The organism is Kitasatospora sp. NPDC101176 (assembly GCF_044768035.1).
Taxonomy (GTDB): Bacteria; Actinomycetota; Actinomycetes; order Streptomycetales; family Streptomycetaceae; genus Kitasatospora.
On the sequence record NZ_JBIWPA010000005.1, the window covers coordinates 127846 to 184921 of the forward strand.

Consider the following 57076-nt stretch of genomic DNA (forward strand, 5'->3'; position numbering starts at 1 on the left):
GGTGGAGTCGGTGGAGTCGGCCGAGGCCCCTGCGGTGCAGGAGGCCCCGGAGGCGCAGCCCGTCGTGGAGCCGGTCGTGGAGCAGGCCCCCGAGGTCGCCGCCGAACCCGCAGCCGAGCCCGTGGCCGAGGTCGTCGCCGAGGCCGCTGGACCGCAGTCCGCCCCCGAGGCGGCTCCCGTCGCCGAGGGCGAGGCGCCCGTCGTCGAGGCCGCCGCCGAGGCGCCCGTGGTCGTCGAGTCGGTGGAGTCGGTGGAGTCGGCCGAGGCCCCTGCGGTGCAGGAGGCCCCGGAGGCGCAGCCCGTCGTGGAGCCGGTCGTGGAGCAGGCCCCCGAGGCCGTGGCCGAGGTCGCCGCCGAGCCCGCCGCCGAACCCGCCGCCGAACCCGCCGCCGAGGCCGAGGTGCCCGCCACGGCGGAGGCCGGTCAGGAGGCGGCCCCGGCCGCCGAGCAGGCCGAGCAGCCCCAGCAGGCCGTGGAGGCCGTGGAGGCCGTGGAGGCGCCGGCGCCCGAGGAGCATGCCGCGGCGGAGGCCGTGGCCGCCGACGCCGGGGCGCCCGAGCAGCCCGCCGGCCAGTCCGCCGAGCAGCCGGAGGAGCAGCCCGCGGTCGAGGCGGCCGTCGAGGAGCCCGCCGAGCCGCGCGGCCCGGCCGCCCCCGGCTTCGACGAGGCTGGCCGCGAGGCCGTCCACCAGGTGATCCGCGAGCGCCGTGACATCCGCAACGGCTTCCGCCCGGACGCGATCCCGCACGAGGTGCTGATCCGCGTCCTGGAGGCGGCCCACACCGCGCCCAGCGTCGGCTACTCCCAGCCCTGGGACTTCGTGGTGATCCGTTCGGCGAAGACCCGTCGCCGGATGCACGCCCTGGCCGAGCGCCAGCGCGAGGCGTACGCGGACTCGCTGCCCAAGGGCCGGGCCAAGCAGTTCAAGGAAATCAAGATCGAGGCCATCCTCGACACGCCGGTCAACATCGTGGTGACCGCCGACCGCACCCGCGGCGGCCGCCACACGCTGGGCCGGCACACCCAGCCCCAGATGGCCCCGTACTCGGCCGCCCTGGCCGTCGAGAACCTCTGGCTGGCCGCCCGCGCCGAGGGCCTGGGCGTCGGCTGGGTGAGCTTCTTCGACGACGAGGAGCTGGTCCGCGAGCTCGGTCTGCCCGAGCACCTGGAGGTCGTCGCCTACCTCTGCGTCGGCTTCGTCGACAGCTTCCCGGACGAGCCCGAGCTGGAGCAGCAGGGCTGGGCGAAGAAGCGCCCGCTGTCCTGGGTCGTCCACGAGGAGCAGTACGGCAACCGCGCCCTGCCGGGCGAGGAGCCGCAGAGCCTGCTCGCCGAGACGCTGCGCGGGATCCGCCCGCTGGACGCCAAGGCGCTCGGCGAGGCCTGGGACCGCCAGAAGCGGATGACCAAGCCGGCCGGATCGCTCGGCATGCTGGAGATCATCTCCGCGCAGCTGTCCGGGCTGTCCCGCAAGTGCCCGCCGCCGATCCCGGAGCCCGCCTGCGTGGCGATCTTCGCCGCGGACCACGGCGTGCACGCCCAGGGCGTCACCCCCTGGCCGCAGGAGGTGACCGCCCAGATGGTCGGCAACTTCCTGGCCGGGGGAGCGGTGATCAACTCCTTCGCCAAGCAGATCGGCACCGAGGTCTGCGTGGTCGATGTCGGCGTGGCCGCCGAGCTGCCGGACGCCATCCAGCAGGGCCGCACCACCGGTCTGCTGCCGCGCAAGGTCCGGCCCGGTACGGCCGACATGACCCAGGGCCCGGCGATGACCCGCGAGGAGGTCCTGCAGGCCGTCGAGGTCGGCATCGAGACCGCCCGCGACCTGGTCGCCGCCGGTAACAAGGCGCTGGTCACCGGCGACATGGGGATCGCCAACACCACCGCCTCGGCCGCCCTGATCTCGGTCTTCACCGGCCTGGACCCGGCCGAGGTCACCGGCCGCGGCACCGGCATCGACGACGAGACCCACGCCCGCAAGATCGAGGTCATCCGCGCCGCGCTGGCCCTGCACCAGCCCGACCCGGCGGACCCGATCGGCGTCCTCGCCGCCGTCGGCGGACTGGAGCACGCCGCGATCGCCGGCTTCCTGCTGGGCGCCGCCTCGCTGCGCACCCCGGTGGTCCTGGACGGGGTCATCGCGGGCTCGGCGGCGCTGGCGGCCAAGGCGATCGCCCCCGAGGTGCTGGCCGCCTGCATCGCCGGCCACCGCTCGGCCGAGCCCGGCCACCAGGCGGCGCTGGCGAAGCTCGGCCTGCGTCCGCTGATCGACCTGGACCTGCGGCTCGGCGAGGGCACCGGTGCCCTGCTGGCCCTGCCGCTGGTGCAGAGTGCGGCCCGGGCGATGCACGATGTAGCCACCTTCGACTCCGCCGGGGTCACCGAGAAGGCCTGACGCACCCCGTCACCGCTCCGCGGACCGGCCCGAGGGCGCGCCGGTCCGCGGAGCGGCGTCACGTCGTACCCCCACCCCCACACCCGCACCCCCGATTCAGGAGCAGCGCCGATGACCGCGCCCACCCCGCACCCCAGCACCGAAGGACGCACGCCCTACCCGGTCGGCCTGCTGCTCGCCGGCCGCCGCGTGGTCGTGGTCGGCGGCGGCCAGGTCGCGCAGCGCCGGCTCCCGGCGCTGATCGCCACGGGTGCGGACCTGCACCTGATATCGCCGGCCACCACCCCTGCCGTCCAGGCCATGGCCGACGCCGGCGAGCTGACCTGGCACGCCCGCCCGTACCGGGACGGCGACCTGGCCGGTGCCTGGTACGCCCTGGTCGCCACCGACGACCCGGAGGTCAACGGGGCGGTCAGCGCCGAGGCCGAGCGCGAGCGGGTGTTCTGCGCCCGCAGCGACGACGCCTCCGCCGCGACCGCCTGGACGCCGGCCAGCGGCCGGGACGCGGGTGCCACCGTCGCGGTGCTCACCGGCGACCCGCGCCACTCGGCGGGCCTGCGCGACGCCATCGTGGACGGCCTGCGGGACGGCTCGCTGGCCGCCCGCCAGTTCCGTGCGCACGGTGCCGGCGTGGCCCTGGTCGGCGGCGGCCCGGGCGACCCTGACCTGATCACCGTGCGCGGCCGCCGGCTGCTCGCCGACGCCGACGTGGTGGTCACCGACCGGCTGGCCCCCCGCGAGCTGCTCGCCGAGCTGCCCGAGCACGTCGAGGTGATCGACGCGTCCAAGATCCCGTACGGCCGGTTCATGGCCCAGGAGGCGATCAACCGGACGCTCGTCGAGCACGCCAAGGCCGGCAAGTTCGTGGTCCGGCTCAAGGGCGGCGACCCGTACGTCTTCGGGCGCGGCGGCGAGGAGCTGCTGGCCTGTGCGGAGGCCGGGCTGCCGGTCACCGTGGTGCCCGGCATCTCCAGCTCGATCAGCGTCCCGGCGGCGGCGGGCGTGCCGGTCACCCACCGGGGCATGACGCACGAGTTCACCGTCATCTCCGGCCACGTCGGTCCGGACGACGAGCGCTCGCTGACCAACTGGGCGGCCGCCGCGCAGATGAGCGGCACGCTGGTGCTGCTGATGGCGGTGGACAAGATCGGTGCGATCGCCGCCCGCCTGGTGGAGCACGGGCGCCCGGCCGACACCCCGGTGGCGATCGTCCAGGAGGGCACCACCGCCGCCCAGCGGCGGGTGGACGCGACCCTGGCCACCGTCGCCGCCGTGGTCGAGGCGGAGCGGATCAAGCCGCCGGCGGTGATCGTCGTCGGCGACGTGGTCAACGTGCTCGCGGCGGCCTTCCGCAGCTGAGCGCCGCGCGGTTCCGGGGCGGGCGGCGGGGCGGGCCCCGCCCCCGGAGCCGCGCGGGGCCGCCGCACCGGCGGCCGGGCCCCTGGCGGGCTACTCCAGCGGCTGCTCCGTCCAGATCACCTTGCCCGTCGCCGTGTAGCGCGTCCCCCAGCGGTCCGCGAACTGGGCGACCAGGAACAGCCCGCGCCCGCCCTCGTCCGTGGTCGCCGCGTACTTCAGGTGCGGCGAGGTGCTGCTGCCGTCCGAGACCTCGCAGATCAGCGCACGGTCCCGGAGCAGCCGCACCCGGATCGGCCCGGAGCCGTAGCGGATCGCGTTGGTCACCAGCTCGCTCAGGATCAGCTCGGTGACGAACGCCGCCTCGTCCAGCCCCCACGACGCCAGCCGCTCCGCCACCGACGACCGCACGGCGCCCACCGCGGCCGGGTCGGAGGGCACCTCCCACTCCGCCACCTGGTCCGGTGCCAGCCCCCTGGTCCGGGCCACCAGCAGGGCGATGTCGTCCGGCGGGCGCTCCGGGAGCATCGCCCCGAGCACGTCCGCGCAGGTCTGCTCCGGCGTGCGCGGCGGCCCGGTCAGCGCCGCGCGCAGCAGCTCCAGCCCCTCGTCGATGTCCCGTTGGCGGTCCTCCACCAGACCGTCGGTGTACAGCACCAGGCGGCTGCCCTCCGCCAGGTCCAGCTCGACGGTCTCGAACGGCAGCACCGCAAGCCCCAGCGGCGGGCCGGTGGCCAGCTCCGGGAACACCACCCGGCCGTCCGGGGCCACCACGGCCGGCGGCGGGTGCCCGGCGCTGGCCATCGTGCACCGGCGCGCCACCGGGTCGTAGATCGCGTAGAGGCAGGTCGCCCCGGCGAGCGCCGCGTCCGAGCCGCTCGCGGACTCGTCCTGGTCGATCCGGTTGACCAGCTCGTCCAGGTGTCCGAGCAGTTCGTCCGGCGGCAGGTCCAGGGTCGAGAAGTTGTGGATCGCCGTCCGCAGACGCCCCATCGTCGCCGCCGCGTGCAGGCCGTGCCCCACCACGTCCCCGACCACCAGCGCCACCCGTGCGCCCGGCAGCGGGATCACGTCGAACCAGTCGCCGCCGACACCGGCCTGGGCCGGCAGGTAGCGGTGCGCGACGTCCAGCGCGTTCTGCGCGGGCAGGTTGCGCGGCAGCAGGCTGTGCTGGAGGGTCACCGCCATCGCGTGCTCGCGGGTGTAGCGGCGGGCGTTGTCGATGCACACCGCCGCGTGCGACACCAGCTCCTCGGCCAGCGCCACGTCGTCCGTCTCGAACGGTTCGGGCCGGTCCGAGCGCCAGAACCGGGCCACCCCCAGCAGCACCCCGCGGGCCCGCAGCGGCACCCGCACCAGCGAGTGGACCCCGTACGCCAGCACCCTCGCGGACCGCTCCGGATCCTGCTCACGCCAGTCCCGGGCGTCCGCCAGCCGGGGCTCCAGCCCGGGTCTGCCGCTGTGCAGGGCCCCGGCCAGCGGCGTCTCCGGCACCACGTCCAGCACGGTGTCCACCGGGTAGAAGGGCGCGTCGTCCCGGATCCCGGCGAACGCGGCGCGCCGCATCCGTCCCATCGAGGGGCCCGGCGGCGGCTCCTCGCCGGCCAGCACCTGCTCCGCCAGGTCCACGGTGACGAAGTCCGCGAACCGCGGCACCGCCACCTGCGCCAGCTCCTCCGCCGTGCGCGTCACGTCCAGCGAGCTGCCCACCGTCACCCCGGCGTCGTAGAGCAGCCGTAGCCGGCGCTGGGCGACCTCCGCCCGGCCGGAGAGCGCGAGGAGTTCGGTGGAGTCGCGCAGCGTGGCGACGCAGCCCTGCGGACCGCCCGCCGTACTGGTCAGCCGGACGTTCACGGCCAGCAGCCGCTCCCCGGCCATGACCACCTCGTCGGTGACCTGGCGGTCGGCGGTGAGCAGCTCCAGCGGGGCCGGTTCCAGGCCCAGCTCGGTGACGGGCCGGCCCTCGGCGTCCGCCGGCAGGTCCAGCAGCCGCCGGGCCTCGTCGTTGCAGAGGATCAGCCGCCCGTCGCCGCCGACGATCATGACGCCCTCGCGCACCGCGTGCAGCACGGCCGCGTGGTGCTCGTACATGCGGGTCATTTCCTCCGGGCCCAGCCCGTGGGTCTGCCGCCGCAGCCGCCGGCTGATCAGCGCGGTGCCGAGCGTGGCGAGCCCGACCGCGCCCGCGGCGGCGCCCAGCACCACCGGTAGCTGGCGCTCGCTCGCGGTGCTCACGTTGGCCAGCGTGATGCCGGCCGAGACCATCCCGGCCACCGAGCCGTCCGGCGCGTAGACCGGGACGACGGCCTGGACCAGCGGGCCGAGGGTGCCGGTGACCTCCTCGGTCACCACCTGGCCCTGGAGGGCGGGCTCGTAGGTGCCGATGAACTTCTGGCCGATCCTGGCGGGGTTGGGGTGGGTCAGCCGGACGCCGTCGTTGTTCAGCACGACGATGAAGTCGACGCCCGCCGCGACCCGCGCGGACTGCGTCTTCGGCTGCAGGATCGCGGTGGGATCGGGGGAGCGCAGCGCCGCCACGATGCCCGGCGAGTTGGCGAAGGTCTGTGCGACCGCCACCGACCGGTTGCGGGCCTCGTTGTTCGCGTCGTTGCGGGACTGCACCACCAGAGCCACCGCGGCCGCCACCACGAGCAGCAGCACGACGAGGATCTGCAGCGCGAAGACCTGCCCGGCCACCGACCGGTGCTTGACGGGCCACGGCCGTTTCGCGCGTGGCAGCTGTTGCCGACCGTATGGGCGCCCACCGGAGGGGCCGGCGGAACCAGTAGCACCAGAGGCCGACGGAGCCCAGGATCGACCCGGAAAACGGGCCATACGGTCATATTTGCACTATGGCTGGCGGAGAGCCAAGGCCAGCGGATCCGACCGCTTGGGCCGTTTGGCCTTCGCCGCCCCGCCTTGGCAAGATCGCAGGGTGTCCGAACCCCGTGCCATCACCGACCCCGCCGACCCTCGCCTCGGCGACTACACCGGCCTGACCGACGTCGAACTGCGCCGCCGGCGCGAACCCGCCGAGGGCCTGTTCATCGCTGAGGGGGAGAAGGTCATCCGCCGCGCCCTCGCCGCCGGCTACCGGATGCGGTCGATGCTGCTGACCGCCAAGTGGCTGGACGTGATGGCCGACGTCATCGCCGAGGCCGACGCCCCCGTGCACGTCGTCGAGCCGGGGCTCGCCGAGGCCGTCACCGGCTACCACGTGCACCGCGGCGCCCTCGCCTCGATGGAGCGCAAGCCGCTGCCGGAGGCCGCCGAGCTGCTCGCCGGGGCCCGCCGGGTCGCCGTCCTGGAGGGCCTGGTCGACCACACCAACCTCGGCGCCATCTTCCGCAGCGCGGCCGCGCTAGGCATGGACGCCGTCCTGCTCTCGCCGGACTGCGCCGACCCGCTCTACCGGCGCGCCGTCAAGGTCTCCATGGGGGCCGTGTTCGCGGTGCCCTACGCCCGACTCGATCCCTGGCCCGCGGCCCTGGACGCGGTGCGCATCGCGGGGTTCACCCTGTTGGCCCTCACCCCCGCCGACACCGCCGTCGACCTCGCCACCCTCTCCCCGCACCGGCTCCCCAGGGCGGCCCTGATGCTCGGCGCCGAGGGCGACGGCCTCACCCGCGCGGCCCTGGCGGCCGCCGACCAGCCCGTCCGCATCCCGATGGCGCACGGCATCGACTCCCTGAACGTCGGCGCAGCCGCCGCAGTGTCCTTCTACGCCGTCACCGCCCCCACCCCCTGACCCCGCCGCCGACCGAAAAGCCGCCCCACCAGGCGGCAGCCCCCCAGCCGTCGCCTCGCGCACAGGACGTCGCCCTCCCCGACCTCCCACGCAAGAACCCCCCGCCGCCCGACCCGGATCCGGGCGCTCCACCCCCAGCACGAGACATCGCCCCGCCCGACTTCCGGGCTGGCCTTCGGCCGCAGAAGGTCGGCTCACCCGACTTCCCACCCGGCCGAACGGCAGGCCCACCCCGTCCGGTGCCCGCGGCACTTCGGCGGCTCCCTGTGGCCACGAAAGGTCTCCCCGCCCGACTTCCGGGCTCCTCTTCGGCTGCAGGAAGTCGGCCTGTCCGACTTCCCATGCGGAATGCCTGGCCGCTCGACGCGGATCCGATACTCCACCCCCCCACGAGACGTCGGCCCGCCCGACTTTCCGTGCGCCCAGCGGCGACCTCCCGGGCTTGGCTACGGCCGCGGGAAGTCGGCCTACCCGACTTCCCGCGCGGGACGCCCCCGACTCGGTGGTCCGCCTCGGACGCGGAAAGTCGGCCTGTCTGACTTCCCATGCGGGATGCCCTGGACGGCAGGCGCGGATCCGGTACTACCCCAGAACGAGACGTCGGCCCGCCCGACTTCCCGCTTCCTACGCGAGCGGCCGGACCAGTTGGTGTGGAACCGGCGTCTGTGATGGTCGGGGTGGCGCGCCCGGGGCGTCGGAAGTCGGCCCGCCCGACTTCCTGCGTGGCACCAGGCCACGACGGATCCACTGTGGCCTGGTGCCAGTGGTGCTTCGATGGTTCGCGATGGGCACGAATAGTCGACCGGGCCCCCGCCGCACCTCGGCGGGGGCCCGACCGAGGCCCCGAAGCTGTTCGGCTGGCATCTTGGCCGCGACGTGCTCAACTTTCTCCATCTCACCGGCGCCGTCCTCGACGTCGATGAGTACGACCTGGCCCGGGACTATGCCGATGACGGGTCCGCCTCCTGAAGGTCCGACCAGCGATTTCGAGTGCACCTTCGGCATAGTTGCCGTCTCGGCATAGGTCTAGCTATGCCGATAGCGGCATAGCTCGACGAGGTGGGGTATATCCCCTTCGAGTCCGGGGCAGCGAACCCTGTTCTTCCAACTGATCTCGAACCGCTACGAGAGGGCCAGCGTCATCGTCACCTCGAACAAGCCCTTCGGCCGCTGGGGAGAGACCTTCGGCGACGAGACCGTCGCCGCCGCCATGATCGACCGGCTCGTCCACCACGCCGAGGCCCACTCCCTCAAAGGCGAGTCCTACCGCATGCGCGGCCGCGAACTCGGCCGCACCGTCACCAGCAGCAACGACTGACACATCCGACGAGACTACGGATGGCCCACAACTGAACCGCCGAACCTGGCCCCACACTGAGCCGTCGCCGACAACTTCCTGCGCACGCAACCGGGCCAGTTGGTGCGGATCCGATGGCCGTAATGCCCTGGTGGTTCACCCTGGGCACGAAAGGTCGGCCTGCCCGACTTTCCGTGCAGCCGGGCGGCATGCCAGCTGTGGCCCGTGCCTTCGTGGTTCAGGGTCCGGCGCGGGCACGAAAAGTCGGCCGGGCCGACTTCCTGGGTGGTTGTGGGGTCAGCCGGTGGGGGAGGTCGGCGGGGGTGGGGCGGCGGCGGGCGGTGGGGTGCCGGGGGTGGAGGCGCCGGGCCAGGACTCCTCCAGGGTGCCGTCGGCGCGGACGGTGTAGCGCGTGGAGGTGACGGCGCCGCCGGGCGCGCGTTCGTCACGGACGACCGTGCCGCCGTCGAGCCGCCAGGCGGCCGCCGCCTGTGGGTCGGCCGCGGAGGAGCGGGAGGAGGCCGCGGCCGGGGTGTCCCCGCTGAAGGCGAAGAGCTGGACGAGGTCCACCGGCACCGAGCCCTCGGTCCGGCGCAGGACGACCACCGTCGCCGGGGAGCCCTTGTACCGGGCCGGCAGTACCGCGCTGAGGGTGACCTGCGGGCCGCCGCCGACCGATCGGCCGTCCCGCAAGGCGATGCCGGGCCCGCCGGCGCCGTCGGGGTAGCTGCGGTTGGGCCAGTCCACGGCCGGGCCCGTTCCCTGCGGGGGAGCCAGTGCGCTTTCCCCGGGCCGGACGGCCGCCGGCGCCGCGAGCGGCGTGGCCTGGGGCTGGGCGGCGGCCGGAGGCGCGGCGGCCACGTCCACGGAGGTCCCGCCCACCGAACCGCCCGCCGACCCGCCCGCCGAACCGCCCGCCGACCCGCTCGGCGAACCGCCCGCCGACCCGCTCGGCGCAGCCGGTGCGCTGACGGCCGGGGAGGCCGGGGGCCGCAGACCCTGGTTGCTGCGGTTCTCGCAGCCCTGGGCGGCGGCGATGGCGAGGGCGACGCCGATCGTCACGGTGACGAAGACCACGATCCGCTGCCGCAGCAGCCGCTGCCGGGCGCTTCCGGGGCGCCCGCCGGGGGCGGGTGTGTGCTGGCGGTCGCGGGGGCGTCCCCGGTCGCGGGGCCCGGGACGGCCGGGCGGCGGGGTCTGCGGGCGTTCCTGCAGCCGTCGGGTCACCGGGGTGGGCTCGGGGCGGGGGAGCGGTGCCGCGGACCCCTGCGGGCGGCGCGTCGCCGCCGCGCGGGGCCGGGCCGCCGCGGGTTCGGGCGAGCGCCCGGGTGCGGGTACGCCGTGCCGCGCCGCGTCGGGCGCGGGCGGTCCCCCCGGTGCGGGTGCGGGCGGTGCGCCGCGGCCCGGTCCGGGCCGGGTGGCGCGAGGGGCCCCGGCGGCCGCGCCGCGGGCGGCGAGTTCGCTGAGCCGCTCGTGCAGGGCGGCGGCGCCGGGCCGCTCGGCGGCCTCCTTGGCGAGGCAGGCCCGGATGAGGGGGGCCAGCTGCGGCGGTAGCGCGGAGAGGTCGGGTTCCTCGTGGACGACCCGGTAGAGCATGACCTCGGAGGAGGCGCCGGATCCGAACGGGGTGTCCCCGGTGAGCGCGTAGGCGAGGGTGGCGCCGAAGGCGAAGACGTCGGTGGCGGGTGTGACGGCGGCGCCGCGGACCTGTTCGGGTGCCAGAAAGCCGGGGGAGCCGACGGCGGTGCCGACGTGGGTGAGGGTGCTGGCGCCGCGGGACCAGGCGATGCCGAAGTCGATGATGCGCGGGCCGCGGGGGGAGAGGAGGATGTTGGAGGGTTTGAGGTCGCGGTGGACGACCCCGGCCTCGTGCACCTTGACCAGGCCGTCGGCGAGGGCGGCCCCGATCCGGGCGGCCTCCGGCCAGCTGAGCGGCCCTTCGTCGCCGACCCGCTTGTAGAGCGAGGGGCCGGGCACGTAGGCGGTGGCCAGCCAGGGGCGGTCGGCTTCGATGTCGGAGCCGACGACGCGGGCGGTGCAGCCGCCGCGGATGCGGGAGGCGGCGGCGATCTCGCGGGCGAAGCGGGTGCGGAACTCCTGGTCCTCGGCGAGTTCGGCGCGGATGAGCTTGAGAGCGACGCGCTGGCCGCGGCGGTCGGAGCCGAGGTAGACGACGCCCATGCCGCCGGCGCCGAGTCGCCGGTGCAGACGGTACGGCCCGACGATGCGGGGGTCCTCACGCCTCAGCCGCATCATCGCCATGTTCCGTCCCCGTCAGCCCGTGGGTGAGGCCCCGTCGGTTGGGGCATCGTCAGTTCCTGTCTGGCACAGCTTACGGACTGCCTGCTGCGGTGTGCTGATACGCAACACCTCAAGCGGCCGTGCGATTGTCGGATCTTGCGTTGACCCGCAGGTCACAGGGGTGCCGGATCGTTTCTCGGGGTTGCCCCTCAGGGTTCCCCCGGGGGTGCGGCGAAGGCTCTCTCCCCCTCCGGTAGTACGCCCCGAGTCCGGGCGTCATACTCCGGGATGCCCGCGGAACAGTACGACGGCATGACGCCCGAACGGCCCCCCGAGCCATAGCGTTGTGGTCAGCGGTGGACGGGGAGCTCGTCCCCCGAGGTAAGCCGTCCACCGCGCCAACTCGACCGGATCACAGGAGCAAGGGCATGGCACCGCAGCTCACGGGAACCCCCCGCCGCCGTCGGCCGGCCTTCACCCAGTCCCGGTCGACGGAGCAGCCGACCAGGCACCCGGCGGTGGCGCTCGCCATGGCGCTGCCCTGCGCGGTGCTGCTGGTGATCCTGTTCGGCGGTTGGGACCAGATGGCGAACCAGGCCCAGGCCGTCGCCGACCTGATCTCGCGCTGAGAGCGACCACCCGCGAGGGGAACCACACTCCGGCCCGCAGGGGCCGGCCACAGAACGGGCACTGGTCCCCTGGGGACGGGGAGCAGTGCCGCCGGGGAGGCCGCGGCCGCGTTGACACGCGGACGGGCGAGGAGCGGTGCGCAGAGCACCCCGGCAGGCGGAGACGCCGCGTACGGACGTCGGTGAGGGCGACCGTACGCGGCTCTTCCCCTTTCCCGGGCCGGGCAGCCCCGGACCCCGGCCCCACGAGCCCCCTCCAGGGACCGCGCCGGGAACCCACGCCCCCTTCCGGGGCCCCGCCGCGCAACGTCATCGGACCGCCGGGGGAACGCAGAAGGGCCGGGGCCGTGATCCTCACGGATCACGGCCCCGGCCGTTGCTGTGCGCGATACTGGGATTGAACCAGTGACCCCTACCGTGTCAAGGTAGTGCTCTCCCGCTGAGCTAATCGCGCCTGGTGTGGCGGTCCTGCAGCAGACCCCGAAGGATCCGACGTGCGCGATACTGGGATTGAACCAGTGACCCCTACCGTGTCAAGGTAGTGCTCTCCCGCTGAGCTAATCGCGCCTGGTGTGGCGGTCCTGCAGCAGACCCCGAAGGATCCGACGTGCGCGATACTGGGATTGAACCAGTGACCCCTACCGTGTCAAGGTAGTGCTCTCCCGCTGAGCTAATCGCGCGGGGAGGTCGTCCGGTGGAACCGGTCGTCCTCTTGGAGGTGGAGACGGGATTTGAACCCGTGTACACGGCTTTGCAGGCCGTTGCCTCGCCTCTCGGCCACTCCACCAGGCAACACACGAAGAACGATCTTACACTGTTCTCCATCGAGCGGACGACGAGATTCGAACTCGCGACCCTCACCTTGGCAAGGTGATGCTCTACCAACTGAGCCACGTCCGCCTGTCTCCCGGGGGCTTCACCGCTTTTCTTCGGCTGCGCTCCCTGGCGACGTGTTGAACTCTAGCGGATTCCCGGGCCAGCTAAAAATCCGTTCCCGCAGCGTGCCGAGGGGATGCCTGCGGAGGGGGGTCCGGCCGGGCCCCGGAGCCGGTCACCGGCCGCCACCTGCGGCGCTCCCGGACGATCATCCGCAGGCCACCTGGCGCATACCCGCGCGACCTCCGGAGCTGCTCACGCCCCCCGGGCCGGACCCGCGCCCCCGACCTACACTTCAGGCACCGCCGCCCAGCACCACCGCGCAGGAGAACCGTGTCCGGCCCGATCGACCCCCGCACCCCGCTCGCCCGCTTCGGCGGCCGCCTGGCCACCGGCCTGCGCGACGTCACCTCGGACCCGGCCGCCCTCGACTCCACCGGCCACTGGGCCGTCGCCTACGACTTCGAGGGCCGGCTGACCTGCGCGCGCTTCGACGAGGTCCGCCTCGCCCCCGCACCGCCCTCGGGAGCGGGCTGGCGCGGACCGGAGGCCGGTGACTGGCAGAGCTCGCTGGACCGGGCCGCCTACACCGCGGGCGTGCGCCGCATACGCGAGCACATCGCCGCCGGCGAGGTCTACCAGGCCAACCTCTGCCGGGTCCTCTCCGCGCCGCTGCCCGACCCTGAGCTCAGCGACGTCGACGCCCTCACCGGTCTGCTCGCCCACGGCAACCCCGCGCCCTACGCGGGCACCATCCGGCTCCCCGCGCACGGCGTCGAGATCGCCACCGCCTCGCCCGAGCTCTACCTGCGCCGCACCGGCCGCACCGTCTCCTCGGGGCCGATCAAGGGCACCGGCCGCACCGAGGATGACCTCCTCGACAAGGACCACGCCGAGAACGTGATGATCGTGGACCTGGTCCGCAACGACCTCGGACGGGTCTGCGCCACCGGCAGCGTCACCGTCCCCGACCTCTGTGCCGTCGAGAAGCACCCCGGGCTGGTCCACCTGGTGTCCACCGTCGAGGGCACCCTGCGCGAGGGCGCGGGCTGGCCCGAGCTGCTCGCCGCCACCTTCCCGCCCGGATCGGTCACCGGCGCCCCCAAGTCGAGCGCCCTGCGGATCATCGAGGCCCTGGAGACCGCCCCGCGCGGCCCCTACTGCGGTGCCGTCGGCTGGGTGGACGCCGACCGCGGCGAGGGCGAGCTCGCCGTCGGCATCCGCACCTTCTGGATCGACCGGAGCGACCCGGCGGCCCCCGTGCTTCGCTTCGGGACCGGCGCCGGCATCACCTGGGGCTCCGACCCCGACCGCGAGTGGGCGGAAACCGAACTGAAGGCCGCCCGGCTGGTCGCGATAGCGTCGGGCGGCGAAACCGACCCGACCGGGACGTAAGCCACCCCCGACTCCCGCCCTAGGAGCAGCCCTCCATGCAGAACCCCACCACGAGCTGGGTCAACGGGACGCTCGTCGACTCCGCCGACGCCGCCGTCTCGGTCCTCGACCACGGACTCACCACCGGCGACGGGGTCTTCGAGACCATGAAGGCCGTCGACGGACGGGCCTTCGCGGTCACCCGCCACCTCGACCGGCTCACCCGCTCCGCCCGCGGACTCGGCCTGGCCGACCCGGACCACGACCTGGTCCGCGAGGCCTGCGCGCAGGTCCTGGCCGCCAACCCGGTCCCGCTGGGCCGGCTGCGGATCACCTACACCGGTGGCAACGCCCCGCTGGGCTCCGAGCGCGGCACCACCGGCCCCACCCTGGTCGTCGCCCTCGGCGCGATCGACCGTCGCCCGGACGAGACGGCCGTGGCCGTCGTCCCGTGGCGCCGCAACGAGCACAGCGCCGTCGCCGGCCTCAAGACCACCTCCTACGCCGAGAACGTGGTCGCCCTGGCGGCCGCCCACCGCGTCGGTGCCTCCGAGGCGCTCTTCGCCAACACCGCCGGCCGTCTCTGCGAGGGCACCGGCTCGAACGTCTTCGTGGTCATCGGCGGCCGGCTGCTCACCCCGCCGCTCGAGTCGGGCTGCCTGGCCGGCATCACCCGCCGGCTGGTGGTCGACTGGTGCGGCGCCGAGGAGGCCGACCTGCCGCTGAGCGCGCTCCAGGACGCCGAGGAGGTCTTCCTGACCTCCACCACCCGCGACGTCCAGGCCGTGACCCGCGTCGACGACCGTGAACTGCCGGGCGTCGGCCCCGTCACCGCCAAGGCGATGGCCGTCTTCGCCGAGCGCAGCGGGGACGACCTCGACCCGTGACGACGGCGCGTGACTCGGGCCCCGGCCCCGGCCCGTGACTCCGGCCCGGCGACGGACCCGGTGGCCGCACCGCCGACGCGGTCCGGCCACCGGGGTAGAGGGATCCGGGGTAGAGGGATCCGAGCACGGGGAAGGGACCACCACATGACCACGACGCTGCGTCCCGAGGGTCCCGAGACACCCACTGCCGCCGGCGGCCGCACCAGGCGCTGGCAGATCTGCGCCAACGGCCACCCGGTCGGCGCGCTGCGCACCACCGCCGTCCGGCACGGCTCCCAACTCTGGGGCGAGATATCGGAGTTGGAGGTCAGAGAAGGGCGCGGCCGGGGCCGCGGAACGTTCGGCGCGCTGGCCGCGGAGGAGGTGCTGCGCAGCTGGGGCTGCACCCGGCTGGACGCCGACGTCCCCGAGCCGGCGCGGATCGCCAGGGAGCTGGCCGTCACCCTCGGCTACACCGAGCGGACCAGGAACCTGGCGAAGCGCCTGACCGCCGCCCCGCCCCTCCCGCCCGGCGCCACCGCCCGCCCGATCGGGCAGGCCGAGTTCCCGGCGTGGCTCGACCGGTCCGCCCGGCACTACGTGCGGTCCCTGGTCGACTCCGGTCTGAGCGAGGAGCAGGCCCGCGCGAAGTCGGAGCTGGACCACCTGCGCCAGCTCCCGCAGGGCGCCGACAGCCCGGGCGTCGCGCTGCGCCGGCTGTGCGCGGACGGCACGGAGGAGCCGCTCGGCTCGCTCTGGCTGGACCTCCACCTGCGCGACCTCCCCGACGGCGCGCCGCTCGCCTGGGTGATGGTCGTCGAGGTGTCCCCGGCCCACCGGGGCCGGGGACACGGCCGAACGCTGATGCTGCTGGCCGAACGCGAGTGCCTGGCCGCCGGGGTGCGCGACCTGGGGCTCAACGTCTTCGCCGACAACGAGGTCGCCATCGGGCTCTACGCCTCGCTCGGCTACCGGGTCACCAACCGCCTCTACGGAAAGCCTCTGTGACGTTGCGTCAGGAGGTCTTCGCCGCCTCGAGGACGGCCTCGATCCGGGCCCGCAGGCCGTCCTGGCTCTGCCCGCCGTCCAGCCGCTCCCGGCCGATGACGTAGGTGGGCGTGCCGGTGATCCCGATCGCCCGGCCCTCGGCCTGGTCGGCGTCGACGGTCAGCATGTGCCGGCCGTCGATCAGCGCGGTGTCGACCTCCTCGACGTCCGCCCCGACCTCGCGGGCGACCTCCAGCAGCACCTGCTGCCCGCGTGCGTCCAGGTCCTCGACCCGGGCCAGCAGGGCCTCCACGAACGGCCACCCCAGCCCCTGCGCGAACGCCTCCTCGGCGGCCTCCGCGGCCGCGTAGGCGTGCTTGTGCTTCTCGAGCGGGAAGTGCCGGACCTCGATGCGCAGCGCTTCGCCGTACGCGGCGCGCAGCGCCCGTACGTCGTCCAGCGCGGTGCGGCAGTCCGGGCACTGGAGGTCGCACCAGAACTCGAGGCGGGGGAGGGAACCATCGATCATCCCCCCAGTGTTCCACTAGTGGGCGCCCGCTCCGGCCGACGGTGCGCCCCGGTGCAGGCCGACAGGGAGGCAGTGATGACCAGGACGACCGGACGCGAAGGGGCGGGCCGGTGCTGACGGCGGCGGTCAGCTTCGTGCTCACCGCCGGCGGGGTGGCCGTGGCCGGCCTGCGGGCCTACCGGCGGCGCTACCTGTCCGCGACCCGCTGGTTCGCGGTGGCCCTGCTGCCCGCCGGGCTCTACCTGACGGGCCTGTTCCCGGTGGCCCGGACGATCGGTGACGAGTTCGCCGACTGGGCGACCAGGCTGGTCTTCGACCCCCGGGTCTGGACGGGCATCGTGCTGCTCGGAGTCTCCGCCGCCCTGCTGGTCGCGACCCGCTGGCTGGGCCGCCGGGGCGCGGCGGACGCGGAGCAGGTGGCCGCAGCGGCGCGTCCGGCCGCGGCCGGCCCGGCGGCGGAGCGCCCCGCGGTGGCCCCGGCCGTACCGAAGCGGCCGGCGGCGGGCAAGCGCGACGACGGGCTCGGCGATTTCGCCGACATCGAGGAGATCCTCCGCAAGCGCGGCATCTGACCTCCGGCGCCGGGCGCCCGCAGCGCGGCGGCTCAGGCGGAGGGAACGGCCTCCGCCGACCGCTGCCGCGCCCGGTAGGCGGCGACGTGCAGCCGGTTGCCGCAGGTGCGGCTGTCGCAGTAGCGCCGGGAGCGGTTGCGGGAGAGGTCGACGAAGACCCGGGCGCAGTCCGGCGCCTCGCACCGGCGCAGCCGCTCCCGCTCGCCCGCCATGAGGATGAAGGCCAGCGCCATGCCCAGCTCGGCGGCCAGGTGGTCGCCGAGCGCGGCGTGCGGCGCGAAGTAGTGGATGTGCCAGCCGTGGTGGTCGTGGTTGGTGAGCCGCGGCGTCGTGCCGGCGGCCGCGACGATCCCGTTGACCAGCTCGGCGGCCTCGGCGGTGGACTCCGTCCCGAACACCTCGCGCAGGCGGGTGCGGAGCTCGTGCACCTTGCTCAGGTCGTCGTCGGTCAGCGAGTCGATCTCGCTGATCGCCTGGCCGACCACGAAGGCGTCGAGCGCGGCCACGTCGGGCAGGCGCTCGGTCCCGCAGACCTCGGGCGCGGTGTTGAGCAGCTCGACGAGGATGCTCAGCGCGCACTCGGTGTCATGGGTGATCAGCACGTTGGGGGCTCCTCGCGCAGGGGGCTCCGGTACCCCGCGTCCACGGTTACCCCAGACCATACCGGGCCTTGCGGCAGAAGGGCGGCGCGTTCTTTCGAAGGCGTGTACGGATCTCGTCAGAGCGTCGCAAACCGGGCGGCCGGCGGCCCGCGGGCCGGTGGAACCGACGGCGCCCGGCAGCGAGGCCGGCCACCCGTACGGATGGCCGGCTCCGGTGCCGGGCGCCTGCGGTGTCACTGTCCGCTCCGGTAGGAGCGGGCCGGTCACCGGCCCCGAGACCGCGTCGTGCGCGGCTGAGTCTGCTGCCGTGCCCCCGAGTAGGACGGCTGCGGTGACGGCAGGGGGTACGACCCCGCCGACAGCGGGGCGTGACCGCCTCCGGGTGGGTCAGCTTTCGGCGAGGATGTGGGACAGCTCCCGGTCGAGGTCGAAGTGACGGTGTTCGGTGCCGGGGGGCACCGCGGCGTCCGTCCGCTTGAGGAACGACTCAAGCGCGCGGGCCGGGGCCTCCAGCAGGGCTTCTCCTTCCGGAGAGCTCAGCGCGATGCAGACCACCCCTTGCCCGTGGCTGCGGGACGGCCACACCCGGACGTCGCCGGTACCGGTGGGTCGGTGCAGCCCCTCCGCAAGGAGATCTCGGGCGAACACCCACTCCACGGTCTCGTCGGCGCCCGTGTGGAACGTGGCGTGCACGGCGTAGGGGTCGGCGGTGTCGTAGCGCAGGCCCGCGGGGACGGGCAGTGAGGACTCGCTGGACACGATGAGGCGCAGGTGCAGCTCGCAGCTGACCGTGGTGTTCATAAGCGCCATGGCCTTTCGCTCAGTGTGCGCTCGGGGAATCGCACGTCGGCGAACGGACCATCCCACCCCCAAGACCGATGTAAACCCCTCTGTCCCGATTCGGGCGCGAGTCGTACCCCTTACGGCGCATTGCGGAATCGCGGCGGAGCGGCCGGGGCCCGCATTACCGGGCGCTTCTCGGTTACTTTCCTGGCATGACTGTGCGAAACGACAAGACGGCCGGGAACACGGGAACGGGTGAACCGGATCCGTCGGACGGACCGGGCGGTGCCGGCCCGGACGCCGGTGCCGACGGCGGCCGGGGGGCCGGCTCCCGGGCCCCGGCGTTCGTCCGCCGTTCGCGCGCGCTGCACCAGGCCTGGCGGGTGGGGGTCTTCGCGGCCGGCCTCGCCGTGGTCGTGCTCGGCGTGGTCATGCTGCCGCTGCCCGGCCCCGGCTGGGTGGTGATCTTCCTGGGCATGGGGATCTGGGCCACCGAGTTCGGCTGGGCCCGGTCGGTGCTGCGCTGGACCCGCCGCAAGGTCACCGAGGCGGCCCACCGGGCCATGGACCCGCGGGTGCGCCGCCGCAACCTCACCGTCACCGCCGTCGGCCTCGCCGTGCTCGCGGGGGCCGGCGGCTGGTACCTCGCGCGGTACGGGCTGGCGCTCCCGTGGAGCGGGGGCGGCTGACCGGCCCGGGGGCGGGGGAGGCCGCAGCAGGGGTGTTCGGAGCACCCCCGGGGATGCGGTAATGTTTTCCCTGCACCCGGGCGATTAGCTCAGCGGGAGAGCACTTCGTTCACACCGAAGGGGTCACTGGTTCGATCCCAGTATCGCCCACCGGAATGCATAGTGATACGTGAGGCCCAGCCGATTATCGGCTGGGCCTCACGTGTATTTCCGGAATCCCCGAACGGTGGCCGGTGGGAATGCGACTGAGGATCAGTCATCTTCCGCGCGGAGCGCGAGTTCTGCCGGTGCGCCAGCGTCACCCGGAGGGCGCGAGTTGTACGACGACCGCCAAATGGTGCTACAGTTCTTCTCGTTGCCCGGGCGATTAGCTCAGCGGGAGAGCACTTCGTTCACACCGAAGGGGTCACTGGTTCGATCCCAGTATCGCCCACCGGACAGCACGCAGGCCCTGACCAGGAAACCGGTCAGGGCCTGCGGCGCGTCCGGGCCCGCTTACGCCGCCGCCTCGCAGCCGTGCCCGGGCTCCAGCCGGCGGCCGCAGCCGCACCGGGCCGGGCGCAGCGGCCAGGAGAGGTCCACCCGCTCCGGCGTCCCCGACCGGTCGAACCAGCTCTGCAGGCCCCGCGCCTGCGCCGCGTGCCAGATCGCCTGCCGCAGGTGCAGCTCCGCCGCGGTCAGCCCGCCCAGCGCCGCCGGGTAGCGGAACCCGATCCGCCGGGTCAGCGCCAGCGCGGCCGTCGCGTCCGCCGCCGCGTCGTGCGCCCCGGCCAGCTCCACGCCGTAGTGCGCGCACAGGTCGGTCAGCGTCCGCCGGCCCTTGCGGTAGCGGTCCACGTGCTTGTCCAGCACCCGGGGGTCCAGCACCACCAGCCCGGCCGCGCCCAGCCCGCCGGTCAGCGTCAGGCCGTGGTGGCGGCGCAGCTCCCGGTCCAGCAGCGTCAGGTCGTACGGGGCGTTCATCACCACCACCGGGACGCCGGCCCGGGCCTGGGCCGCCAGTGCGCGGGTGACCTCCGCCACCACCACGCCGACCGGCCGCCCGTGCGCGCGGACCTGTTCGTCGGATATGCCGTGCACCGCACGGGCGCCGTCCGGGATGGGCACGCCCGGATCGGCGAGCCAGGTGGTGGTCCGGACGTCCGCGCCGGGGGCGCACTGGACGACCAGGGCGGCCGAGACGATGCGGTCGGACTCGACGTCCACGCCGGTGGTCTCGGTGTCGAAGGAGGCGAGCGGGCCGGTGTACCAGTGCTGCTGCATGACTGCCCCTCAGGCGAGCGTTCCGCACCCCGGTGATACCCGCTCCTGATGCCCTTTCAACCGTTTGGCGCAGGGCGGACCGGGGATCCTCCGGGGGGACGTCCCGTTCGGTTCCGGACGGGCCCGGAGCCGGGGGAGGCCACGGGGAGATGGCACTGACGCAGCCGCAGCCCGACGGGGCGGCGGCCGTCCTGCGGGGGAACCTCGCGGTCACCGCCTGCATGGAGACGCTGCAGGTCGGCTACCTGCACGCGGTCGCCGCCGCGGCCGGCTGCTCGCTCTCCCAGCCGTTCCCGGACAACGGCATCGACTGGCAGGTCAGCCACGGCTCCCGGGAGCACGAGGTGGACGACGAGGTCACCGTCAAGATCCAGCTCAAGGCCACCCAGCAGATCGCGCCCGGGCCGCCCGGGCCGTTCTTCAGCTTCACCCTGGACAACGACCACCTGCGCAAGCTGGCCCGGGCACGGGTCGCGGTGCCGCGCATCCTGGTCGTGATGCTGCTGCCGCGCCGGGTCGACCACTGGCTGCGGGCCCGCCCGGACGCCCTGGAGCTGCGGCACTGCTGCTACTGGGTCAACCTGGCCGGCCACCCGGTCACCGGGCAGCGGCGCACCAACGTCCGGGTGCCCACCGGAAGGGTCTTCGACGACCGCGCGCTCTGCGACATCATGGCCCGGGTCGGCGCGGGTGAGAGCCCGTGACGGCCGGGCCCCGGCAGCGAGGAGCAGCATCCATGACACCGCCGCACGCACCGGACGGCCCGGCCCCGGCCCTGCCCGACCCGGCCGCCGTCGACCCGGCGGTGCTCGCCACCCTGCTGGCCCGGCACGGCTGGGTCCGGCGGGGCGGCCCCGCCGCGCGCTACGGACGCTGGACGCCCCCGGAGGACGAGCCCGGCACCAGCCTGCTCGTCCCCGCCGGGGACGGCTTCGACGACGCCGTCGACCTCCTCGCCGACGCCGTCACCGCCCTGTCCCGGTCCGCCACCCCCTCCGCCCGAGCCGTCCTCCGGGCGCTCGCGGTGCCCGGCGACGAGCTGCGCTGGCACCGTGAACTGCCCGGACCGGCCGGGGCCGCCCCCTGGGCGGAGGCCGAGCGGCTGCGGGGCGCCGCCCGGGCGATGCTCGCCGCCGGTGCCAAGGCCGCCCGGAGCACGGCCGCCTACTTCGGGGCGCGGCTGGACGACCACGCCGCGGACTTCCTGGACCGGGTCCTGGTCGTCGAACAGGGCACCGACCTGACCGCCCACACCCCCGCCCCCGAGGGCCGGGCCGCCGTCACCACGCTGGTGCGGGCCCTGGAGGCGCTGCGCGACGCCGTCGACTACCGGCGGGTCAGCGGCGGGCCCGACGTCTTCGAGAACGCCGTCGGGGCCGGGGTCAGCCGGGAGCTGGTGCAGTCCGTCGAGGAACTGGTCCGCGGCGCGACGGCGGCCCGGCTCGCGGTCGCCTGGTCGGCCGCCGCCGGGACGCCGGGCGGGTTCGGCGACCGCCGGATCGTCCTCGAATTCTCGCCCGGCGACCTGCCCGCCCTCGCCGAGGCGGCCGACCTGCTGGAGCGGATCGAGCCCGCGGTGGCCGTCACCGTCGTCGGCGTGGTCGTCCGGCTCAAGCGCGCCGGCCCGACGGGGCCGGGCGCGGTGCGGCTGCGCGTCCTCGGCGGCGCGGAGGTCCGCGAGCTCAAGCTCCGCCTGCCCGACCCGGAGTACCGGATCGCCGCCGAGGCCCACCTCGCGGGCCTGCCGGTCCGGGTCTCCGGCCGGCTCGAACGGCACGGCGCCTTCCGCCGGCTGACCCGGCCGCACGGCCTTGAACCCTGCGGCTGGGAGGACGCCGAGCGCGAGCGGCTGCTGAAGTCCCTCGGGGACGGGCGGGGGGAGGGCCCGGGCGAAGGGGGAGAGGGGGCGTAGGTGCGCGGCGGGGGTGACGCTCTCGGTACCATCGTCACGCGCAGCGCAGTGTTGCGTCCTCTGAATCCAGCACGTCAGGAGAGACCGGTGACGGACGTCCGGGTAATCATCAGCCGCGAACCCGATCGGGAAGAGCGCGTGGTGACGACGGGCACCACGGCCGCCGAGCTCTTCGCCGACGACCGCTCGATCATCGCCGCCCGCGTCGGCGGCCAGCTCAAGGACCTCGCGTACGTCCTGCAGGACGGCGAGGAGGTCGAGCCGGTCGAGATCGGCAGCAAGGACGGCCTCGACATCCTGCGCCACTCCACCGCGCACGTCATGGCCCAGGCCGTGCAGCAGCTCTTCCCGGAGGCCAAGCTCGGCATCGGCCCGCCGGTGAAGGACGGCTTCTACTACGACTTCGACGTCGAGAAGCCCTTCCACCCCGATGACCTCAAGGCCATCGAGAAGAAGATGCAGGAGATCATCAAGCGCGGGCAGAAGTTCTCCCGCCGTGTGGTCACCGACGAGTCCGCCCGCGAGGAGCTGGCCGCCGAGCCGTTCAAGCTGGAGCTGATCGGCCTCAAGGGCTCCGCCGCCACCGCCGGCGAGGGCGCCGACGTCGAGGTGGGCGCCGGCGAGCTCACCATCTACGACAACCTGGACGCCAAGACCGGCGAGCAGTGCTGGGGCGACCTCTGCCGCGGCCCGCACCTGCCCAGCACCCGGCACATCCCGGCGTTCAAGCTGATGCGCAACGCGGCCGCCTACTGGCGCGGCAGCGAGAAGAACCCGATGCTGCAGCGCATCTACGGCACCGCGTGGCCGAGCAAGGACGAGCTGAAGGCCCACCTGGACTTCCTCGTCGAGGCCGAGAAGCGCGACCACCGCAAGCTCGGCAACGAGCTCGACCTCTTCTCCATCCCGGAGGAGATCGGCTCCGGCCTCGCGGTCTTCCACCCCAAGGGCGGCGTCATCCGCCGGGCGATGGAGGACTACTCGCGCAAGCGGCACGAGGAGGAGGGCTACGAGTTCGTCTACACCCCGCACGCCACCAAGGGGAAGCTCTTCGAGAAGAGCGGCCACCTCGACTGGTACGCGGACGGTATGTACCCGCCCATGCAGCTCGACGAGGGCGTGGACTACTACCTCAAGCCGATGAACTGCCCGATGCACAACCTGATCTTCGACGCGCGCGGCCGCTCGTACCGTGAACTGCCGCTGCGCCTCTTCGAGTTCGGGACGGTGTACCGCTACGAGAAGTCCGGCGTGGTGCACGGGCTGACCCGCGCCCGCGGCTTCACGCAGGACGACGCGCACATCTACTGCACCCGCGAGCAGATGGCCGAGGAGCTCGACTCCACGCTGACCTTCGTGCTCAACCTGCTCCGCGACTACGGTCTGACCGACTTCTACCTGGAGCTGTCGACCAAGGACCCGGAGAAGTTCGTCGGCAGCGACGAGGCCTGGGAGGAGGCCACCGCCGTCCTGGCGAGCGTGGCCGAGAAGCAGGGCCTGCCGCTGGTCCCGGACCCGGGCGGCGCGGCCTTCTACGGCCCGAAGATCTCGGTGCAGGCGCGCGACGCCATCGGCCGCACCTGGCAGATGTCGACCATCCAGCTCGACTTCAACCTGCCGGAGCGGTTCGACCTCGAGTACACCGGGGCGGACGGCTCGCGCCAGCGGCCGGTCATGATCCACCGCGCCCTCTTCGGTTCGATCGAGCGCTTCTTCGCGGTGCTGCTGGAGCACTACGCCGGCGCCATGCCGCCGTGGCTGGCCCCGGTCACCGTCACCGGCATCCCGATCACCGACGAGCACGTGCCGTACCTGCTCGACGTCGCGGCGGAGCTGAAGAAGCACGGGGTCCGGGTCGAGGTGGACACCTCCGACGACCGCATGCAGAAGAAGATCCGCAACGCCCAGAAGAGCAAGGTCCCGTTCATGCTCATCGCCGGCAACGACGACGTCGAGGCGGGCGCGGTGTCCTTCCGCTACCGCAACGGCGAGCAGAAGAACGGCGTCCCGGTGGCGGACGCGGTGCAGGAGATCGTCGAGGCGGTGCGGAGCCGGATCCAGGTGTGATCCGCCGGCACGACCGTCACGCGCGGGGCAGGCTCTCGACGAGTCTGCCCCGCGCGGCTTTGCAAGCACCGCCGGGCGAATATGCTGATCAGCATGACGACTGAGCCGGAACTGCAGCGGGGCGTCGGTGAGCCGGACGGCTTCCGCCGCCTGTGGACCCCCCATCGGATGGCGTACATCCAGGGTGAGAACAAGCCCACCGGCCCGGCTCCGGACGACGGTTGCCCGTTCTGCTCGATCCCCTCGCTGAGCGACGAGGACGGCCTGGTCATCGCCCGGGGGAGCGCCGTCTTCGCGGTGCTGAACCTGTACCCGTACAACGGCGGCCACTTGATGGTCGTCCCGTACCGGCACGTGGCGGACTACACCGACCTGGACGAGGCGGAGACGGCCGAGCTGGCCGACTTCACCAAGCGGGCGATGACCGCGCTGCGGGCCGCCTCGGGCGCGCACGGGTTCAACATCGGGATGAACCAGGGCGCGGCGGCGGGGGCCGGGATCGCCGCGCACCTGCACCAGCACGTGGTGCCGCGCTGGGGCGGTGACACCAACTTCATGCCGGTGGTCGGCCACACCAAGGTGCTGCCGCAGCTGCTGGCGGACACCCGCAAGATGCTGGCCGAGGCCTGGCCGCAGGACTGACCGCGGCGTTCCGCGACCGGCCCGGCCGGCCGGAACGCCGGAAGGGGCCCGCCACCGTCGATCCGGTGGCGGGCCCCTCCGTGTTGTCGGTCGTACGGGCGCCTGCGCGGCCTACTCGAACTGGTCGACCCTGTACGGGCGGGTGCCCTGGGCCTCGGACTTGATGATCGAGGCGCGGTTCTTGAAGCGCTCGGTGTCCAGGTCGTGCTCCTCCAGGAACTCCAGCGTGGCGGCGTGCACCGCGCCGAGCACCGGGACGGAGGCGTTGAGCGCGTTGTCCGTCATGAAGCGGCTGCCCCACGGCGGGCTGGCCCAGGCGTGCCGGAAGCCGAACGGCTCGGGCAGGCCCATGCCGCCGCCGAGCCAGGCGAGCAGCCCGGGGGCCCGGGTGAAGGGCGCGCGCAGGGCCTGGCGCACCACCTCGTCGTTGTCGATCAGGGGGAGCTGGACGGTGCGCTCCTCCCAGAACTTGCCGGTCTTCTGGACGGTCTTCTCCTTGGGCGCCGGCTTGTCGCCGAAGACGCCGTTGACCGGGCCGAGCGCGTAGCCGGCGACGGTGACCGTGAGGGTGTTGGCGAGCAGGGTCACCGTGATGGTGAAGGTGATGATCAGCTTGCCGTCGAAGGTGATGAACTGGGTGGCCAGGTAGTGCCGGGGGCCGCCGCCGGCGAAGGTCTGCTTGTCGGCGATGGTCTGCAGGGCGAAGTCGCGCATCCGGTCGCCGTCCATGTCGGCGTTGCCGGGGCGGGAGATCTCGTCGGCGTTCTCGCCGATCTCCATGACCGCCCACTGCTTGACCGTGATGTTGGTCATCCCGCTGTTGGCGACCTCGCTGACGGCGAGCCCCTTGAGGTGCGAGGAGATCTTCCGGACGAGGTCCCAGGGGTGGAAGGCGCGGAAGTCGGAGTGGCCCTCGGCGGGGCGCATCACGTCGACCAGGCGCCACTCGCCCCAGCGCCGGCCGATGCCGAGGATGCCCTTGGGCCCGGCGTAGTGCTGGATGTTGGTCTCCTGCTCGCCGTCCATCCGGGCGAGCCGGTCGCGCAGGTCGACGGCCTTCTTGTCGAGGTCGTCGCGGGGGACGGCCTTGGCGACGCTGGCGGCGACGGCGTTGCCCTCGACCAGGGCCTGCCAGCGCGCGCGGAGGTCCTTGGTGGACTGCAGCACGATGCGCCGGGCGAGGATCCAGCCGATGATCGGCGGGACCATGGCGATCCGCAGGTAGACGCCGAGCGGGCCCTGGACGGGCGGCTTGACCAGCACCAGCACGGACACCACGGCCGCGGCCAGCAGGGCGAGGCTGCCGTAGAGCTCGTCCTGGAGGGCCTTCCCCTTCATGAGGTAGATCCGCAGGTAGAACGCGCCGACCCAGAGCAGGGTGCCGGGCAGTGCGAGCAGGCCGAAGAGCAGCGTGACCACCGTCAGCCTGCGGTCCCGCGCGGCGCGCAACTCCTGGGCGGCGAGGCAGTGTTCGACGATCTGGCGGGTGTCGGTGCCGAACGAGGGCACGATCGGCTTGCGCCCGGCGCCCACCGTGCGGGCGATCACGGCGGCGCTGAACGCCTCGCCGAGATTGGCCTCGAAGAGCTTGAACCGGGGCTTCTTGTGGGTCGCGGCGGTGACCTTGCCGACGAAGTCCTCGATCTTGCCGTCGCGGTACGCGACCGAGGAGAGCGCCTGGGTGACTCCGGTCTGCGGCCCGGCGTCCGTCCGGGGTATCTGCGCACCCGGGGTCATGTCGAGTGTGGTCACGGTGGCGACCCTCCTCCCCTTGTCAGCGGCAGGTTACCGTGCCGTGGTGCCGCCGCGCTCATGATCGTCTGAAGTGCCGTCACGATCCGGCCGCACCCGGCCCGAGGGGCATGATGCCCAGCTTCGGGCGGGTCGATACCCGGGCGGCGGGGGCGTGTGGGGGTGGGGCAGGATGGTGGTGACCGCGAGGAAGGGGGCCCACCTGATGGACCCGGTGCTGGTGTTCGACGGGGACTGCTCGTTCTGCTCGTCCTGCGTGCGGTGGGGGGAGCGCTACCTGCGCCAGACCCTGGCTTCGGGCGGTTGGGAGGCGGTGCCGTTCCAGTTCGCGGACCTGCCCGCGCTGGACGCGCGGGCCGGCGGGCGCGGCGAGCTGACCGCGGAGCGCGCGGAGCGCGAGGTGCTCTGGCTGACGCCGACGGGCCGGGTGTACGGGGGAGCGCAGGCGGTGGCCCGGCTGCTGCTGCGCACCGGCGGTGCCTGGGCCTTCCTGGGCGCGGTGCTGACGCTGGCGCCGGTGCGGCCGGTGGCGGGGCTCGCCTACCGCTGGGTGTCGCGCAACCGCCACCGGATGCCCGGCGGCACGGCGGCGTGCGCGCTGCCGCACCGGCCGGGCGGCGTTCAGTCGGTGTAGCGGGCGGCCACGGCGGTCGGCATGGGTTCGTGGCGCAGGTAGGCGCGGGAGAACTCGGCGGTGCCGTGGGTGAGTGAGCGCAGGTCGACGGGGTAGCGGACGAGTTCGAGCTCCGGGACCTCGGCGCGCAGCAGGGTCAGGCCCGGGCCGCCGGTCTCGGTGCCGAGGACGCGGCCGCGGCGGGCGGCGAGGTCGCCGAGGACGGCGCCGAGGTAGTCGTCGGGCAGCATCACGGTGACGGCGGCGACGGGTTCGAGCAGCCGGATGACGGCGTGCTCGGCCGCGTCGCGCAGGGCCAGGGCGGCGGCGTTCTGGAAGGACGCGTCGGAGGAGTCGACGGAGTGCGCCTTCCCGTCGGTGAGGGTGACCCGGACGTCGACGAGCGGGTGCCCGGTGGCGACGCCCTTGGCGAGCTGGGCGCGCAGGCCCTTCTCGACGGAGGGGATGAAGTGCTTGGGGACGGCGCCGCCGACGACCTGTTCCCGGAACTCGAAGCCGGAGCCGGCCGGGAGCGGCTCGACCTCCAGGTCGCAGATGGCGTACTGGCCGTGGCCGCCGGACTGCTTGACGAGCCGGCCGTGGCCGGCGGCGGCGGTGCCGAAGGTCTCGCGCAGGGCGACCTTCGGCTCCACGGTGTCGACGTGGACGCCGTGCCGGCTGCGCAGCCGGTCGAGCACGACGTCGACGTGGGCCTCGCCGGTGCACCAGAGGACGAGCTGGTGGGTGTCCGGGTTCTGTTCGAGGCGCAGGGCCGGGTCCTCGGCGGTGAGGCGGGCGAGGGCCTGGGAGAGCTTGTCGTCGTCGGCCTTGCTGTGGGCCTCGACGGCGATCGGGAGCAGCGGCTCGGGCAGCGTCCAGCCGTCGAGGTCGACGGGGTGGCCGGGGTCGTGGACGGTGTCGCCGGCGCGGGCGGTGGTGAGTTTGGCGGCGCAGACCAGGTCGCCCGCGACGGCGTGCGGGACGGGCCGCTGGAGCTTGCCGAACGGGCTGGTGAGGCCGGTGACGCGCTCGTCGCCGTTCTGGTCGGCGGTGTGCGCGGGGCCGGTGAGGTGGATCCGGGTGTCGGGCCGCAGGGTGCCGGCGTACAGGCGCAGCAGGCTGATCCGGCCGACGTAGGCGTCGCCGGTGACGCGGACGACCTGGGCGGCGAGCGGGGCGTCCGGGTCGCAGTCGGGCGCGGGGCGGGTGCGTTCGGTGGGGTCGGGGAAGGTGTGGACGATCAGGTCGAGGAGCTCGGCGGCGCCGAGGCCGTTGTCGCTGGTGGGGACGGCGGGGTGGAGGACGCAGTCGAGGACCTCGCGGCGCAGGCCGGCTTCGAGCGCCTCGGTGTCGAGGGCGTCGCCGGCCAGGTAGCGCTCCATCAGGGTGTCGTCCTGGCCGGAGATGGCCTCGACGAGGCTGTCGTGGGCGGGGCCGGTGTCGGGCAGCGGGGCCGCCCGGCCGTAGGTGTCGCCGGTGAGGAGGTCGACGCTGCCGTCGGGGTGGCCGTCGTGGAGGACGGGCAGGAAGAGCGGGCGCAGGGTGTCCGGGCCCAGGTCGAAGGCGTCGTGGCAGGCGGTGAGGATGTCGTCGAAGCCGGTGTGGGCGAGGTCGAGCTTGGCGACGGCGATGGCGCGCGGGATGCCCTCGGCGGCGCACTCGCGCCAGCGGGCGCGGGTGGGGGCGGTGACCGGGTCGGTGGCGGAGACGACGAAGACGGCGGCGTCGGCGGCGTGCAGCGCGGCGTGCAGGTCGGCGGTGAAGTCGGGGTGGCCGGGCGGGTCGATCAGGTTGATCTTGACGCCCTTCCACTCGAGCGGGAGCAGCGAGAGCTGGACGGAGCGCTGCTGGTGGTGCTCGATGTCCTCGTGGTCGGACACGGTGGTGCCGTCGGTGACCCGGCCGGCCCGGCCGGTGGCGCCGGCGGCGAGCGCAAGGGATTCGGCGAGGGTGGTCTTGCCCACACCGCTGGAGCCGATCAGGACGACGTTGCGCAGGTCCCGGGGGCCGGTGACGGCGGGCGCCTGAGCGGCTCGTGCCGTGCTGCGGTCGGGCATCGGGGTCTCCTCCCGTAGCGCCGGGGGTGTCCTTCGAAAGTCTAGGGGCGGGTGTCGGGGCGGCGCGTGTCGTACGACGGGCGGGTGCGGGGCGGGACGGGTGTGTCGCGGGGCGGTGGGTGCGACGGAGCGGCTCCCCGGCCTGGCTACGATGGGTGCGCCGGGCGGGCTGATCCGTCCGGTCGTCTGCCGCGCGAACTGCGCCAGGCGGGTACCAGGGAGATCGGAGCGGTCGGGAAGGCCATGCTCAACAAATACGCGCGTGCCTTCTTCACACGTGTCCTGACCCCGTTCGCCGCGTTCCTGATCCGGTTGGGCGTGAGCCCGGACGCCGTGACGCTGATCGGTACCGCCGGTTCGGTGGCCGGTGCGCTGGTGTTCTTCCCGCGCGGGGAGTTCTTCTGGGGCACCATCACGATCACGCTGTTCATCTTCTCGGACCTGGTGGACGGGAACATGGCCCGCCAGCTGGGCCGGACCAGCAAGTGGGGGGCGTTCCTGGACTCCACGCTGGACCGGGTCGCGGACGCCGCGATCTTCGGCGGCCTGGCGATGTGGTACGCGGGCAAGGGCGACAACGACCTGCTGTGCGCGGTGGCGATCTTCTGCCTGGCGAGCGGTCTGGTGGTGTCGTACACCAAGGCGAGGGCGGAGAGCCAGGGCCTGCCGTGCGACGTGTCGGGGCTGGTGGAGCGGGCGGAGCGGCTGGTGATCAGCCTGGTGGCGGCCGGGGTCTCGGGGCTGCACGCGTTCGGGGTGCCGTACGTGGAGTGGCTGCTGCCGGTGGCGCTGTGGCTGGTCGCGGCGGGCAGTCTGGTGACAGTGTTCCAGCGGATGCTGACCGTGCGCCGGGAGGCGTTCGAGGCCGACCGAGCGGCGGCCGGGAGCTGATGGGGGGCGTCCTGCGGTGACGGACCGACTGGTGTACTGGGCGTACGCGCTGGGCTGGGCGGTGCTCAAGCACCTGCCGGAGCGGGCGGCGCGGGGCCTCTTCGACGGCCTGGCGGACTACGCCTGGCGCAAGCGCGGCAAGCGGGTGCTCCAGCTGGAGGCCAACCTGCGCCGGGTCCGTCCGGGGCTGGACGAGGCGGGGGTGCGGGAGCTGTCCCGGGCCGGGATGCGCTCGTACCTGCGGTACTGGATGGAGTCGTTCCGGCTGCCGGTGTGGAGCCGCGAGCGGGTGGCCCGCGACGTCCGGGTGGACGGCACGGAGCACCTGCGGGAGGCGATGGAGTCCGGGCGGGGCGCGGTGATAGCGCTGCCGCACATGGGCAACTGGGACCTCGCGGGCACCTGGGTGGCCCAGCAGGGCTTCCCGTTCACGACGGTCGCGGAGCGGTTGAAGCCGGAGCGGCTGTTCGACCGGTTCGTGGCGTTCCGGGAGGGCCAGGGCATGGAGGTCCTGGCCCTGACCGGCGGCGGGGTGAACGTGATCGGCACGCTTGCGCGGCGGCTGCGCGAGGGGCGGCTGGTCTGCCTGGTGGGGGACCGCGACCTCTCGGAGGCGGGCCTGGAGGTGTCCTTCTTCGGGGAGGCGACCAGGATGCCGGCCGGTCCGGCGGCGCTGTGCCAGCGGACCGGGGCGGCGCTGCTGCCGGTGACGCTCTGGTACGAGGGCCCGGTGATGCGGGCGCGGATCCACCCCGAGGTGCCGGTGCCGCCGGGGGAGGACCGCAAGGAGCGGACCCGGGCGATGACCCAGGCGCTGGCGGACGTGTGGGAGCGGGGGATCGGCGAGCACCCGGAGGACTGGCACATGCTGCAGCGCTTCTGGCTGGCCGACCTCCCGGTCCGTGAGACGGTGGGGGAGGCGGCCGGGCCGCGCCCCGGGCGGGCCCGGGAGGCCGGGCCGGAGCAGGCCGGCGAGCCCGCGGCCGAGGCCTCCGGGTCCTGATCCCGGCCAACCGGGTCCTGGCCCCGGTCAACAGGAGTGCCCGCAGGAGTACCCGAAGGAGCATGAGGAACCCGTGAAGATCGGCATCGTCTGCCCGTACGACTGGGACGTCCCCGGCGGGGTGCAGTTCCACATCCGGGATCTCGCCGAGCACCTGATCGGCCTGGGCCACGAGGTGTCGGTGCTGGCGCCGGCCGAGGACGACGAGGCCCTGCCGCCGTACGTGGTCTCGGCCGGGCGTGCGGTGGCGGTGCCGTACAACGGCTCGGTGGCGCGGCTGAGCTTCGGCATCCTGTCCGCGGCGCGGGTGCGGCGGTGGCTGCACGACGGGCGGTTCGACATCCTGCACGTCCACGAGCCGGCCTCGCCCAGCCTGTCGATGCTGGCCGCGTGGTCGGCCTCCGGGCCGATGGTGGGGACGTTCCACACCTCGAACCCGCGTTCGCGGGCGATGATCGCGGCCTCGCCGATCCTGCAGCCGGGCCTGGAGAAGATGCGGGCCCGGATCGCGGTGTCGGAGTACGCCCGGCGGACGCTGGTGGAGCACCTGGGCGGCGACGCGGTGGTGATCCCGAACGGCGTGGACGTCGGCTTCTTCGCCGAGGCCGAGCCGGACAAGCGCTGGACCGGCGGCGCGGCGGACGGCGAGCCGGGCACGATCGGCTTCATCGGCCGGATCAACGAGCCGCGCAAGGGCCTGCCGACGCTGCTGGCCGCGCTGCCGAGGATCCTGGCGGAGCGCCCGGGGGTGCGGCTGCTGGTGGCGGGCAAGGGCGACGAGGAGGAGGCCGTCGCGGGCCTGGCGCCGGAGGTCCGTGCGCAGGTGGAGTTCCTCGGCATGGTCAGCGACCGGGACAAGGCCCGGCTGCTGCGCAGCGTGGACCTGTACGTGGCGCCGAACACCGGGGGCGAGAGCTTCGGGATCATCCTGGTCGAGGCGATGTCGGCGGGCGCCCCGGTGCTGGCCAGCGACCTGGACGCGTTCAAGCAGGTGCTGGACGGCGGCGACGCCGGCGAGCTGTTCCCGGTGGAGGACGCGGACGCGCTGGCCCGGTCGGCGCTGCGCCTGCTGGGCGACCCGGGGCGGCTGGAGGAGCTGCGGAAGGCGGCCTCGCGGCACGTGCGGCGGTTCGACTGGTCGACGGTCGGTGCCGACATCCTGGCGGTGTACGAGACGGTGACGGCGGGGGCCGCGGCGGTGGTCGAGGAGGACGTGCGCAGCGGCCGGCGCGGCCGGTTCGGGCTGGCGCGCGACTGATCCGCGTCGGCGGGGACCCTGCGGGGCGGCGGCCGGGCCGGGTTAGGGTCGGTGGTCCGTACTGGTGTCGACGCATGGGGGAATTCCGATGCCGCAGATCTCCGTGGACTACTCGCCGGGCCTGGCCGGCTCCTTCGACCGCAGGGCGCTGGGCGTGGCGATCAACCGGCTCGCGGTGAAGACGATCGACGCGACCCCGGGTGCCTGCAAGACGCTGTTCCGCTGTGACGAGGACTTCGTGGTGGGGGACGGCGAGGAGCCGGCGGCGCAGGTGTACGTCGAGTTCCAGATCTTCCCGGGCCGGACGCCGGAGGCGAAGGCGGCGCTCAGCGAGGGCGTGCTGGCGCTGCTGGCCGAGCACGTCCGGCCCGAGCCGGGGGTGCGGCTGCACACCGCGGTGAACGTCTCGGACATCGACCGGGAGTCCTACCGCAGCGCCGCCCTCGGCGGGTAGGGCATGGCACCGGCCCGGCCGCTGCGAGCACGTCGGGCCGGTGACACCGGGTAGCGTTGCGCCCCGTGACTACCTGGATCTGGGCCGGCGTGGCCGTGGTGCTGTTCGGCATGTACCTGAGTTGGACGGCCGGCCGGCTGGACCGGCTGCACGCCAGGATCGACGCCGCGCGCGCGGCGCTGGACGCGCAGCTGGTCCGCCGGGCCTCGGTGGCGATGGAGCTGGCGACCTCCTCGCTGCTGGACCCGGCGGCCTCGCTGCTGCTGCTGGACGCGGCGCACGCGGCCCGGCAGGCCGAGGACGAGCAGCGCGAGGTGGCGGAGAGCCAGTTGAGCCTGGCGCTGCGGGCGGTGCTGGAGGAGCCCGAGCAGGTGGCGGCGCTGGTGGCCGAGCCGGGTGGCGAGGACGCCGTGCGGGACCTGACGGCGGCGGTGCGCCGGGTGCCGATGGCCAGGCGGTTCCACAACGACGCGGTGCGGGCGGCCCGGGCGGTGCGCGAGCACCGATTGGTGCGGTACTTCCGGTTGGCCGGAAAGGCGCCGTTCCCGATGGCCTTCGAGATGGACGACGCCCCGCCGCCCGCTCTCACGCCCGAGGGAGCGCCCGCCTAGGCTGTGCTCGGATACGGCCCGTTTGTCGCATCCCGTCGTCCGGGCTGGACTTGGTGGCGCATGGTTGGGCCCCTTGTTCCGCCTACCATAGGGCGATAGCACTGGTTCATCTTCGAGTGAGGTCTCACGTGTCCACCACCCCCACCACCGCAGACCAGCCGCAGATCGGCACCGCCCGGGTGAAGCGCGGCATGGCCGAGCAGCTCAAGGGCGGTGTGATCATGGACGTGGTCAACGCCGAGCAGGCCAAGATCGCCGAGGACGCCGGAGCGGTGGCCGTCATGGCCCTGGAGCGGGTTCCCGCCGACATCCGCAAGGACGGCGGCGTGGCCCGCATGTCCGACCCGAACATGATCGAGGAGATCATCGAGGCCGTCTCCATCCCGGTGATGGCCAAGTCGCGGATCGGCCACTTCGTCGAGGCCCAGGTCCTCCAGTCGCTGGGTGTCGACTACATCGACGAGTCCGAGGTGCTGACCCCGGCCGACGAGGTCAACCACTCCGACAAGTGGGCCTTCACCACCCCCTTCGTCTGTGGCGCCACCAACCTGGGCGAGGCCCTGCGCCGCATCGCCGAGGGTGCGGCCATGATCCGCTCCAAGGGCGAGGCCGGCACCGGCAACGTCGTCGAGGCCGTCCGCCACCTGCGCCAGATCAAGAACGAGATCGCCAAGCTGCGCGGCTTCGACAACAACGAGCTGTACGCCGCCGCCAAGGAGCTGCGCGCCCCGTACGAGCTGGTCAAGGAGGTCGCCGAGCTCGGCAAGCTGCCGGTCGTGCTGTTCTCCGCCGGTGGCGTGGCCACCCCGGCCGACGCCGCGCTGATGCGCCAGCTGGGCGCCGAGGGCGTCTTCGTCGGCTCCGGCATCTTCAAGTCGGGCGACCCGGCCAAGCGCGCCGCCGCCATCGTGAAGGCCACCACCTTCTTCGACGACCCGAAGATCATCGCGGACGCCTCGCGCAACCTGGGCGAGGCCATGGTCGGCATCAACTGCGACACCCTGCCGGAGACCGAGCGCTACGCCAACCGCGGCTGGTAGTCCGCCCGTACTCCTGAGCCGGCCCGCCGCGCGCCGAGGCGCCGCGGCGGGCCGCGCCACGTACTTCCGTAGATCGATCGAACGAGGTTGAAGACCGTGAGCACTCCAGTCATCGGCGTCCTCGCCCTGCAGGGCGACGTCCGCGAGCACCTGGTCGCGCTGGCCGAGGCCGACGCGCTGGCCCGTCCGGTGCGCCGTGCCGAGGAGCTGGCCGAGGTCGACGCGCTGGTGATCCCCGGCGGGGAGTCCACCACCATGTCCAAGCTGGCGCTGCTGTTCGGCGTGATGGACCCGCTGCGCGAGCGGGTGGCCGCCGGGATGCCGGTGTACGGCACCTGCGCGGGCATGATCATGCTGGCCGACAAGATCCTCGACGGCCGGGACGACCAGGAGACCGTCGGCGGCATCGACATGACGGTGCGCCGCAACGCCTTCGGCCGGCAGAACGAGTCCTTCGAGTCCGGGATCGCCTTCAAGGGCATGGCGGACGCGCCGGTGCACGGCGTCTTCATCCGCGCCCCCTGGGTCGAGGCCGTCGGGGCCGGCGTCGAGGTGCTCGCCGAGCTGCCCGCCGCGGACGGCCCGGACAGCAGGATCGTGGCGGTGCGCCAGGGCAACCTGCTGGCCACCTCGTTCCACCCGGAGCTCACCGGCGACCACCGCGTGCACGCCTATTTCGTCGCCATGGTCGAGGAGCACCTCGCCGCGAAGTGACGGGGTTCCTACCACCCGTTGCGACACCGGTAAGATCTCATCTGTTTCATTTCCATTTGGCGACGTAAAGGAGCTGGCGATGTCCGGCCACTCTAAGTGGGCTACCACCAAGCACAAGAAGGCCGTGATCGACGCCAAGCGCGGCAAGCTCTTCGCCAAGATGATCAAGAACATCGAGGTGGCGGCGCGCACCGGCGGTCCCGACCCGGCCGGCAACCCGACCCTCTACGACGCCATCCAGAAGGCGAAGAAGAGCTCGGTCCCGATCGACAACATCAACCGCGCCGTCAAGCGCGGTGGCGGTCTGGAGGCCGGCGGCGCCGACTACCAGACGATCATGTACGAGGGCTACGGCCCGAACGGCGTCGCCGTCCTGATCGAGTGCCTCACCGACAACCGCAACCGCGCGGCCTCCGACGTGCGCGTCGCGATGACCCGCAACGGCGGCTCGATGGCCGACCCGGGCTCGGTGTCGTACCTGTTCACCCGCAAGGGCGTCGTGATCGTCCCCAAGGCCGACGGCGTGGACGAGGACAAGCTCTTCGAGGTCGTCCTCGACCAGGAGCCCGAGGAGATCAACGACCTCGGCGAGTCGTTCGAGATCGTCTCCGAGGCCTCCAAGATGGTGGCCGTGCGTACCGCGCTGGTGGACGCCGGCGTCGACTACGACTCGGCCGAGGCCAACTTCCTCCCGAGCATGCAGGTCGAGCTGGACGTCGACGGCGCCCGCAAGATCCTGAAGCTGATCGACGCGCTGGAGGACAGCGACGACGTGCAGAACGTCTTCGCCAACTTCGACATCTCCGACGAGGTCGGTGCGCAGCTCGACGCCGAGTGATCCTCCCCGAGTGATCGCCCGCGGGCGATCGTTCCCGCGGCCCGGCCCGGTGGTCCCAGGACCGCCGGGCCGGTGTCGTCGGCGGGGTTGTCGGACCCGGACGGTAGCCTTCGCAGGTCGCCCGCCGTGAGCCGCGGAGCGCGCCGGCGCCGGGTCCGGATCCGGGCCCGGAGGCGGGCGGCGATCGACGGAGAGGCGGGGCTTGTGGTTCGGGTACTGGGCGTGGACCCGGGGCTGACCAGGTGCGGGGTCGGCGTGGTCGAGGGTGCGCCGGGCCGGCCGCTGCGGATGGCCGGGGTCGGGGTGGTGCGCACGCCTGCCGAGGCCGAGATCGGGCAGCGGCTGCTGCTGGTCGAGCAGGGCATCGAGCAGTGGCTCGACGAGCACCGGCCCGACCTGGTGGCCGTCGAGCGGGTCTTCGCCCAGCACAACGTGCGGACGGTGATGGGCACCGCCCAGGCCAGCGCGGTCGCGATGCTCTGCGCCACCCGGCGCGGCATACCGGTCACCCTGCACACGCCGAGCGAGGTCAAGGCCGCCGTCACCGGCTCCGGCCGGGCCGACAAGGCCCAGGTCACGGCCATGGTGCAGCGCCTGCTGCGGCTGGACGCCCCGCCCAAGCCGGCCGACGCCGCGGACGCCCTGGCGCTGGCCATCTGCCACATCTGGCGCGGCGGCGCGACGAACCGCCTGGAGGCCGCGGTGCGGGCGGCCCGCGCCACCTCCCCGCACGCCCGTCCCACCCCCCGTTGAAAGGCAGTAGCCGGTGATCGCCTTCGTGCAAGGGCCCGTGGCGGCCATCTCCTCCGGACTCGCCGTGGTCGAGGTCGGCGGGGTCGGCATGGCCGTGCAGTGCACGCCGAGCACGCTGGCCGGGCTGCGGCTGGGGGAGCCGGTCCGCCTCGCCACCTCGCTCGTGGTCCGGGAGGACTCGCTGACCCTGTTCGGCTTCGCGGACGACGACGAGCGCGCCGTCTTCGAGATCCTGCAGGCGGCCCCGGGCGTCGGCCCCAAGCTGGCGCAGGCGATGCTCGGGGTGCACAGCCCGGACGCGCTGCGGGCCGCGGTGGCCGGCGGCGACGAGAAGGCGCTGGTGGCGGTGCCCGGCATCGGCAAGGCCAAGGCGGCCAAGCTGCTGCTGGAGTACAAGGACAAGCTGGGCGCCCCGCACGGCGCGGTGCCGGCGCAGAAGCCGATCGCGGCCGGTCCGGCTCCGTGGAGCGAGCAGCTGCACTCGGCGCTGACCGGCCTCGGCTACGCTCCGCGGGAGGCGGACGACGCGGTCGCGGCCGTCGCCCCCGAGGCGGAGGCCCAGGCGACGCCGGACGTCGGTGCGTTGCTCCGGCTCGCCCTGCGCGGCCTGAACCGGGCCCGCTGACCACTGACGATCTGTCCGTTTGTCGACTTTGGAGTCCACAGCACATGAGCGAGCGAAGCGGGGCGGGGTCATGAGTGCGTACGACCCCGATCCGGTCGACCGGCTGGTGACGCCCGCCGCCGACGGTGAGGACCAGGCGGTCGAGGCGGCGCTGCGCCCCAAGCTGCTGGAGGAGTTCATCGGCCAGGAGCGGGTGCGCGAGCAGCTGTCCCTGGTGCTTCAGGCGGCCCGCAAGCGCGGCAGCGCCCCGGACCACGTCCTGCTCAGCGGGCCGCCCGGGCTGGGCAAGACCACCCTGTCCATGATCATCGCCGCCGAGCTGGGCGCCCCGATCCGGATCACCTCCGGCCCAGCGATCCAGCACGCGGGCGACCTCGCGGCGATCCTCTCCTCGCTCACCGAGGGCGAGGTGCTCTTCCTCGACGAGATCCACCGGATGTCCCGGCCGGCCGAGGAGATGCTCTACATGGCGATGGAGGACTTCCGGGTCGACGTGATCGTCGGCAAGGGGCCGGGCGCCACCGCCATCCCGCTGGAGCTGCCCCCCTTCACCCTGGTCGGCGCCACCACCCGGGCCGGTCTGCTGCCGCCGCCGCTGCGGGACCGCTTCGGTTTCACCGGCCACATGGAGTTCTACGCGCCGGCCGAGCTCCAGCAGGTGGTGCGGCGCTCGGCCGCGCTGCTGGACGTGGAGATCGACCCGGCGGGCGCCGCCGAGATCGCCGGCCGCTCGCGCGGCACCCCGCGCATCGCCAACCGGCTGCTGCGCCGGGTCCGCGACTTCGCGCAGGTGCGGCACGACGGCCTGGTCAGCGCCGAGATCGCGGCCAGGGCGCTGGACGTCTACGAGGTGGACGCACGGGGCCTGGACCGGCTGGACCGCGCGGTGCTGCACGCGCTGCTGCGGCTCTTCGGCGGCGGTCCGGTCGGTTTGTCGACACTGGCGGTCGCCGTGGGTGAGGAGGCCGAGACGGTGGAGGAGGTGGCCGAGCCGTTCCTGGTCCGCGAGGGGCTGCTGGCCCGGACCCCGCGCGGGCGGATCGCCACCGCCGCCGCCTGGCAGCACCTCGGGATGACCCCTCCGGTCCAGACCACCCGCGGCGCGGTGCCGGCCCAGTCCGAACTCTTCCCGGCCGACGGGGGCTGAACGGGTGACCGGCCGCCGCCCGCTTCCCGGCGGGCGGCGCCACCGCGCCCCGAGGAGAAGCCACGGGAGAAGTCCGGGGAAACTGTGCAGGCGGAGGGTCGCCACTTTCGGCGGCAGGATGCGATGCTTGGCGTTGTCCGATCAGTTCGGGGTCGCCTAGACTCCGCCGGACCGCCCCTCTCACCTGACGGGCCGACCATTACCACACAGGCTGCCGATCGGCGGCCCGTAAAGGACCCTGGCTGCAGTGAACTTCATCATCCTTCTCCTCCCGATCCTGGCGATCGTGCTCATGTTCCGGTCGCAGAAGAAGCGCCAGCAGCAGCAGCAGCAGATGCAGACCTCGCTGGAGCCCGGGGCGGGAGTGCGCACCATCGGCGGCCTGTACGCCCAGGTGAAGGCGGTCAACGAGGAGACCATCGAGCTGGAGATCGCTCCCGGCGTGGTCACCCACTTCACCAAGAGCGCGATTGCGGCCGTCCTGGACCCCCAGGAGTACGACGCGATCATCAACGGCCGCCCCGCCGACGACGAGCTCGCCGAGCCGGAGGCCGAGGACGCCGAGCCGGTCGAGGACAAGCCGCTGACGCTGACCAAGGACAGCGCCGAGAAGGGCGACGTCGAGGGCGGGGCTCCCGCGAGCAAGTAGTACGGTCGGGCACCAGCCCGGCCGCGCGGCGCAGTGCCGCGAGCCCACAGGACCTCAGGGCCGCAGAACCGCCATGCCCCCGTCCCGCCACGAGCCGGACGGGGGTCCGGTCGGGGAGGTGGCATGGACAGGGAGAAACGAGCAAGGTGGCAACACCCAAGTCGCGCCCGCGCGACGGCTACCCAGGGCGGGCGCTGGCCCTCATCCTGGTCGTCACCGTCGGACTGGTCGCCCTCATGTTCGGGACGGGCAACACCAAGCCCCGGCTCGGGATCGACCTCGCCGGCGGCACCAGCATCACGCTGACCGCGAAGTCGACGGACCCCAAGGCGATCAACAAGTCCAGCATGGACATCGCCACCGGGATCATCGAGCGCCGCGTCAACGGTATGGGTGTCTCCGAGGCGGAGGTCCAGACCCAGGGCGACGACACGATCATCGTGAACATCCCCAAGGGCGGCGACCGGCAGAACGCGGCGGACCAGGTCGGTACCACCGCCAAGCTGTTCTTCCGCCCGGTCCTCGCCGTGGCGCCCAGCGGCTTCACCCCGCCCGCGCCCAGCGGCTCCCCGTCGGCCGGTGCCACCGGCTCCCCGAGCGCGACCCCGTCGAACGGTGCCACCGCGGCGCCCTCGGCCACCGCCTCCGGCACGCCCGCCGCGAGCGCCAGCCCCACCAAGCAGGGCCGCGCCCTCGGTGAGGCCCTCGCCGCCGACGCCAGCCCGAGCGCCGCCGCCACGGGTGCGAGCACCGCCCCGAGCGCCCCGGCCGCCGGCACGCCGTCCGCCGCCGCCACCCAGCCCAGTGCCGCCGACGTCAGCGCCGCGCTGACCCAGGGCACCGTGCCGCCGGAGCTGTCCGCCGCCTTCGCCGCCCTCGACTGCTCCAAGCCCGAGGTCCGCGCCGCCCAGACCGGCGCCGACGACAAGGCCGTCGTGGCCTGCTCGCAGAAGCCCCAGAACGGCTACTACGAGAAGCTCGCCCTCGGCCCCGCGGCCGTGAAGGGCGCGGACGTCTCCAAGGCCCAGGCCACCATCGACACCCAGACCGGCGCCGGCTGGCAGGTCCAGCTGCAGTTCAACGGCACCGGCACCGACGCGTTCGCCAAGGTCACCGGCCAGCTGGCCACCCAGACCCCGCCGACCAACCAGTTCGCGATCGTGCTGGACAACGAGGTCGTCTCGCACCCGCAGGTCAACGGCCCGATCCCGGGCGGCAGCGCCGTCATCACCGGCCGCTTCACCCAGGCCGAGGCGCAGGACCTGTCCAACGTGCTGAGCTTCGGCGCCCTGCCGCTGGAGTTCGCCAAGAGCGACATCACCACCGTCTCCCCGGCGCTCGGCAGCGACCAGCTCAAGGCCGGCCTGATCGCCGGCGCCATCGGCATGCTGCTGGTGGTCGTCTACTCGCTGGTCTACTACCGCGGCCTCGGGCTGGTCTCGATCGCCGGTCTGCTCGTCTCGGCGGCCCTGACCTACTCGATCATGAGCCTGCTCGGCGGCGGGATCGGCTTCGCGCTGAACCTGCCGGCCGTCTGCGGCGCGATCGTCGCGATCGGCATCACCGCGGACTCCTTCATCGTGTACTTCGAGCGCATCCGCGACGAGGTCCGCGAGGGTGCCCCGCTGCGCCCGGCGGTCCAGCGGGCCTGGCCGCGCGCCCGGCGCACCATCCTGGTCTCGGACTTCGTGTCGTTCCTCTGTGCCGCGGTGCTCTACGTGGTCTCGGTCGGCAAGGTCCAGGGCTTCGCGTTCACCCTGGGTCTGACCACCGCGCTGGACGTCGTGGTGATCTTCCTCTTCACCAAGCCGCTGATCACGCTGCTGGCCCGGCGGAAGTTCTTCTCCGACGGCCACCCGTGGTCCGGTCTGGACCCGAAGCGGCTGGGCGCCCGCCCGCCGCTGCGCAGCAGCCGTCGCCGTAGCTCCTCCTCCTCTGCCGCCGTGAAGGAGGCCTGACACCGTGTCTCGCTTCTCCAATCTGGGTCACCGGCTCTACCAGGGCGAGGTCAGCTTCGACTTCGTCGGCCGCCGCAAGCTCTGGTACTCCATCTCCGGCGTGATCGTGCTGGTCGCGGCGATCGGCCTGGCCATGGGCCTGCACCTGGGCATCGAGTTCAAGGGCGGCTCGGTCTACACCGTGAGCAAGCCCGGGCTGACCGTCTCGCAGGCGCAGGAGACGGCCGACAAGGTCGTCAGCTCGCACCCGCTGGTGCAGTCGACCGACAACGGCAAGATCCGCATCCAGGTCAGCACCGAGGAGTCGAAGAGCTCGGACGAGATCCGCTCCGAGCTCTCGCAGAAGCTGTCCGTCCCGCTGAACACGGTCGAGGCCCAGGTCATCGGCCCCAGCTGGGGCAAGCAGATCTCCCAGAAGGCGCTCACCGGCCTGATCATCTTCATGATCCTGGTGACGGCCTACCTGGCGATCGCCTTCGAGTGGCGGATGGCGGTGGCCGCCCTGGTCGCCCTCATCCACGACCTCCTGATCACCATCGGCGTGTACGCCCTGGTGGGCTTCGAGGTCACCCCCGGTACGGTGATCGGCTTCCTGACCATCCTCGGGTACTCGCTCTACGACACGGTCGTCGTCTTCGACACCGTGAAGGAGAACACCAAGGGGCTCACGAAGCAGAACAAGCTCACCTACAGCGAGGCGGCCAACGCGGGCCTCAACCAGACCCTGGTGCGTTCACTCAACACCACGGTGGTCGCCCTCCTGCCGGTCGCGGCGCTGCTGTTCATCGGTGGCGGCATCCTGGGCGCCGGCACGCTGAACGACATCTCGCTCGCGCTGTTCATCGGCCTCGCGGCCGGTGCCTACTCCTCGATCTGCGTCGCCACCCCGCTGCTGGCGCAGCTCAAGGAGGAGCAGCCCGAGATGAAGGCGCTGCGCAAGCGGGTCCTGCAGCACCGGGCCGCGGCCGCCAAGGCTGCCGCCGCGGGCGAGGCCCCGGGCGAGGAGATCGCGGACGAGGACCTGCCGGCGGGTATGGTCGGTCAGCGTGGCCGTGCGGCCGGCACCCCGCGTGCCAAGGGCCGTCCGTCCTCCAAGCGCTGAGCCCGACCCCGACCCCCGAGGACACCACCGTGACCACCGCCGACACCGCCCCTCCCAGCCCGCAGCCGGGCGGGAGGGGCCCGCTCGCCGAGCTGCTGAACAGCCGGATCCGGGACGTCCCGGACTACCCGAAGCCGGGCGTGCTGTTCAAGGACATCGCGCCGTTGCTCGCCGACGCCGAGGCCTTCGGCGCCCTCACCCGGGCGCTGGCGGACCGGGCGCTGGAGCTCGGGGCGACCAAGGTGGTGGGCCTGGAGGCGCGCGGCTTCGTGCTGGCGGCCCCGGCGGCCGTCGCGGCCGGACTCGGTTTCGTGCCGATCCGCAAGCAGGGCAAGCTGCCCGGCGAGGTGTTCCGGCGCTCGTACGAGCTGGAGTACGGCTCGGCGACGCTGGAGGTGCAGTGCGACGCCTTCGCGCCCGGTGAGCGGGTCCTGGTGGTGGACGACGTGCTGGCCACCGGTGGCACCATCGGTGCCTCGCTGGACCTGGTGAAGGAGGCCGGCGCCGAGCTGGTGGGCGTCCTGGTGCTGATGGAGCTGGGCTTCCTGGACGGCCGGCAGCGGCTGGCCGGGCACCTCGGCGGGGCTCCGTTGGAGACGCTGGTCACGGTCTGAGGGACCTGATGGAGGGCGGCGGTCGGATCATCCGACCGCCGCCCTTCCGTTTCCGGGCCGGGTGGATGAACACCGGGCCGCCCGGCTCGGTACCATGAAGATTCATCCCCTCCCGGCCGCGTCGCACCGCACGGGCCGCGGCAGGGGTCGGCCCCCCGGTGCCCCGAGGAGAGTCCTTGCCCGACGAGGTTGTGCCCACGGCCGCAGCGGCCGCCCCCGACAACCGTCCCACGCCCTCGGGGGCCACCCCGGCACGCCCGGCGCCGACCTCCTCGCGACCGACCGCGCCGACCGGCCGCGGCTCCTCCTCCGGCGGCATGCGCGCCCGCCTGGCCCGCCTCGGCGGCCAGCGCTCCAGCGTGCTCAACCCCGTCCTGGAGCCGCTGTTCCGCTCGATCCGGGCGAACGACCCGAAGGCCGACCCGGCGCTGCTGCGGGACATCGAGCGGGCCTACGCCGTCGCCGAGAAGTGGCACCGCGGGCAGAAGCGCAAGAGCGGCGACCCGTACATCACCCACCCGCTCGCCGTGGCGACCATCCTCGCCGAGCTCGGGATGGACGCCCCGACCCTGATGGCCGGGCTGCTGCACGACACGGTCGAGGACACCGACTACGGCCTGGAGACCCTGCGCAAGGACTTCGGCGACTCGGTGGCCCTGCTGGTCGACGGCGTCACCAAGCTCGACCGGGTCAAGTTCGGCGAGGCCGCGCAGGCCGAGACCGTCCGCAAGATGGTCGTCGCGATGGCCAAGGACCCGCGGGTCCTGGTGATCAAGCTGGCCGACCGCCTGCACAACATGCGCACGATGCGCTACCTCAAGCGGGAGAAGCAGGAGAAGAAGGCCCGCGAGACCCTCGAGATCTACGCCCCGCTGGCGCACCGGCTGGGCATGAACACCATCAAGTGGGAGCTGGAGGACCTCGCCTTCGCGATCCTCTACCCCAAGATGTACGACGAGATCGTCCGGCTGGTCGCCGAGCGCGCCCCCAAGCGGGACGAGTACCTGGCGACCGTCATCGACCAGGTCCAGGGGGACCTGCGCGGCGCCCGGATCACCGCCTCCGTCACCGGCCGGCCGAAGCACTACTACTCGGTCTACCAGAAGATGATCGTCCGGGGCCGGGATTTCGCCGAGATCTACGACCTGGTGGGCATCCGGGTCCTGGTCGACACCGTCCGCGACTGCTACGCGGCGCTGGGCACCATCCACGCGCGGTGGAACCCGGTGCCGGGGCGGTTCAAGGACTACATCGCGATGCCCAAGTTCAACATGTACCAGTCGCTGCACACCACGGTGATCGGCCCGGGCGGCAAGCCCGTCGAACTGCAGATCCGTACCTTCGACATGCACCGCCGGGCCGAGTACGGCATCGCCGCGCACTGGAAGTACAAGCAGCGCGCGGTGGCCGGCGCCTCCAAGGTCCGCACCGACACCCCGACCCAGGTCCGCAAGGACGACAAGGCCGGCGCCGTCAACGAGATGGCCTGGCTGCGGCAGCTGCTGGACTGGCAGAAGGAGACCGCCGACCCGGGCGAGTTCCTGGAGTCGCTCCGCTTCGACCTGGCCAGCAACGAGGTCTTCGTCTTCACGCCCAAGGGCGACGTGATAGCGCTGCCGGCCGGTGCGACCCCGGTCGACTTCGCCTTCGCGGTGCACACCGAGGTCGGCTACCGGACCATAGGGGCCCGGGTGAACGGGCGGCTGGTGCCGCTGGAGTCGACCCTGGAGAACGGCGACACCGTCGAGGTGTTCACCTCCAAGGCGGAGAACGCCGGCCCGTCCCGGGACTGGCTGGGCTTCGTCAAGTCGCCGCGAGCCCGCAACAAGATCCGCGCCTGGTTCTCCAAGGAGCGCCGCGAGGAGGCGATCGAGCACGGCAAGGAGGCGATCGTCCGGGCGATGCGCAAGCAGGGCCTGCCGATCCAGCGGATCCTGACCGGCGACTCGCTGGTCACCCTGGCCCACGAGATGCGCTACCCCGACATCTCCTCGCTCTACGCCGCGATCGGCGAGGGCCACGTCGCCGCGCAGAACATCGTGCAGAAGCTGGTCCAGGCGCTCGGCGGCGAGGAGGGCGCCACCGAGGACCTCGCCGAGACCGCGACCCCGACGCACGACAACCGCCGAGCGGTGCGCCGCCGGGCCAAGGGCGACCCGGGCGTGATCGTCAAGGGCGTCGAGGACGTCTGGGTCAAGCTCTCCCGCTGCTGCACCCCGGTGCCGGGCGACCCGATCCTCGGCTTCGTGACCCGCGGCAACGGCGTCTCCGTCCACCGCGCCGACTGCGTCAACGTCGAGGCGCTGAGCCAGCAGCCGGAACGGATGATCGACGTCGAGTGGGCGGCCACCCAGTCCTCGGTCTTCCTGGTGGCCATCCAGGTCGAGGCGCTGGACCGGTCCCGACTGCTGTCGGACGTCACCCGGGTGCTCTCCGACCAGCACGTCAACATCCTGTCGGCGGCGGTGCAGACCTCCCGCGACCGGGTCGCGATGAGCCGCTTCACCTTCGAGATGGGCGACCCGAAGCACCTCGGCCACGTGCTCAAGGCCGTCCGCGGCGTCGAGGGCGTCTACGACGTCTACCGCGTCACCTCGGCCCGCAAGTAGCGGCCGGGCCCGCGGCGCGCACGAGGAAGGCCCCCGGGGGAGTCCCCCCGGGGGCCTTCGGCGTACGGCGGGCCGACCGGGACGGTCAGCCGCTGAACTCCTCCTGGCTGCGGTGCGCCTGCTCCAGCAGGGTCTGCACACCGGCCAGCTCGGACTCCAGCTTCGCGGCCTTGGACGCGTTGCCGGCGGCACGGGCCTTGTCCAGGTCGGCCTGGATCTTCTCGGCCTTGGCCTCGAACAGGCCGACCATGCCGGCGGCACGGGCCTTGGCCTCCGGGTTGGACCGCTTCCACTCGGCGTCCTCGGCCTCGCGGATGGCCCGCTCGACCGCGTTCAGCCGGCCGTCCAGCTTCGGACGGACGTCGCGCGGCACGTGCCCGATCGCCTCCCAGCGCTCGTTCACCTCGCGCAGCGCGGCCTTGGCCGCCTTCAGGTCGGTGATCGGCAGGATCGCCTCGGCCTCGGCCGCCAGCGCCTCCTTGAGCTGCTGGTTGGCGACCTGCTCGGCGTCCCGCTCGCTGAACACCGCGGAACGGGCCTGGAAGAACACGTCCTGCGCGCCGCGGAACCGCGCCCACAGCTCGTCCTCGACGTCGCGCTGGGCCCGGCCGGCGGCCTTCCAGCGCGCCATCAGGTCGCGGTAGCGGGCCGCGGTGTCGCCCCACTCGGTGGACGAGGAGAGCGCCTCGGCCTCGGTGACCAGCGCCTCCTTGGTCTGCCGGGCCTGCTCGCGCTCGGCGTCCAGGGTCGCGAAGTGCGCCTTGCGGTGCTTGGAGAAGACCGAGCGGGCGTGCGAGAAGCGGTGCCACAGCTCGTCGTCGCTCTTGCGGTCCAGGCGGGGCAGACCCTTCCAGGTGTCCACCAGGGCGCGCAGCCGGTCCCCGGCCTCCCGCCACTGGGTCGACTCGGCGAGCTGCTCGGCCTCGGCGACCAGCGCCTCCTTGGCGGTGCGGGTCTCGTCCTGCGCCTTGGCCCGGGCGGCCTTGCGCTCCTCGCGCCGGCTCTCGATCTCGCCGGCGAGCGTGTCCAGTCGCTTGGCCAGGGCCTCCAGGTCACCGACCGCGTGCGCCTCGACGACCTGGGTGCGCAGGTGGTCCAGCGCGGTCTGGGCGTCCTTGGCGGCCAGGTCGGTGGTGCGCACCCGCTTCTCCAGCAGGCCGATCTCCACCTCGATGCCCTGGTACTTGCGCTCGAAGTAGGCGAGGGCCTCCTCGGGCGAGCCGGCCTGCCAGGAACCGACGACGCGTTCGCCGTCGGCCGTCCTGACGTAGACCGTGCCCTGCTCGTCGACACGGCCCCACGGGTCGCTGCTCATAGCGCGTCCTCCACATGACGTCGCGCCCGCGCCGGGGCGGCGCGCGTCCGTCGTCCACAGTTGATGTGCGGCGGACCGATGAGTCCGCCGTCCCCGTCCGCCGAGACTTGCTGCCGAGGGTGGCGGCTAGGCGGGTCCGGGCACCCTATACAACGCCAACATAGGCGACCAGGCCCGGTGCTGTCCGCATCCGGGCCGGGCGATTTCGGGCCCGGGCCGCCCGCGGGCGCCGTCGGCAAGCCTCGCGGGCGACCCCGGGGTAGGTCAACCCTTCGTGGCGGTGACCGAGTTGAAGGTGACGTCGGCCATCGGGTGGCCGTCCGTGCCGCCCTCCAGGGTGCCCGCGGCGGCGATCTTCTGCACCACGTCCAGGCCGCCGGTGATCTTCCCGAAGGGGGTGTAGTTCGGCGGCAGCTGGGTGTCCTTGTAGACCAGGAAGAACTGGCTGCCGTTGGTGCCCGGGCCGGAGTTGGCCATCGCCACGGTGCCGGCCGGGTAGGTCGCGCCGGTCAGGTTCTCGTCCGCGAACTTGTAGCCCGGGTCGCCGGTGCCGCCGGGGACGGTCGCGCTGGCGGTCGGGTCGCCGCACTGCAGCACGAAGATGCCGTCGGTGGTCAGACGGTGGCACTTGGTGTGGTCGAAGTACTTCTCGCCGGCCAGGAAGGCGAAGGAGTTCACCGTGTGCGGCGCCTTGGCCGCGTCGAGCGACAGCGTCACCTTGCCGCAGTTGGTGTCCAGCACGGCCGTGTACGAGGCGGCGGTGTCGATCGACATGGCCGGCTCGGTCTTCCACTGCTTGCCGTTCGGCGTACCCGGCGCCGGCGCGGCGCAGCCCTCGACCGCCTTGCGGACCGGGGCGGTCGGCTCGTTGGCCTGGGTGGGCGCGGCCTGGGGCGACTTGTCCTTGCCGTCCGAGTCGAACGCGCCGGTGCCGATCAGCGCACCGCCGCCGGCCAGGACCACGACGGCGAGCGAGGCGCCGAGGATCGCGTTGCGGCGCTTGCGCGCGGCCCGGGCCGCGGCCCGGCGTTCCGCCTGGCGCTCGTACTTCTCTCGGGCGAGCTGCCGCCGCCGCTGTTCGCTGCTGACCACCGGCCGTGTCTCCTACGGATGTGCTGGAAAAGTGGATGGGTACCGGAGCGGATCATCGCATCCATCAGCGGCCAAGTGTAGGGACCGGGCCCGTAAGAACGCGGTGAACCTGTCAGGACGAAGCGTGGCCGCCGCCCGCATCTGGTTCGCAACCGGACCCGCACCGCCGGTAGGCTGCCCATACACCACTGGTAGCCGCATCCCCGGAAGCCGCCCCCAGCACCCGGCAGCCGCACCCGCAGCCGCCGCTGCCGACCGCATCACGAAGGACGCGCGTGTTCATCGCCGGATTCCCCGCTGGAGCCTGGGGCACCAACTGCTACCTGGTCGCACCGGCGGCGGGCGAGGAGTGCGTCATCGTCGATCCCGGCCACCAGGCGGCCCGCGGCGTCGAGGAGATGGTCCGCGAGCACCGCCTCAAGCCCGTCGCCGTGCTGCTCACGCACGGCCACATCGACCACGTGGCCTCGGTGGTCCCGGTCTGCGGCGCCCGCGGCGTCCCGGCCTGGATCCACCCCGAGGACCGGTACATGATGTCCGACCCGGAGAAGGCGCTCGGCCGCTCTCTGGGCACCCAGCTGATGGGCGAGCTCACCGTCGGCGAACCCGACGACGTGCGCGAGCTCACCGACGGCGCGCTGCTGGAGCTGGCCGGCCTGGAGCTCACCGTCGACCACGCCCCGGGCCATACCGGGGGGTCGGTGACCTTCCGGACGCCCGGTGCCGAGGACCTCCCCCCGGTGCTGTTCTCGGGCGACCTGCTGTTCGCCGGCTCCATCGGGCGTACCGACCTCCCGGGCGGGGACAGCGCGGCGATCATGCGCTCGCTGGCCCGGGTGTGCCTGCCCCTCGACGACACCACCGTGGTCCTCTCCGGCCACGGCGGACAGACCACCATCGGCCGCGAGCGCGCCACCAACCCCTACCTCCGAGAGGCAGCGGGGGCGGCAGGCGCCCCGGCCTTCCCGCGACGAGGAATGTGACGGAAGAGAAGTTGAGCACCTTCACCGCCCCCAAGGGCACCTACGACCTGCTGCCCCCCAGCTCCGCGACCTTCCTGGCGATCCGCGAGCGCATCGCCGCGCCCGCCCGCCGGGCCGGCTACGGCTACGTCGAGACCCCGGTCTTCGAGGACGTGAAGCTCTTCTCCCGCGGCGTCGGCGAGTCGACCGACATCGTCAGCAAGGAGATGTACAACCTCACCACCCGGGGCGGCGACGAGCTCGCGCTGCGTCCGGAGGGCACCGCCTCGGTGCTGCGCGCCGCCCTCCAGGCCAACCTGCACAAGCAGGGCAACCTGCCGGTCAAGCTCTGGTACTCCGGCTCGTACTACCGCTACGAGCGCGCCCAGAAGGGCCGCTACCGCCAGTTCTCGCAGGTCGGAGCGGAGGCCATCGGCGCGGAGGACCCGGCGCTGGACGCCGAGTTGATCATCCTGGCCGACGACGCCTTCCGCTCGCTGGGCCTGAGCGACTACTCGCTGCTGCTCAACAGCCTCGGCGACAAGCAGTGCCGCCCGGTCTACCGCGCCGCCCTGGTCGAGTTCCTCGCCGGCCTGGACCTGGACGAGGACACCCGCCGCCGCGCCGGGATCAACCCGCTGCGCGTCCTCGACGACAAGCGCGAGGCCGTGCAGGCCCAGCTCGTCGACGCCCCGAAGCTGCGCGACTACCTGTGCGAGGAGTGCAAGGCGTACGACGAGAAGGTCCGCGAGCTGCTCACCGCGAACGGCGTCGCCTTCGTCGACGACCCCAAGCTCGTCCGCGGCCTGGACTACTACACCCGCACCACCTTCGAGTTCGTGCACAACGGCCTCGGCGCCCAGTCCGCGATCGGCGGCGGCGGCCGCTACGACGGCCTCTCCGAGATGATCGGCGGCCCGGCGCTGCCCTCCGTCGGCTGGGCCCTCGGCGTGGACCGCACCTTCCTGGCGATGGAGGCCGAGGGCGCCGCCCTGGACCTCCCCGCCGCCACCTCCGTGTACGCCGTCGCGCTCGGCGAGGAGGCCAAGAACGTCCTGTTCGCCAAGGTCGTCGAGCTGCGCCGGGCCGGTGTCGCCACCGACCTGGCGTTCGGCGTGAAGAGCATCAAGAACGCCATGAAGTCGGCCGACCGGTCCGGCGCCCGCTTCGCCCTCGTCGCCGGTGACCGCGACCTCGCCGAGGGCGTCGTCCAGCTCAAGGACCTGACCACCGGCGAGCAGAACCCCGTCGCCCTCGACGCACTCGTCACCACCCTGAAGGAGAAGCAGCTGTGATCCGCACGCACGACGCGGGCACGCTCCGCCCGGAGCACGCAGGCACCACCGTCACCCTGGCCGGCTGGGTCGCCCGCCGCCGCGACCACGGCGGTGTCGCCTTCATCGACCTGCGCGACGCCTCCGGCACCGTGCAGATCGTGGTCCGCGACCTGGACTCGGTGCACGGCCTGCGCGCCGAGTACTGCGTCAAGGTCGTCGGCGACGTCCGGGTGCGCCCCGAGGGCAACGAGAACCCCGACATCCCGACCGGCGCCGTCGAGGTCGTCGTCAGCGGGATCGAGGTCTTCTCCGAGGCCGCCCCGCTGCCCTTCCCCGTCGCCGAGTACGAGCCGGGCACGGTCAACGAGGAGGTCCGGCTGCGCTACCGCTACCTGGACCTGCGGCGCGAGGGCCCCGCGAAGGGCCTGCGGCTGCGCTCGAAGGTCAGCAACATCATCCGCCGGGTGATGGAGGAGAACGACTTCCTCGACATCGAGACGCCGTACCTCACCCGCTCCACCCCCGAGGGCGCCCGCGACTTCCTCGTCCCGGTCCGCCTGCAGCCCGGCCACTGGTACGCCCTGCCGCAGTCGCCCCAGCTGTTCAAGCAGCTGCTGATGGTGGCCGGCATGGAGCGCTACTACCAGATCGCCCGCTGCTTCCGCGACGAGGACTTCCGCGCCGACCGGCAGCCGGAGTTCACCCAGCTGGACATCGAGGCCTCGTTCGTCGACCAGGAGGACATCCTGGCCCTCGGCGAGAAGATCGTCGGCGCCATCTGGCGCGAGGTGCACGGCTACGAGCTGCCCACCCCGCTGCCCCGGATGTCCTACGCGGACGCCATGTCCCGCTACGGCTCCGACAAGCCGGACGTCCGCTTCGGGCAGGAGCTGACCGACCTCACCGAGTACTTCAAGGGCACCGCGTTCCGCGTCTTCCAGGCCCCGTACGTCGGTGCCGTGGTCATGCCCGGCGGCGCCTCGCAGCCCCGCAAGGCGCTGGACGCCTGGCAGGACTGGGCCAAGGCGCGCGGCGCCCGCGGCCTGGCCTACGTCGTCATCGACGCCGAGACCGGCGAGCTGCGCGGCCCCGTCGCCAAGAACCTGTCCGAGGAGCACCTGGCCGGCCTGGCCGCCGCCGCGGGCGCCAAGAACGGCGACGCGATCTTCTTCGCGGCCGGCAAGCAGCGCGCCTCCCAGGAGCTGCTGGGCGCCGCCCGCCTGGAGATCGGCCGCCGCTGCGAGCTGATCGACGAGTCGCAGTGGGCCTTCCTCTGGGTCGTCGACTTCCCGATGTTCGAGCCCATCGAGGACGACAAGGGCGAGTTCCAGGGCTGGCACGCGGTGCACCACCCGTTCACCGCACCGACCGCCGAGTCGCTGGCGACCTTCGACACCGACCCGGGTGCGGCGCTCTCCAATGCCTACGACCTGGTCCTCAACGGCTCGGAGCTGGGCGGCGGTTCGATCCGTATCCACCAGCGCGACGTGCAGAAGCGGGCGTTCGACGCGATCGGCCTCTCCGAGGAGGAGGCGGCCTCGCAGTTCGGCTTCCTGCTGGACGCCTTCAACTACGGCCCCCCGCCGCACGGCGGCGTCGCCTTCGGCCTCGACCGGATCGTCACGCTGCTCGGCGGCTACGACACCATCCGGGACGTCATCGCCTTCCCGAAGACGTCCACCGGCGGGGACCCGCTGACCGGCGCCCCGACGCCGATCACCCCGGCGCAGCGCCGCGAGGCGGGCGTGGACGCCACCCCGAAGCAGCGCGAGGACGCCAAGTCCGAGGCCCAGCCCAAGGCCTGACGCCGAATCCGCTAACCTGCAACGGCCCCGGACGGTCCACCCACCGTCCGGGGCCGGTCCACAACGGTGTGTGACACAGGGAGGGTTGACTCATGAAGGTCACCACGAGAGTCGAATGTCCGGACGACGCCCCGGCCACCAGACGCGTCCACATGGCCGCGTTCCCCGGCCCGGACGAGGCGGACCTGGTGGACGCGCTGCGCCGCGATCCCGCCTGGGTGCCCGGGCTGTCCGTGGTCGCGGTCGACGAGACCGGGCTGGTGATCGGGCACGCGCTGCTGACCCGGCTGCAGGTCGGCGAGGACGGCGTGGGGCTGGCGCTCGCGCCGGTCGCGGTCGCCCCGGAGTGGCAGCGCAAGGGCGTCGGCGAGCTGGTCGTCCGGGCCGCGCTGGCGGCGGCCGAGGAGGCGGGCGAGAAGCTCGTGGTCGTCCTCGGCGATCCGGCGTACTACGGGCGGTTCGGCTTCGCCCCGGCCGTGCGGCACGAGGTCAGCGGCCCGTTCGAGGTGCCCGAGACCTACTTCCAGACGCTGGCGCTGCCCGCGTACGACGGCGGTCCGCGCGGGCTCTGCCGTTACCCGGAGCCCTTCGTCTCGGTCTAGGGCGTGTCTTTAGGATCACGCCAGGCGATCGCCGCCGGGGCACGCACCGCGCCGGCCCGACCCCCCGCCGAAGGGCACCGTGACCCGGCAACTGTGCACGAACGCGGCCATCGCCGGCGTGAGTTCGCGGTCCTTCGGCCAGTAGAGCCCGACCTGGCTCGGGCTGAGCCCCCGCACCGGCCGGTAGGCGACGTCATCCCGCGCGGCCAGCCGGCTCATCGTCTCCGGTGCGAAGCCGACGCCCTGGCCGCACACCACCGCGGCCAGCCACTCGTCGGAGTTGTGCGCCACCGCGCCGATCCGCACCGGACGCCCGCCCCGCTCGTGGGCCGCGAGCCAGTACTCGCGCCAGTGCCCGGCCTCGTGCGGTATCGCCACGAACGGTTCGTCCGCCAGGTCCTCGAGGTCGAGCTCGGCCCGGGCTGCCAGCCGGTGCCCGGCCGGCAGTGCCGCGACCCGCGCCTCCTGGCCGAGCACGGCGGCGTTGTAGTGCTCGACCAGCCACGGCGGTCCGTGCCAGAGCGTCAGGTCGATCTCGCCGGTGGCCAGTCCCGAGGTCGGGTCGAACCAGTTGTTCTGCCGCAGCTCCACCTGCCAGCCGGGCATCCGCCGGGCGAAGTCGGCGAGCGTGCTGCGGGTCACCAGGTTGATGATGCCGCCCTCGAACCCCACCCGCAGCACCGAGCACTGCTCGGCCGCGGCCGCGCGGGTGGTGCGCAGCGCGTCGTCCCAGCCGGCCAGCAGCGCCCCGGTGTGCGCCGCCAGTGCCCGGCCGGCCTGGGTGGGCGTCATGCCGCGCCGCGAGCGCTCGAACAGCTCGACCCCGAGCAGCGCCTCCAGCTGGCGGATCTGCTTGGTCAGCGTCGGCTGGGAGACGAACAGCCGGGCCGCCGCGGCGGTCAGCTGACCCTCCTCGCAGACCGCGGTGAAGCTGCGCAGCAACCGGGTGTCGACATCCATGCCCCAAGGTTATGGAACGGGATATTGGACCGGCCCGGCAGGTGTGGGCCAAGGTTGATCGTTCGGCGTCCGCGCCGATCGGACGGGGGAGCGCGGCAGCGGCGGTTCAGGGGGCCGCCGCTGTCGCGGACCCGTCGCACGACCTGCGGAACCGGCCCCCAGCGCCTACGGTGACTGGTGATCAGCGGCGTCGGACGGAGGAGCCCAGGTGGCCAAGGAGCAGCGGACCGCGGAGTCGGAGCGGCTGTCGAGGAAGCCCTACGAGCGGGAGCTGCTGCGGCTGCAGCAGGAGCTGGTCAAGCTCCAGGAGTGGGTGCGGGTCACCGGGGCCCGGCTGGTGGTGGTCTTCGAGGGCCGGGACGCCGCGGGCAAGGGCGGCGCGATCAAGCGGGTGACGGAGTATCTGAACCCGCGCATCGCCCGGGTCGCGGCGCTGCCGACGCCGACCGAGCGGCAGCGGACGCAGTGGTACTTCCAGCGCTACGTGGAGCAGTTGCCGGCCGCCGGCGAGATCGTGCTGTTCGACCGCAGCTGGTACAACCGGGCCGGTGTGGAGCGGGTGATGGGCTTCTGCACCGACGAGGAGTACTGGCAGTTCCTGCACCAGTGCCCGACCTTCGAGCGGATGCTCATCGAGGCGGGCATCCTGCTGCGCAAGTACTGGTTCTCGGTCAGCGACACCGAGCAGGAGGCGCGCTTCCGGGCCCGGCTGGGGGACCCGATGAAGCGCTGGAAGCTCTCCCCGATGGACGTCGAGTCGATCACCCACTGGGAGGACTACTCGCGGGCCAAGGACGAGATGTTCGGCCACACGGACGTCCCGGACTCGCCGTGGCACGTGGTGGAGAGCGACGACAAGCGCCGGGCGAGGATCAACATGATCGCCCACCTGCTCTCCACCGTCCCGTACCACGAGGTCACCGCGCCGAGGATCGACCTGCCGCCCCGCCCGGCCCCGCGCGGCTACCAGCGGCCCCCGCGCGACCTGCAGAAGTACGTTCCGGACCACGCGGCGAAGCTGGGCTAGGACGTGGTCCCGCGGATCCCGTCGGACGGGTCGCGCCGCCGCGGTCCGCGCAGGCGCCCCGGGACTGTCACGGCCCTCGCATAGGCTTCCGGTGTGGACGAACCGGACCTCTTCACCGCCGCCGCCGAGGAACGCCAGGCCAGGGAGCCCGGGCGGGCCCCGCTGGCCGTGCGGATGCGCCCGCGCACGCTGGACGAGGTGGCCGGGCAGCGGCAGCTGCTGAAACCCGGCTCGCCGCTGCGCCGACTGGTCGGGGGCTCGCGCGGGCCGGCCGCCACCAGCTCGGTGATCCTCTGGGGCCCGCCCGGGACGGGCAAGACCACCCTGGCGCACGTGATCAGCCAGGCCGTGGAGGGCCGCTTCGTCGAGCTGTCCGCGATCACCGCCGGGGTCAAGGAGGTCCGCGCGGTGATCGACGGCGCCCGGCGGGCGGTCGGCATGTCCGGCCGGGAGACGGTGCTGTTCCTGGACGAGATCCACCGCTTCTCCAAGGCGCAGCAGGACTCGCTGCTGCCCGCCGTGGAGAACCGCTGGGTCACCCTGATCGCCGCGACCACCGAGAACCCCTACTTCTCGGTGATCTCCCCGCTGCTGTCGCGCTCGCTGCTGCTCACCCTGGAGTCGCTCACCGACGAGGACGTCCGCGCCCTGCTGCGCCGGGCGGTGGCCGACGAGCGCGGCCTGGAGGGCGCCCTGGAGCTCACCGGGGAGGCCGAGGACCACCTGGTCCGGCTGGCCGGCGGGGACGCCCGGCGGGCGCTGACCACCCTGGAGGCGGCCGCCGGGGCGGCGCTGGAGAAGGGCGAGCCGAGCATCACGCTGGCCACCACGGAGACGGCCGTGAACCAGGCGGCGGTGCGCTACGACAAGGACGGCGACCAGCACTACGACGTGGCGAGCGCGCTGATCAAGTCGATCCGGGGCAGTGACGTGGACGCCACGCTGCACTACCTGGCCCGGATGATCGAGGCGGGGGAGGACCCGCGCTTCATCGCCCGCCGGCTGATGATCTCCGCCAGCGAGGACGTCGGCCTGGCGGATCCGACGGCCCTGCAGACGGCGGTCGCGGCCGCCCAGGCGGTGGCCCTGATCGGCTTCCCGGAGGCGCGGATCATCCTCTCCCAGGCGGCGATCGCGCTGGCGCTGGCGCCCAAGTCCAATGCCGCCTACCTGGCGATCGACGCGGCGCTGGCGGACGTCCGGCAGGGCCTGGCGGGGGCCGTCCCGCCGCACTTGCGGGACGCGCACTACGGGGGCGCGGGCAAGCTGGGCCACGGGCGGGGCTACCAGTACCCGCACGACCTGCCGGAGGGCATCGCGGCCCAGCAGTACGCGCCGGACGCGGTGCACGGCAAGGAGTACTACCGGCCGACCCGCCGCGGCGGCGAGGCCCGCTACGCGGACGTGGTGGAGTGGACGCGGGGGCGGCTGCGGGGGGAGTGAGCCCCGCCGGGGGCGGGTGATCGGCCTCCCGGGGTGCCGGTATACTCGATCGGAGTGCCATGTCCCGGGACGGCGGCGGGGGAGACCCCACCGACCGGCCGCACCAGCGGGGCAGTGGCCGTAGGCCTCCTCCGGGAGGTCCGCACCAGGAGCGTCGCGCACCGTTATCGGTGTCGCGGGCGGCCGGACACCCGGCCGGCCCGTGTGACAAGCACTTCCGTGCCCGGCTCCGGAGAGCGGCTGATCGCGTCCGCGCAGGCGGCGTGGTTTTCTCCGGGTCGCGACGTGCGACCTCCGTCAACACCTGGTGAAGCCGTATTCGTAAGCAAGGAAGGTTTGGTTCATGGCGAACCAGAAGCGCCCCAAGGTCAAGATCGCGCGTGCGCTCGGCGTGCCGCTGACCCCGAAGTCCGTCAAGTACTTCGAGGCCCGCCCGTACCCGCCCGGCCAGCACGGCCGTGGTCGCAAGCAGAACTCGGACTACAAGGTCCGTCTGCTCGAGAAGCAGCGTCTGCGCGCCCAGTACGACCTGAGCGAGAAGCAGATGGCGCGCGCGTTCGACCGCGCGAAGAAGGCCGAGGGCAAGACCGGTGAGGCGCTCGTCGCCGAGCTGGAGACCCGCCTCGACGCCCTGGTCCTGCGTTCGGGCATCGCCCGCACCATCTACCAGGCCCGTCAGATGGTCGTCCACGGCCACATCGAGGTCAACGGCGGCAAGGTCAACAAGCCGTCGTACCAGATGAAGCCGGGCTTCGTGGTGACCGTCCGCGAGCGCAGCAAGGAGAAGGTCCCGTTCCAGGTCGCCCGTGAGGGTGGCTACGCGGGCGAGGGCCAGACCCCGAAGTACCTCGAGGTCAACCTGAAGGCCCTGGCCTTCCGCCTGGACCGTGCGCCGCAGCGCAAGGAGGTCCCGGTGATCTGTGACGAGCAGCTGGTCGTCGAGTACTACTCGCGCTGACCCGCGGCGGTCCCGCTCCGGCGGTACCACAGCGAGCCCCCGTCGCCTTTCGAGGCGGCGGGGGCTCGTCCCTTTTCCGGGGGGGGTGTCCCCGGTGTCCCCGGGATGCCCCCGGGGCC

The 57076-nt window shown here is 73.1% G+C and carries 48 protein-coding genes, 7 tRNA genes and 1 pseudogene; 40 read left to right on the forward strand and 16 right to left on the reverse strand.

Translation table 11 applies throughout. The features are described 5' to 3' along the window. On the forward strand, positions 1 to 2395 hold a 2395-nt coding region (gene cobT / locus ACIRS1_RS10295), incomplete at its 5' end, for a nicotinate-nucleotide--dimethylbenzimidazole phosphoribosyltransferase (protein ID WP_402838337.1). Between the two features lie 111 nt (positions 2396 to 2506). Beyond that, complete coding sequence (gene cobA, locus ACIRS1_RS10300) at positions 2507 to 3754, forward strand: uroporphyrinogen-III C-methyltransferase (protein WP_360208811.1); 1248 nt, start codon at positions 2507 to 2509, stop codon at positions 3752 to 3754. Positions 3755 to 3844: 90 nt separating this feature from the next. Here the strand turns inward: cobA and ACIRS1_RS10305 are convergent, their stop codons facing one another. Further along, on the reverse strand, positions 3845 to 6586 hold the full coding sequence (locus tag ACIRS1_RS10305) for a SpoIIE family protein phosphatase (protein WP_402838339.1): 2742 nt from the start codon (positions 6584 to 6586) through the stop codon (positions 3845 to 3847). Positions 6587 to 6686: 100 nt separating this feature from the next. Between ACIRS1_RS10305 and ACIRS1_RS10310 the strand changes: the two genes are divergently transcribed. Continuing rightward, the gene (locus tag ACIRS1_RS10310; protein ID WP_402838341.1) at positions 6687 to 7499 is read left to right on the forward strand and encodes a TrmH family RNA methyltransferase; all 813 of its coding nucleotides are present in this window, start codon (positions 6687 to 6689) and stop codon (positions 7497 to 7499) included. Between the two features lie 1111 nt (positions 7500 to 8610). Further along, entirely contained in the window at positions 8611 to 8817 is a 207-nt protein-coding gene (locus ACIRS1_RS10315; RefSeq protein ID WP_402838634.1) for an ATP-binding protein, read from the forward strand. Positions 8818 to 9762: 945 nt separating this feature from the next. On the opposite strand, the pseudogene ACIRS1_RS10320 reads toward ACIRS1_RS10315, so the two are convergent. Beyond that, a pseudogene (locus ACIRS1_RS10320) lies at positions 9763 to 11058 on the reverse strand (serine/threonine-protein kinase); the annotation flags it as partial. A gap of 407 nt (positions 11059 to 11465) precedes the next feature. Between ACIRS1_RS10320 and ACIRS1_RS10325 the strand changes: the two are divergent. Continuing rightward, on the forward strand, positions 11466 to 11666 hold the full coding sequence (locus ACIRS1_RS10325) for a hypothetical protein (RefSeq protein ID WP_360208819.1): 201 nt from the start codon (positions 11466 to 11468) through the stop codon (positions 11664 to 11666). A gap of 382 nt (positions 11667 to 12048) precedes the next feature. Here ACIRS1_RS10325 and ACIRS1_RS10330 read toward each other — a convergent pair. The 5 genes from ACIRS1_RS10330 to ACIRS1_RS10350 form a co-directional block, all read right to left on the reverse strand. Next, positions 12049 to 12120 (reverse strand) — tRNA-Val (locus ACIRS1_RS10330). A 41-nt stretch (positions 12121 to 12161) separates the two neighbouring features. Further along, positions 12162 to 12233, reverse strand: a tRNA-Val gene (locus ACIRS1_RS10335). Positions 12234 to 12274: 41 nt separating this feature from the next. Next, positions 12275 to 12346: transfer RNA gene (locus ACIRS1_RS10340), tRNA-Val, on the reverse strand. Positions 12347 to 12379: 33 nt separating this feature from the next. Next, a tRNA-Cys gene (locus tag ACIRS1_RS10345) sits at positions 12380 to 12453 on the reverse strand. A gap of 40 nt (positions 12454 to 12493) precedes the next feature. Beyond that, positions 12494 to 12566 (reverse strand) — tRNA-Gly (locus ACIRS1_RS10350). Between the two features lie 309 nt (positions 12567 to 12875). Between ACIRS1_RS10350 and ACIRS1_RS10355 the strand changes: the two genes are divergently transcribed. The 3 genes from ACIRS1_RS10355 (at position 12876) to ACIRS1_RS10365 (ending at position 15790) form a co-directional block, all read left to right on the forward strand. Further along, positions 12876 to 13937, forward strand: a complete 1062-nt coding sequence (locus tag ACIRS1_RS10355; RefSeq protein WP_402838343.1) for a chorismate-binding protein — start codon at positions 12876 to 12878, stop codon at positions 13935 to 13937. Between the two features lie 35 nt (positions 13938 to 13972). Continuing rightward, positions 13973 to 14803, forward strand: coding sequence for an aminotransferase class IV (locus ACIRS1_RS10360; protein ID WP_402838345.1), 831 nt, complete (start codon positions 13973 to 13975; stop codon positions 14801 to 14803). A 144-nt stretch (positions 14804 to 14947) separates the two neighbouring features. Then, positions 14948 to 15790 carry a GNAT family N-acetyltransferase gene (locus ACIRS1_RS10365; RefSeq protein ID WP_402838347.1) on the forward strand — a complete coding sequence of 281 codons (843 nt, stop codon included), beginning with the start codon at positions 14948 to 14950 and terminating at the stop codon, positions 15788 to 15790. A 7-nt stretch (positions 15791 to 15797) separates the two neighbouring features. Here ACIRS1_RS10365 and ACIRS1_RS10370 read toward each other — a convergent pair whose 3' ends face one another. Beyond that, positions 15798 to 16298 (reverse strand): DsbA family protein, encoded by a 501-nt coding sequence (locus ACIRS1_RS10370; protein WP_402838349.1) that lies wholly within the window; start codon positions 16296 to 16298, stop codon positions 15798 to 15800. 110 nt (positions 16299 to 16408) lie between these two features. Between ACIRS1_RS10370 and ACIRS1_RS10375 the strand changes: the two genes are divergently transcribed. Beyond that, on the forward strand, positions 16409 to 16870 hold the full coding sequence (locus ACIRS1_RS10375) for a hypothetical protein (RefSeq protein WP_402838351.1): 462 nt from the start codon (positions 16409 to 16411) through the stop codon (positions 16868 to 16870). Positions 16871 to 16902: 32 nt separating this feature from the next. Here ACIRS1_RS10375 and ACIRS1_RS10380 read toward each other — a convergent pair whose 3' ends face one another. Then, on the reverse strand, positions 16903 to 17472 hold the full coding sequence (locus ACIRS1_RS10380) for a CGNR zinc finger domain-containing protein (RefSeq protein WP_360208835.1): 570 nt from the start codon (positions 17470 to 17472) through the stop codon (positions 16903 to 16905). Between the two features lie 387 nt (positions 17473 to 17859). Continuing rightward, complete coding sequence (locus ACIRS1_RS10385) at positions 17860 to 18273, reverse strand: SsgA family sporulation/cell division regulator (RefSeq protein WP_030056266.1); 414 nt, start codon at positions 18271 to 18273, stop codon at positions 17860 to 17862. A gap of 194 nt (positions 18274 to 18467) precedes the next feature. On the opposite strand from ACIRS1_RS10385, the gene ACIRS1_RS10390 reads away from it, so the two are divergent. The 3 genes from ACIRS1_RS10390 (at position 18468) to ACIRS1_RS10400 (ending at position 19377) form a co-directional block, all read left to right on the forward strand. Then, positions 18468 to 18944 carry a TIGR02611 family protein gene (locus tag ACIRS1_RS10390; protein ID WP_402838353.1) on the forward strand — a complete coding sequence of 159 codons (477 nt, stop codon included), beginning with the start codon at positions 18468 to 18470 and terminating at the stop codon, positions 18942 to 18944. 78 nt (positions 18945 to 19022) lie between these two features. Further along, positions 19023 to 19094 (forward strand) — tRNA-Val (locus ACIRS1_RS10395). 211 nt (positions 19095 to 19305) lie between these two features. Continuing rightward, positions 19306 to 19377, forward strand: a tRNA-Val gene (locus ACIRS1_RS10400). Positions 19378 to 19439: 62 nt separating this feature from the next. Here the strand turns inward: ACIRS1_RS10400 and ACIRS1_RS10405 are convergent. After that, positions 19440 to 20207 carry an exonuclease domain-containing protein gene (locus ACIRS1_RS10405; RefSeq protein WP_360208841.1) on the reverse strand — a complete coding sequence of 256 codons (768 nt, stop codon included), beginning with the start codon at positions 20205 to 20207 and terminating at the stop codon, positions 19440 to 19442. A gap of 149 nt (positions 20208 to 20356) precedes the next feature. Here ACIRS1_RS10405 and ACIRS1_RS10410 point away from each other — a divergent pair, with 149 nt between their 5' ends. The 4 genes from ACIRS1_RS10410 to ACIRS1_RS10425 all read left to right on the forward strand — a co-directional run bounded on the left by ACIRS1_RS10410 (position 20357) and on the right by ACIRS1_RS10425 (position 24828). Further along, positions 20357 to 20911 (forward strand): DUF4365 domain-containing protein, encoded by a 555-nt coding sequence (locus ACIRS1_RS10410; protein ID WP_360208844.1) that lies wholly within the window; start codon positions 20357 to 20359, stop codon positions 20909 to 20911. A 32-nt stretch (positions 20912 to 20943) separates the two neighbouring features. Then, entirely contained in the window at positions 20944 to 22119 is a 1176-nt protein-coding gene (locus tag ACIRS1_RS10415; protein WP_402838355.1) for a hypothetical protein, read from the forward strand. A gap of 87 nt (positions 22120 to 22206) precedes the next feature. Continuing rightward, positions 22207 to 24186: a threonine--tRNA ligase gene (thrS, locus tag ACIRS1_RS10420; protein ID WP_402838357.1), complete on the forward strand. Its 1980-nt coding sequence runs from the start codon at positions 22207 to 22209 to the stop codon at positions 24184 to 24186. An 81-nt stretch (positions 24187 to 24267) separates the two neighbouring features. Next, positions 24268 to 24828 (forward strand): HIT domain-containing protein, encoded by a 561-nt coding sequence (locus ACIRS1_RS10425; RefSeq protein ID WP_360208851.1) that lies wholly within the window; start codon positions 24268 to 24270, stop codon positions 24826 to 24828. Positions 24829 to 24939: 111 nt separating this feature from the next. Here ACIRS1_RS10425 and ACIRS1_RS10430 read toward each other — a convergent pair whose 3' ends face one another. Next, positions 24940 to 26580, reverse strand: coding sequence for a hypothetical protein (locus ACIRS1_RS10430; RefSeq protein WP_360208854.1), 1641 nt, complete (start codon positions 26578 to 26580; stop codon positions 24940 to 24942). 205 nt (positions 26581 to 26785) lie between these two features. On the opposite strand from ACIRS1_RS10430, the gene ACIRS1_RS10435 reads away from it, so the two are divergent. Then, entirely contained in the window at positions 26786 to 27214 is a 429-nt protein-coding gene (locus tag ACIRS1_RS10435) for a DUF393 domain-containing protein (RefSeq protein WP_360208946.1), read from the forward strand. Here the strand turns inward: ACIRS1_RS10435 and ACIRS1_RS10440 are convergent. Then, a complete protein-coding gene (locus tag ACIRS1_RS10440) occupies positions 27202 to 29250 on the reverse strand; it encodes an elongation factor G-like protein EF-G2 (protein WP_402838359.1) in 2049 nt (682 codons plus the stop codon). The genes ACIRS1_RS10435 and ACIRS1_RS10440 overlap by 13 nt on opposite strands. A 243-nt stretch (positions 29251 to 29493) precedes the next feature. On the opposite strand from ACIRS1_RS10440, the gene pgsA reads away from it, so the two are divergent. From pgsA to ACIRS1_RS10520, 16 genes are all read left to right on the forward strand, one after another. Next, on the forward strand, positions 29494 to 30141 hold the full coding sequence (gene pgsA, locus ACIRS1_RS10445; RefSeq protein ID WP_402838361.1) for a phosphatidylinositol phosphate synthase: 648 nt from the start codon (positions 29494 to 29496) through the stop codon (positions 30139 to 30141). Between the two features lie 16 nt (positions 30142 to 30157). Continuing rightward, on the forward strand, positions 30158 to 31144 hold the full coding sequence (locus ACIRS1_RS10450) for a phosphatidylinositol mannoside acyltransferase (RefSeq protein WP_402838363.1): 987 nt from the start codon (positions 30158 to 30160) through the stop codon (positions 31142 to 31144). 73 nt (positions 31145 to 31217) lie between these two features. Further along, positions 31218 to 32402, forward strand: a complete 1185-nt coding sequence (locus ACIRS1_RS10455; RefSeq protein ID WP_360208863.1) for a glycosyltransferase family 4 protein — start codon at positions 31218 to 31220, stop codon at positions 32400 to 32402. A gap of 88 nt (positions 32403 to 32490) precedes the next feature. Beyond that, positions 32491 to 32856, forward strand: a complete 366-nt coding sequence (locus ACIRS1_RS10460) for an isomerase (protein WP_360208866.1) — start codon at positions 32491 to 32493, stop codon at positions 32854 to 32856. Positions 32857 to 32921: 65 nt separating this feature from the next. Further along, positions 32922 to 33467 carry a hypothetical protein gene (locus tag ACIRS1_RS10465; protein ID WP_360208869.1) on the forward strand — a complete coding sequence of 182 codons (546 nt, stop codon included), beginning with the start codon at positions 32922 to 32924 and terminating at the stop codon, positions 33465 to 33467. Positions 33468 to 33595: 128 nt separating this feature from the next. Continuing rightward, positions 33596 to 34507, forward strand: a complete 912-nt coding sequence (gene pdxS / locus ACIRS1_RS10470; protein WP_063346811.1) for a pyridoxal 5'-phosphate synthase lyase subunit PdxS — start codon at positions 33596 to 33598, stop codon at positions 34505 to 34507. Positions 34508 to 34603: 96 nt separating this feature from the next. After that, the gene (gene pdxT / locus ACIRS1_RS10475) at positions 34604 to 35221 is read left to right on the forward strand and encodes a pyridoxal 5'-phosphate synthase glutaminase subunit PdxT (RefSeq protein WP_360208872.1); all 618 of its coding nucleotides are present in this window, start codon (positions 34604 to 34606) and stop codon (positions 35219 to 35221) included. Positions 35222 to 35300: 79 nt separating this feature from the next. Then, positions 35301 to 36059, forward strand: a complete 759-nt coding sequence (locus ACIRS1_RS10480) for a YebC/PmpR family DNA-binding transcriptional regulator (RefSeq protein ID WP_313762932.1) — start codon at positions 35301 to 35303, stop codon at positions 36057 to 36059. Positions 36060 to 36263: 204 nt separating this feature from the next. After that, positions 36264 to 36812 (forward strand): crossover junction endodeoxyribonuclease RuvC, encoded by a 549-nt coding sequence (gene ruvC, locus ACIRS1_RS10485; RefSeq protein WP_402838367.1) that lies wholly within the window; start codon positions 36264 to 36266, stop codon positions 36810 to 36812. Between the two features lie 13 nt (positions 36813 to 36825). After that, positions 36826 to 37437: a Holliday junction branch migration protein RuvA gene (ruvA, locus tag ACIRS1_RS10490; RefSeq protein WP_402838369.1), complete on the forward strand. Its 612-nt coding sequence runs from the start codon at positions 36826 to 36828 to the stop codon at positions 37435 to 37437. Between the two features lie 70 nt (positions 37438 to 37507). Beyond that, positions 37508 to 38584: a Holliday junction branch migration DNA helicase RuvB gene (gene ruvB, locus ACIRS1_RS10495; protein ID WP_402838370.1), complete on the forward strand. Its 1077-nt coding sequence runs from the start codon at positions 37508 to 37510 to the stop codon at positions 38582 to 38584. 247 nt (positions 38585 to 38831) lie between these two features. Continuing rightward, positions 38832 to 39233, forward strand: a complete 402-nt coding sequence (gene yajC, locus ACIRS1_RS10500) for a preprotein translocase subunit YajC (RefSeq protein WP_360208882.1) — start codon at positions 38832 to 38834, stop codon at positions 39231 to 39233. Positions 39234 to 39379: 146 nt separating this feature from the next. Next, a complete protein-coding gene (gene secD / locus ACIRS1_RS10505) occupies positions 39380 to 41191 on the forward strand; it encodes a protein translocase subunit SecD (protein WP_387905906.1) in 1812 nt (603 codons plus the stop codon). Between the two features lie 4 nt (positions 41192 to 41195). Continuing rightward, positions 41196 to 42293, forward strand: a complete 1098-nt coding sequence (gene secF, locus ACIRS1_RS10510) for a protein translocase subunit SecF (protein WP_360208884.1) — start codon at positions 41196 to 41198, stop codon at positions 42291 to 42293. A gap of 29 nt (positions 42294 to 42322) precedes the next feature. Next, positions 42323 to 42907: an adenine phosphoribosyltransferase gene (locus ACIRS1_RS10515; protein ID WP_360208886.1), complete on the forward strand. Its 585-nt coding sequence runs from the start codon at positions 42323 to 42325 to the stop codon at positions 42905 to 42907. A 191-nt stretch (positions 42908 to 43098) separates the two neighbouring features. After that, entirely contained in the window at positions 43099 to 45516 is a 2418-nt protein-coding gene (locus ACIRS1_RS10520; protein ID WP_387905935.1) for a RelA/SpoT family protein, read from the forward strand. 85 nt (positions 45517 to 45601) lie between these two features. On the opposite strand, the gene ACIRS1_RS10525 is transcribed toward ACIRS1_RS10520, so the two are convergent. Both ACIRS1_RS10525 and ACIRS1_RS10530 read right to left on the reverse strand, forming a co-directional pair. Further along, positions 45602 to 46831, reverse strand: coding sequence for a DUF349 domain-containing protein (locus ACIRS1_RS10525; protein ID WP_360208888.1), 1230 nt, complete (start codon positions 46829 to 46831; stop codon positions 45602 to 45604). Between the two features lie 264 nt (positions 46832 to 47095). After that, positions 47096 to 47923: a peptidylprolyl isomerase gene (locus ACIRS1_RS10530; RefSeq protein WP_402838373.1), complete on the reverse strand. Its 828-nt coding sequence runs from the start codon at positions 47921 to 47923 to the stop codon at positions 47096 to 47098. A gap of 275 nt (positions 47924 to 48198) precedes the next feature. On the opposite strand from ACIRS1_RS10530, the gene ACIRS1_RS10535 reads away from it, so the two are divergent. The 4 genes from ACIRS1_RS10535 (at position 48199) to ACIRS1_RS10550 (ending at position 52569) form a co-directional block, all read left to right on the forward strand. Beyond that, positions 48199 to 48906: an MBL fold metallo-hydrolase gene (locus ACIRS1_RS10535; RefSeq protein WP_360208894.1), complete on the forward strand. Its 708-nt coding sequence runs from the start codon at positions 48199 to 48201 to the stop codon at positions 48904 to 48906. Positions 48907 to 48917: 11 nt separating this feature from the next. Then, positions 48918 to 50180 (forward strand): histidine--tRNA ligase, encoded by a 1263-nt coding sequence (hisS, locus tag ACIRS1_RS10540; RefSeq protein WP_360208897.1) that lies wholly within the window; start codon positions 48918 to 48920, stop codon positions 50178 to 50180. Beyond that, the gene (aspS, locus tag ACIRS1_RS10545; RefSeq protein WP_402838376.1) at positions 50177 to 51967 is read left to right on the forward strand and encodes an aspartate--tRNA ligase; all 1791 of its coding nucleotides are present in this window, start codon (positions 50177 to 50179) and stop codon (positions 51965 to 51967) included. The genes hisS and aspS overlap by 4 nt, the downstream gene beginning before the upstream one ends. 92 nt (positions 51968 to 52059) lie before the next feature. After that, the gene (locus ACIRS1_RS10550) at positions 52060 to 52569 is read left to right on the forward strand and encodes a GNAT family N-acetyltransferase (RefSeq protein WP_402838378.1); all 510 of its coding nucleotides are present in this window, start codon (positions 52060 to 52062) and stop codon (positions 52567 to 52569) included. Positions 52570 to 52584: 15 nt separating this feature from the next. Here the strand turns inward: ACIRS1_RS10550 and ACIRS1_RS10555 are convergent, their stop codons facing one another. Continuing rightward, positions 52585 to 53529 (reverse strand): LysR family transcriptional regulator, encoded by a 945-nt coding sequence (locus ACIRS1_RS10555; RefSeq protein ID WP_402838379.1) that lies wholly within the window; start codon positions 53527 to 53529, stop codon positions 52585 to 52587. Positions 53530 to 53737: 208 nt separating this feature from the next. Between ACIRS1_RS10555 and ppk2 the strand changes: the two genes are divergently transcribed. From ppk2 to rpsD, 3 genes are all read left to right on the forward strand, one after another. Next, positions 53738 to 54556 (forward strand): polyphosphate kinase 2, encoded by an 819-nt coding sequence (gene ppk2, locus ACIRS1_RS10560; RefSeq protein WP_360208906.1) that lies wholly within the window; start codon positions 53738 to 53740, stop codon positions 54554 to 54556. Between the two features lie 93 nt (positions 54557 to 54649). Then, positions 54650 to 55999 (forward strand): replication-associated recombination protein A, encoded by a 1350-nt coding sequence (locus ACIRS1_RS10565; RefSeq protein WP_360208908.1) that lies wholly within the window; start codon positions 54650 to 54652, stop codon positions 55997 to 55999. Between the two features lie 343 nt (positions 56000 to 56342). Next, positions 56343 to 56957, forward strand: coding sequence for a 30S ribosomal protein S4 (gene rpsD / locus ACIRS1_RS10570; RefSeq protein WP_360208910.1), 615 nt, complete (start codon positions 56343 to 56345; stop codon positions 56955 to 56957). The last annotated feature ends 119 nt before the right edge of the window (positions 56958 to 57076 follow it).

What these genes read in the sequence shown, in the direction of transcription:
- ACIRS1_RS10435 (WP_360208946.1), top strand. Translation starts at nt 26,786, where the DNA reads ATGGACCCGGTGCTGGTGTTCGACGGGGACTGCTCGTTCTGCTCGTCC.
- ACIRS1_RS10415 (WP_402838355.1), top strand. Translation starts at nt 20,944, where the DNA reads ATGACACCGCCGCACGCACCGGACGGCCCGGCCCCGGCCCTGCCCGAC.
- cobA (WP_360208811.1), top strand. Translation starts at nt 2,507, where the DNA reads ATGACCGCGCCCACCCCGCACCCCAGCACCGAAGGACGCACGCCCTAC.
- ACIRS1_RS10555 (WP_402838379.1), bottom strand. Translation starts at nt 53,529, where the DNA reads ATGGATGTCGACACCCGGTTGCTGCGCAGCTTCACCGCGGTCTGCGAG.
- ACIRS1_RS10440 (WP_402838359.1), bottom strand. Translation starts at nt 29,250, where the DNA reads ATGCCCGACCGCAGCACGGCACGAGCCGCTCAGGCGCCCGCCGTCACC.
- ACIRS1_RS10460 (WP_360208866.1), top strand. Translation starts at nt 32,491, where the DNA reads ATGCCGCAGATCTCCGTGGACTACTCGCCGGGCCTGGCCGGCTCCTTC.
- ACIRS1_RS10425 (WP_360208851.1), top strand. Translation starts at nt 24,268, where the DNA reads ATGCTGATCAGCATGACGACTGAGCCGGAACTGCAGCGGGGCGTCGGT.
- ACIRS1_RS10365 (WP_402838347.1), top strand. Translation starts at nt 14,948, where the DNA reads ATGACCACGACGCTGCGTCCCGAGGGTCCCGAGACACCCACTGCCGCC.
- ACIRS1_RS10405 (WP_360208841.1), bottom strand. Translation starts at nt 20,207, where the DNA reads ATGCAGCAGCACTGGTACACCGGCCCGCTCGCCTCCTTCGACACCGAG.
- ACIRS1_RS10550 (WP_402838378.1), top strand. Translation starts at nt 52,060, where the DNA reads ATGAAGGTCACCACGAGAGTCGAATGTCCGGACGACGCCCCGGCCACC.
- pgsA (WP_402838361.1), top strand. Translation starts at nt 29,494, where the DNA reads ATGCTCAACAAATACGCGCGTGCCTTCTTCACACGTGTCCTGACCCCG.
- ACIRS1_RS10390 (WP_402838353.1), top strand. Translation starts at nt 18,468, where the DNA reads ATGACTGTGCGAAACGACAAGACGGCCGGGAACACGGGAACGGGTGAA.
- ACIRS1_RS10525 (WP_360208888.1), bottom strand. Translation starts at nt 46,831, where the DNA reads ATGAGCAGCGACCCGTGGGGCCGTGTCGACGAGCAGGGCACGGTCTAC.
- ACIRS1_RS10370 (WP_402838349.1), bottom strand. Translation starts at nt 16,298, where the DNA reads ATGATCGATGGTTCCCTCCCCCGCCTCGAGTTCTGGTGCGACCTCCAG.
- ACIRS1_RS10410 (WP_360208844.1), top strand. Translation starts at nt 20,357, where the DNA reads ATGGCACTGACGCAGCCGCAGCCCGACGGGGCGGCGGCCGTCCTGCGG.
- ACIRS1_RS10480 (WP_313762932.1), top strand. Translation starts at nt 35,301, where the DNA reads ATGTCCGGCCACTCTAAGTGGGCTACCACCAAGCACAAGAAGGCCGTG.
- ACIRS1_RS10305 (WP_402838339.1), bottom strand. Translation starts at nt 6,586, where the DNA reads ATGGCCCGTTTTCCGGGTCGATCCTGGGCTCCGTCGGCCTCTGGTGCT.
- ACIRS1_RS10360 (WP_402838345.1), top strand. Translation starts at nt 13,973, where the DNA reads ATGCAGAACCCCACCACGAGCTGGGTCAACGGGACGCTCGTCGACTCC.
- rpsD (WP_360208910.1), top strand. Translation starts at nt 56,343, where the DNA reads ATGGCGAACCAGAAGCGCCCCAAGGTCAAGATCGCGCGTGCGCTCGGC.
- ACIRS1_RS10325 (WP_360208819.1), top strand. Translation starts at nt 11,466, where the DNA reads ATGGCACCGCAGCTCACGGGAACCCCCCGCCGCCGTCGGCCGGCCTTC.
- ruvB (WP_402838370.1), top strand. Translation starts at nt 37,508, where the DNA reads ATGAGTGCGTACGACCCCGATCCGGTCGACCGGCTGGTGACGCCCGCC.
- ACIRS1_RS10385 (WP_030056266.1), bottom strand. Translation starts at nt 18,273, where the DNA reads ATGAACACCACGGTCAGCTGCGAGCTGCACCTGCGCCTCATCGTGTCC.